Here is a 55,172-nt window from a genome sequence, read left to right as displayed (position 1 = left end):
CATTCGCCTGAAAATTGACGTTGAGAGGCTTGAGGACCGTTATGGCTGCTCCCTACGAAATTTCTCCGACACAGCTTTTAAGACTGGTCGGTACGCCGGATATGCCGGTGACGCTCGATCTGCGCATCGATGAAGACTTCGCTGCCGACCCGAGAACGGTACCGACTGCGCGACGAATTTCCTTTGATCGGGTCGAGGAGATTATCCCCTCGCTCGTCGGAAAACGCGTGGTCGTTTACTGCCAGAAAGGCAGAAAGATCAGCCAGGGCGCTGCCGCGATCCTGAGGGCTTCCGATATCCCAGCCGAAGTGCTGGAGGGCGGGCAGTTTGCCTGGCGGGATGTCGGCGCGCCTATGATTTCGGCAACGAAGCTTCCCCAGCCCGACCGCTTGGGTCGAATGGTCTGGGTGACACGCCATCGACCCAAAATCGACCGCATCGCCTGCCCGTGGCTCATCCGCCGCTTCATCGCGCCGGATGCGTTATTTCTGTTTGTACCTCCAGCGGACGTTGAACTTGTCGCCGAGCGATTTCAGGGTACGCCTTTCGATATCGAAGGCGTCAGATTTTCGCATCGCGACAAATTCTGTTCCTTTGACACGATGATCTCGGAATTCGGCCTTTCCGACCCTGCCCTCGATCATGTCGCGACTATCGTGAGAGCCGCCGATACGAACCGTCACGAGTTGGCACCGGAAGCGCCGGGCCTGCTCGCCGTCATGCTGGGTCTATCGCGCATGTACCGTGACGATCTCGCTCAGTTGGAAGCAGGCATGGCGGTCTATGATGCGCTATATCGCTGGGCTCGCGACGCAACCGATGAAGGCCATGACTGGCCAGCATCGAGTACCCCTCCAAGAGGAAGGAGTAAAACGGAAGGCAGCGAAGCGTGATGAGCGATAGCGTGCCGCCGGCTGCCACTACCGGCATTCACTCTTCTCCGCCTGACATAGCCGAATTGGCAAAGGTTTGGGGCAGGATCGGCATCCTCTCCTTCGGGGGACCCGCGGCGCAGATCGCTCTCATTCACCGCGAGGTCGTCGACCGGCGCGGCTGGCTGAGCGAAGCGCAATTTCTCAACGCTCTATCGTTCTGCATGTTTTTGCCTGGCCCGGAAGCCATGCAACTGGCGACCTATGGAGGGTGGCGGACCCATGGTGTTGCTGGCGGACTGATAGCCGGTTCTCTTTTCGTGCTGCCCGGCGCGGTTATCGTTTTTGCGCTGGCCGCGTTCTATGCATGGTTTGGCGATGTGCCTCTCGTCGAAGCAGCGTTCATCGGCATAAAGGCGGCGGTGGTCATCATCGTGATCGAAGCGCTTCTGCGGGTCGCGCGGCGGGCGCTTTTGAAGCCGGTCCACTGGTTTATCGCGGCTGCGGCATTCGTGGCGCTGTTCCTATTCGCCATGCCGTACCCGCTGGTGATCGTTGTTGCAGGCCTGGCGGGTTTTCTGCTTCGTCAGGGAGATGGACCCAACGATGATAAGGCCGAACCCGGCAAGCGATTACCCATTTCTTCAACGATAAGGACTGCTGTGACGTGGCTGGCGATCTGGCTCCTTCCGCTGATGGTTCTCGATCTGGCCATGCCCGAGGCGGTGTTGGGCGAGATCGGCCGATTCTTCTCTCTTCTGGCGACCGTAACCTTTGGCGGGGCTTATGCGGTTCTCGCCTATATGGCGCAGGAGGCCGTCGAAACATATCGGTGGCTCACGGCATCGGAAATGATCGACGCGCTCGGGCTGGCTGAGACGACGCCCGGACCACTGATACTCGTGACGGAATTTGTAGGGTTCCTCGCCGCAGCCCGCGCCGACGGAACGGCGAATATCGGGTTAGGGACAGCCGGAACCGTCGTCACGCTTTGGGCGACTTTCGCTCCCTGTTTTCTCTGGATATTCGTTGGAGCGCCGTTCATCGACGAAATTCAGAAAATGCCGCGCTTGCAAGGCGCACTGTCCGGGATCACCGCCGCCGTTGTCGGCGTCATTCTCAATTTGTCGGTCTGGTTCGGTCTCAATGCTGCCTTTGGCACTGTCGAACGCGCAGCTCTTGGGCCGGTCCAACCCTGGGTGCCGGACCTCGATACGCTGGATTGGCGGGTGCCGCTTCTGGCCGCCGTCGCCGCCTGGCTGATCTTGCGTCGGCACTGGGAAATCGTACCTGTGCTGGCCGCAAATGTCGCCCTGGTACTGCTGATCTATGCGGCCGGCTGGAGCGGATAGCCGGTTCTGTCCGGATCAGTTGGTCGAAGCTGTGCGGTACCAATCCGCCAGTGTGGCGCGCTCCTGCCGCGAAATCTGTGTGATGTTGGCAGGCGGCATGGCATGGGTGACGCCAGCTTGCAGATAGATGGCATTTGCATGCGCAGCTATATCGGCATCCGTTTCCAGATAAACGCCTTTCGGCGCCCAGTTGACCCCTTCCCATACCGGCTCGCGGGCGTGGCACATGCTGCAACGGCTGCGGACGATGTCGGCGGCATCGGCATAGCTCGTTGCGGACACCAGCTCCTGCTGCGCGGACGTCAAAGCTCGATCGTCTTCGTCGACGGCGCTGTCGGCGCGGCCCATCCACGACAGCCAGACAATCACCAGAAAAATGATGGCAGTGACAGCCCATGTCCACCATGGTTCGCCCCCACCGCCATGGTGGGTGTTGAAGAAGTGGCGGATAGTCACGCCCATCAGAAACACCAGCGCGGCGATAACCCATGCATATTCCGTCGCGAATGCCAGCGGATAATGGTTCGACAGCATCAGGAAGATGACGGGCAGCGTGAGATAGTTGTTGTGGGTGGATCGCAGCTTGGCGATCTTGCCATATTTCGGGTCCGGCGTGCGCCCTGCCTTTAGATCGCCGACCACGATACGCTGGTTCGGCATGATGATGAAGAAGACATTGGCGCTCATAATGGTTGCGGTAAACGCGCCGAGATGAAGCAGCGAAGCACGGCCCGTGAAAATTTGATTGTAGCCCCAACTCATCACGACCAGCAGGATGAACAGAAGGATCATGAGCAGCGTCGGGCGCGCGCCCAAGCCTGAGCGGCAAAGAAAATCGTACACCAGCCACCCGACCGTGAGTGAGCCTGCGGATATGACGATTGCCTGCCAGACAGCCAGATCGGCCTTGGCCGGATCAATCAGATAAAGCTCCGCGCCGGCCCAGTAGACGATCATCAGAAGGGCCGCGCCCGACAACCACGTCGAATAACTTTCCCATTTGAACCAGGTCAGGTGCTCCGGCATGTGCTGGGGGGCGACCATATATTTGTTGATGTGGTAAAAACCGCCGCCATGGACCTGCCACTCTTCACCGGCTACGCCCGGCGGCAATTCGCGGTCCCGCCTCAGACCGAGATCCAGAGCGATGAAGTAGAAGGAGGAACCGATCCAGGCGATTGCAACAATCACATGTGTCCAGCGTACGGCAAAGGCCAACCAGTCCCAGGCGATGGCAAGATCGATCATCGGCGCGCTTTATTCTTAACCAAACATCACACTAGGCGGCTGGTGAAGCCGCGATTATCCAGTTAATCCTGTTAGCGTCATCAAGGAAAGCCGAAGAATGGCCTATCTGGATAATGTTCGCACCTTTGCCCGAATTTATGAATTGGGCTCGATGAGCGCCGCAGCGCGCGATCTGCATATTTCACCTGCCGTGGCATCGGCGCGAATTTCGCAACTCGAACAGCATTTGAATGTGCGTCTTTTCCAGCGCACGACGCGCAGTCTTTCGCCCACCGAACAGGGCCGCATCTTCTATGAGGGCGCAACACAGATTATCGCGGCGGTCGAGGATGCTGAAGCCGGTGTGTCTGCCATCACCGGAGCGCCGGCGGGAACGCTCTTCGTCGCCACGCCGCTCGGTCTCGGTCGTCGTCTTATCGCACCGGCCATCGCGGATTTTCGCGCTGCGTTTCCGCGTATCTCAGTGCGCTTGCGTCTGTCGGACCGGAAAGTCGATCTGGCGGCGGAAGGTCTCGATATCGCGTTCTTTCTTGGCCGTCCCCGTGACAGCAATTTGCGCATCCGCAACATCGCCGAGTGTCAGCGCGTTCTTGTCGCGAGCCCCGATTATATCGCCGAACGGGGTCATCCCATGCGCGGCGAAGAGATCGCCGAAGGGCGTCACGATTGCCTCAATCTGCGTTTCCCCGGTGCTTCGGAATACCGCTGGAGCCTGCAGGCGGAAGACGGAGAGCATGCCTACGGAGTGCGTGGACCATTGGAATGTGACGATGGCGACGTCCTGACCGATTGGGCGCTCGCAGGCCTCGGTATCGCGATGAAGCCGCTATTCGAGGTCGCCGATCATCTGAACCAAGGGCGGTTGGTAAAAGTCTGCGAGCAGACGCCGCCTGTTCCCGTTCAACTTGCCTGCCTCTACATCCATCGGCGGCATCAGGATCCCAAGAGCCGGCTTTTCATGGACTTCATGATCGACCGGATTCTCGGCCGCCTGCGCGACGTGCCGAGTTAGGGTCATCGCGATGATGAGCAGCCAAGTCGCGATCTGTGCGGATAGGTGGCAGTAGGCTGCGGTGATGGAGGACATTGCCGATGCATGAGGGTGGCTGCGATTGTAGAGGAATACGCTACCGCTTCCGGAGCGATCCTATCGTCGTCCATTGCTGTCACTGCCGTTGGTGCCAGCGTGAAACCGGTAGCGCCTTTGCGCTGAACGCGGTGATCGAAGCGGACCGCGTCGAGATTCTAGCCGGTACGCCAGAGCGGATCGACACGCCGTCAGCGAGCGGTAGGGGTCAGCCGATCTTCCGATGTCCAGAATGCAAGGTGGCCCTGTGGAGCCACTATGGGAGTGCTGCTGAGAAAGCGAAGTTCGTCCGTGTCGGTACGTTCGATAATCCTGATGCGCTTCCTCCAGACGTGCATATCTTCACAGCGAGCAAGCAGCCTTGGGTCTCGCTGCCCAAAGATGCAAGAGTGTTCGACGTCTTCTACTCAGAGGAGGACGCAGTGGCGATTTACGGTCAGGACGGAATAAACCGTTGGCGCTCGCTGCTGCAGGCGGAGACGTAACGGACAGGGCGACGTAGTTTGCAAATGGTTGTGGATTAACTACCCCGATAGGTGCTGTACCCATACGGGCTTAAGAGCAGCGGCACATGATAATGCGCAGTCCGGTCCTCCATCCTGAAGCGGACGGGTATGTCATCCAGGAATGGCAAACCATCCTGATCGCCGGGTTGCCCGCGAAGATATTCGCCAGCAGCGAAAACCAGCTCATACATTCCTGTAGAAAACCGGTCTTCGGGGAGGATCGGGCTGTCGGTTCGACCATCCTCGTTCGTGGTCATTTCCGCCAGTTGTGTTCGATTTTCGCCATCAAGCCGGTAAAGCCGGATCGACATATCGGCGGCGGGGCAACCCCGCGCCGTATCCAGAACATGAGTGGTGAGATAGCCGGCCATGATGTCCCTGTTTTATGAACCAATTTCATTTCAAGAATGCGTCATTGCCAAGGATGGTCCATAGGCATGCGACACTTTCGGGCCAGTTCGTCTTTTCTTATGGTCCAACAATATATTCTGCAGCATTGACGAATGAATGGGGCGATTGATGGATCATTCGAGACAGGACGTGAAGCGATACCCTCGCGACATGATCGGTTATGGGACCAATCCGCCCGACCCCAATTGGCCAAATGGCGCGAAAATCGCCGTGCAGATCGTTCTCAATTACGAAGAGGGCGGCGAGAACAATATTCTGCATGGCGATCCAGCATCAGAAGCCTTTTTGTCCGAGATTGTGGGTGCGGCGCCCTGGCCAGGACAGCGGCACTGGAACATGGAAAGCATCTATGAATATGGTGCGCGGGCCGGTTTCTGGCGGCTCCATCGCATCTTCACCGAGGCTGGCGTTCCGCTGACGATTTACGGCGTCGCCACCGCATTGGCGCGTTCGCCCGAGCAGGTGGATGCAATGAAAGCCGCTGGCTGGGAGATTGCATCCCACGGGCTCAAATGGATCGAATACAAGGACGCACCGGAAGAGGTCGAGCGCGAACATATCGCCGAGGCGGTTAGGTTGCACAGGGAAGTTGTCGGCGAGCGTCCTAAAGGGCTGTATGTCGGGCGCACCTCAATGCAGTCCGTCCGGCTTGGTGTGGAGGAGGGCGGATTCGTTTATCTCGCGGATGCGTATGATGACGATCTGCCGCATTACATACGCCTCGGCGACCGCGATCAGCTGATTGTACCCTATACGCTCGATGCCAACGACATGCGTTTTGCTACCCCTCAGGGTTTCAATTCCGGCGATCAGTTCTTCGCCTATCTGCGCGATACATTCGATATGCTTCTGGGAGAGGGCCGGGCTGGCGCGCCGAAGATGATGAGCGTTGGCCTCCATTGCCGGCTGGCGGGACGGCCGGGCAGGGCAATGGCCGTCAAGCGGTTCCTCGAATACGCAAATGGGCACGGCGGCGACGTCTGGTTCGCGACGCGGTTGCAGATCGCCGAGCATTGGTTGCAAACGCATCCGCCACAATCCCGTCAGTTGCCGAGCGCTATGGATAAATCGACCTTCATGAAACGTTTCGGCGGGATATACGAGCATTCGTCCTGGGTTGCGGAGCGCGCCTACGCGCTGGAACTGGGCGCGGCCCACGACACTGCGAGCGGGCTTGCGAATGCCATGGCGCGCGCATTCCGTAGCGGTTCTCCCGACGAGCGGCTGGCCGTTCTAAAGGCGCATCCCGATTTGGCGGGCAAATTGGCGGCCGCTAAGCGATTGACGGCCGACTCGACGTCCGAACAGGCGTCCGCCGGCCTTGATGCGTTGACCGACGAGGAAAGGGAGCACTTCGAGCGACTGAACAGCGAATATACCGAAAAGCACGGCTTTCCGTTCATCATTGCGGTTCGCGATCATGACAAGGCATCGATCCTCAATGCGTTTGAACGCCGCTTGAACAATGAAACCGAGGCTGAGCGCGAAACGGCTGCGCGGCAGGTTGAACGGATTGGCGAGCTGCGGTTGGAGGCGCTTCTGCAGTGATTTCTTCAAGAATGCTTGAAGCTGAAACGCTAACAGCGGAGGCGTTTGCGCCTTTCGGCGACGTGCTGGAGGCGAATGGCGCGCCGAGCAGGCTCATCAATGACGGCGCCTGCGGTCGATGGCACGATCTGGCGGCAATGGAATTTTCGGATGGGCAAGCCGGGATCAGCCTGTTCAGAGCGCAAATTCGTTCGCTTCCGTATCTGTTCGATCTCGTCGAACGTCACCCCGAGGGCAGTCAAGCCTTCATCCCAATGGAACACGTACCGTTTCTTGTGATTGTCGGGCCGGACAAAAATGGCCGGCCCGATACGCCGCGCGCTTTCGTTACCCGTCCCGGCCAGGCGATCAATCTGCATCGGGGCACATGGCACGGCGTATTGACGCCGATTGCCGGTAGCGGCCTCTTCGCCGTCATCGACCGCATCGGACCAGGCGCCAATCTGGAAGAATACCGCTACGATTCGCCCTTCACCGTCACGCTCGCTGATGGCCGCGCAGACGGACGCTAGCGGCCAAGCCCGAGCGGCATGTGCCGGTTGACGTTCTTATAAAGCAGATAGCGGAAGGGTTCCGGGCCTCCCGCATAGCAGGCCTGGGGACAAAAAGAACGCAGCCACAAGAAGTCTCCGGCCTCGACCTCCACCCAATCGCCATTGAGCCGATAAACCCCCTTGCCATGCAACATGTAGAGCCCATGCTCCATGACATGCGTTTCGGCGAAGGGGATCGAAGCTCCGGGTTCGAAATTAACGATGTTGACATGCATGTCGTGCGCAAGATCGTCAGGGTCGACAAAGCGTGTGGTCGACCAGGCGCCGTCATAGCCAGGCATGGTCGATGGAGAGACTTCGCCGTCTTTTGTTACGAAGGAGCCTGGAGGCGATATACCATCGATCGGTTCGTAACGCTTTCTGATCCAGACCGCCTTGAACGAAACAGCGCTGTCATTCGAGACTTGCAGAGACCAATTCGCGTTCGGTCCCAGGAAGGCGTAGCTGCCCTCCATCAGTGTTTGCTTTTCTCCTTCAAGATCGAGAGTGGCCAATCCGGAGAGGACGAACAAAACCGCTTCTGCCTCTCTATCGGGTTCAGGGTTTTGGGAGCCGCCGCCCGGCTCGATTTCAATGATGGATTCGCTGAACGTCTCGGCAAATCCACTCAAAGGACGCGCCAGAATCCATGCCCGCGTCTTGTCCCATCCCGGTAGTCGACTCGTAACAATATCGGTGAGAACGCCTCGCGGAATAACCGCATAAGCATCGGTAAAGACGGCCCGGCCCGTGAGCAGTTGATTGCGATCCGGCAGGCCACCAACCGGGCTGTAATAGTCTGACATTATTCGACTTCCGTGATGTTTAGTTCGTTTAGTGGAACATAATGCGTGAGCAAAGGACACCCGATTTTGCCGAAGAGATTTTTCGGATTGCCGATAATCGCGATGAAACAAACGGACGGCGGACGGCGGACGACGAATATCGAGGCTTCCGTTCTGTGAGCTTGCCGCTATGTTTGCGCCGCATCCATTCTCGGCCTGACGGATCGTCGAACTGCATGTCCACCGCTCTTATAGAAGCTGTTCCGGTTCCTATCGTTATCGTCAATCGGGATCGCCGGATCGCAAGTCTGAATAGTCTGGCCAGAGGTCTTTTCGGAGCCGACATGGCTGGCCGTCACTATATGACGATCATTCGCGAGCCGTTTTGCATTCAACAGATCGAGGCTGCTGTCGATGGCCGGCAAACCAATCCGGTCGAACTGCGCAGGATGATCGAAGACAAGGAGCGGATTTATTCGCTGACCGCTTCGTCGTGGAGCGAAGGCGGCGCGATCGTGACGCTCATCGATCAGACCGAGGCGCACGATGCAGAGCGAATGCGATCCGATTTCGTTGCCAATGTCAGTCACGAGTTGAAGACGCCGTTGACCGCGCTGAGCGGCATGATCGAGACCCTGTCAGGCGCGGCGCAGAATGATCCGGAAGCGCGGGTGCGGTTTCTGGAGATGATGGCGGAGGAGACAGAACGGATGCGGCGATTGGTCGCCGACCTTCTTTCCCTCAATCGGATCGAGGATGCCGATGTGGTGACGCGGCGCGACCGGATCGATCTTTGCGAGGTGATCGACGCAGCCCGGCGAAGTCTTTCGGATAGCGCTCAGTCGCGCGGCGTCTCGATTATCCTGAAGGGATGCGATGCGCCCGCTTTTCTACACGGAGATGCAGATCAGCTTCGCCAGGTCTTCAACAATCTGGTTGAGAACGCGATCAAGTATGGCGAAAAGGGCGGAATCGTCACAATCGCCATTTCGCAAGAAAAATACGATCCACTTCTACGCGGCCCGGCAATCCGTGCAGCGGTCTCCGACAACGGGCGCGGGATAGGGCAGGAACATCTGGCGCGCCTGACGGAGCGCTTCTACCGGGTGGACAGGCATCGATCCCGGCAGATCGGCGGTACTGGCCTCGGGCTTGCGATTGTCAAACATATTGTACGCCGTCATCGCGGATGGCTTCGCATCGCCTCAAAGGTTGGAAAAGGCAGCACATTCACCGTGTTGCTGCCTGCCGGCTGATCTTGCTCGTTCAACTTTTCTTAACATCTGGCTGTGTGTCACGCGGCTGTTACAAACCCTCTCTAGGGACTCCGCCTGCAAGGGGAGCGCATCCGAAATGGCGTGATCCCTCACCAAAAATCCTTAGTGGAGCGACTCCAATGTCTATCGCTAAACTCACCGTGCTGGCCGCGGCTGCGACTGCCCTTTCAGCAACGACTGCCATGGCTCGCGATCAGGTCCAGATCGCCGGTTCGTCGACCGTTCTGCCCTACGCATCCATCGTCGCCGAAGCCTTCGGGGAAAATTTCGAATTCCCGACCCCGGTTGTCGAATCCGGCGGCTCTTCGGCCGGCCTGAAGCGTTTCTGTGAAGGCGTGGGCGAAAACACCATCGACATCGCCAACGCCTCCCGCCAGATCCGCGAAAAAGAAGTTAAGGCCTGTGCCGACGCAGGCGTCACCGAGATCATCGAAGTTCAGTTCGGCTATGACGGCATTGTCTTCGCTAGCCAGCAGGACGGACCGGCCTTCTCCGCGTTCGAGCCAGCAGACATCTACAACGCTCTTGCCGCCAAGGTCGTGAAGGACGGCGAAGTCGTCGACAACGCCTACAATAACTGGAACGAGTTCAATTCCGAGCTTCCGGACGCCGAAATCGCTGCGTTTATTCCTGGCACCAAACACGGCACACGCGAAGTCTTCGAAGAGAAGGTTCTTCTGCAAGGTTGCGAAGACACTGGCGCCATGAAGGCGTTCACGGATGGCGGCATGGATGAAGACGCCGCAGAAGATCAGTGCATGGCCGTTCGCACCGATGGCAAGTCTGTCGACATCGATGGCGACTACACCGAAACGCTCGCCCGCATTCAGTCCAACCCGAATGGCATTGGGGTTTTTGGCCTCTCCTTCTACGAGAACAATGCCGACAAGCTGAAAGTCGCCACCATGGGTGGTGTCGAGCCGAAGACCGAGACGATCGCTTCGGGCGAATATCCGGTCAGCCGCCCGCTCTTCTTCTACATCAAGAAGGCGCATATCGGTACGATCCCGGGTCTGAAGGAGTACGCTTCCTTCTTCGTTTCCGACGAAATCGCCGGTGACGGCGGCCCGCTTGCCGATTACGGTCTTGTTCCGACGCCCGATCTGGCCGATGTGCAGGCCACTGTCGAAGGCGAAACGGCCATTGAGCCGGCGAGCAACTGATCCGGTTGCATCGCGCCATTAATCGGCGTTCATGACGAGCGCCTGCGCGGACCGGGGATGATCCCGGTCCGCATGCTTTGAACGGGGACGCAATGAGCTTCGGGACGCTTATTCTGGCAGTGATCGTCATTGCCGCGGGGGCGTTTTTCCTTTCGCGTAGAAAGGTTCTCGGCCTCGCCGACGGCGACCGGCGACGTCTGCATTCTCTGCCGCATTATCACGGCATGCATGCTCTGCTTCTGGCGGCTGTCCCTGCGCTGTTACTGCTTTTTGCATGGAGTGTGTTGCAGCCGGTCGTGGTGGATCGAACGGCTGTATCCCATCTGTCCGGCGAGAATTACGATACGTCCGGCGAACGCTCGCTCGCGATGAGCGAAGTGCGCCGCGTTGCAGATGCCATTGACGGCTTGATCAAGGGCGGCAAACTCAATTCGGACGATCTTGACGGTCTCAGCATCGACGATCTGGGTCGCCGCCTCGAAGAGACCGGCATTCCGGTCCTGGCCGATGTTCCTCCGCAAATTCTCGATTCCGCGCGCACCTATCGCTCAGCTTCGGCCGCGGGAGACCTTATTAAGATCGGCCTCGTTCTGTTGCTCGCCCTCGCTGGCGCTGCATATGGTTATTCCGTGGCGCATCCTGATCTTCGCGCGCGCAACCGCACCGAGATGGGCGTACGCGCTCTTCTTGTGGCGGCGGCCTGCGTGGCCATTCTGACGACGTTCGGCATCGTATTGTCGCTGTTGTTCAACACGATCGAATTCTTCCGCATCTACCCTGCGCACGAATTCTTTCTGAACCTGACATGGAGCCCGAGCTTCGGTGGCGGTTCGGACCTCGGCATCATACCTCTTCTGTGGGGCACGCTATACATTTCGTTCATTGCGCTGCTGGTCGCGGTGCCGCTCGGACTGTTTTCGGCGATTTATCTGGCGGAATATGCCCACCCGAAATTTCGGTCGGTCGCCAAGCCCCTGCTGGAAGTGCTGACCGGAATCCCGACCATCGTTTACGGACTCTTTGCTCTTCTGATCGTCGGTCCGGCGCTCTCGTCGGTGTACGGACGCGGTGGCCTGGGCTGGATGCCGAGCGATACGGCCGTCATTACCGCAGGCCTGGTTATGGGCATCATGCTTATCCCGTTCGTCTCATCGCTTTCGGATGATGTGATCAATGCCGTGCCGCAATCGATGCGCGATGGATCCTACGGCCTTGGCGCGACAAAAAGCGAGACGGTGCGGAAGGTTATCGTTCCGGCCGCCCTGCCTGGCATTGTCGGGGCGATCCTACTCGCCGCATCCCGCGCAATCGGTGAAACGATGATCGTGGTGCTCGGGGCAGGCGCCGCAGCGCGCATGTCGCTCAATCCGTTCGAGGCCATGACCACGGTGACAGCGAAGATTGTCAGCCAGCTTACGGGCGATGCCGATTTCGCCAGCCCCGAAGCGCTTGTCGCCTTCGCGCTCGGGATGACCCTCTTCGTCGTCACATTGGGACTGAATATCGTGGCGCTCGCTATCGTTCGCCGCTACAGGGAGCAGTATGAATGAGCGACACGACCGTGCCAGTCGCCTCGCAAGTCGGCCACCGCTCGCTGCTGGAGCCCGACGCGCTTCTTAAAAAGCGTCGCCGCAAAGAGTCCTGGTTCAAGATGCTCGGCCTTGGGGCGGTGATGACGGGGTTGTTCTTCCTCGTCGTTCTAATCGCATCCATCGTTTACAACGGCATCCCGGCCTTTACTCAAACCTATGTGACCGTACCCGTAACTCTGCCAGCGGATAAGCTGGACAAAACCGGCAATCGCAATGCGTCAGAGATGCGCAAGGTTTCCACCTTCGGCTACAGGCCGCTCATCGAGCAGGCTCTGATCGATACGCTGGCCGATCAGGGCATTTCCTCGCCCTTTGAGGATGGAGGCGATCTGGCGGACCTGTTGTCGGACGGCGCTGCTGCCGATGTGCGAGAACGAGTTCTAAGGAACACCGACCTTGTCGGAAAAACCGTCGAGTTCGATCTGCTCGCTTCCAGCCGGATCGACGGCTATTACAAGGGCCGCGTGGATCGCGTCTCGGTTGAACGCGGCATGGTTCTGACGCCGGCTCATCTCGACGTTGCCGACGCGCTTCATGAGCGCGGTTTGATCGAACGGCGATTCAATCTGGAGTTTATCACAGGAGCGGACGCATCGGATAACCGTCCGGAACAAGCCGGTGTCGGCGTTTCCCTTCTCGGCTCGCTATTCATGATCCTTGTCGTGGTGGCGTTGGCCGTGCCAATCGGTGTGGCTGCCGCGGTCTATCTGGAAGAGTTTGCGCCGCAGAACCGTTTCACCGACCTGATTGAAGTGAACATCTCCAATCTGGCCGCGGTTCCATCCATCGTCTTCGGTATTCTGGGTTTGGCCGCTTTCATCCAGTTCGCCAATCTTCCCCAGTCAGCGCCGCTGGTGGGCGGTCTCGTCCTGACGCTGATGAGCCTGCCGCAGATTATCATTCCGGCGCGCGCGGCGCTGAAGGCTGTGCCGCCGTCGATTCGCCAAGCCGCGCTCGGCATTGGCGCATCGCGCAATCAGATGGTTTTCCAGCACGTCCTTCCACTTGCGATGCCCGGTATTCTGACCGGTGTCATCATCAGCCTGGCGCAGGCTCTTGGCGAGACGGCGCCGCTTCTTCTGATCGGTATGGTTGGCTACATCGCCTCCAATTATCCAGAAGGCTTTCTGGACGGTTTCGTCTCGCCGAATTCGGCGCTCCCTGCCCAAATCTACGAATGGAGCAAGCGCGCCGACCCGGCCTTCTACGAACGGGCATGGGGCGGTATCATCGTGCTGCTCGTCTTCATGCTCGCCGTCAATATTCTGGCGGTGGTACTGCGGCGTCGCTTTGAGCGTCGCTGGTAAATCAAAGAACGGAAACGTCATGGACGCTATGGCTCACACGGATCAGATATCGATGCCAGGATCGGCCCCCCTGACCGAAGCGAACGAGGTCAAGATCGCGGCGCGCGGTGTCGACGTCTTCTACGGAAAGAACCACGCCATCAAGAATGTCGATGTCGACATCGAGGATAAGACGGTCACCGCCTTCATCGGTCCTTCCGGCTGCGGCAAATCGACCTTTTTGCGTTGCCTGAACCGCATGAACGACACCATCGATATCGCGCGGGTCGAAGGCGATATCCTTCTGGACGGCGAGGACATCTACGACAAACGGGTCGATCCTGTTCAGCTTCGCGCACGCGTCGGCATGGTTTTTCAAAAACCCAATCCGTTTCCAAAGTCGATCTACGACAATGTCGCCTACGGTCCGCGCATTCACGGTCTCACACGGAACAAGGCGGAACTGGACGATATCGTCGAGGCCTCCCTTCGCCGCGCCGCGCTGTGGGATGAGGCGAAGGATCGGCTCAAGGAATCGGGCACGGGCATGTCCGGCGGCCAACAGCAGCGCCTTTGCATTGCGCGCGCGGTTGCGACGCAGCCGGAGGTTCTTCTCATGGACGAGCCCTGTTCGGCGCTCGACCCCATCGCCACGGCTCAGATCGAGGAATTGATCGACGAGCTGCGGCAGAATTTCTGCGTGGTGATCGTTACGCACTCGATGCAGCAGGCGGCACGCGTCAGCCAGAAGACCGCATTTTTCCATTTGGGAGAGATGGTGGAGTATGGCGATACGGAGAAGATCTTCAATTCGCCCGAAGACAAACGGACCGAGAGCTACATTACCGGCCGTATCGGCTAAGCGAGGACGCTGTGAACGACAAACCCCATATCGCATCCGCCTTCGACCGCGATCTCGAAGCTATCCAGGCTAAGCTCATGCGGATGGGCGGCTGCGTGGAAAACGCCATCCGCAATTCCGCCAACGCACTTCGATCGCGCGATCTGGAGCTGGCCGATCAGGTGCGGGAAGACGATCGTAAGATCGATGAGCTGGAAGCGGAGATCAATGAGGATTGCGCGCGGCTCGTGGCGCTCCGGCAGCCGGTCTCATCCGATTTGCGGCTCGCGCTGTCGGTCATGAAGATTGCGGGCAATCTGGAGCGCGTTGGCGATTACGCCAAGAACATGGCCAAGCGCACCAATCTTCTGGCGCAGATGATGCCGGTTAATGGAGCGACAGGTTCGCTGCAGCGCATGGCCAACGAGGTGCTGGCGATGCTGTCGGACGCGCTCGATGCCTATATCCGCCACGACCAGCCGCTAGCGGAAAAAGTGCGCCATCGCGATCTCGAAGTCGACCAGATGTATAACGCGATCTTCCGCGAATTCCTGACCTTCATGATGGAAGACCCGCGCAACATCTCGGCCTGTATGCATCTTCACTTCATCGCCAAGAATATCGAGCGGATGGGCGACCATGTGACGTCCATCGCCGAACAGGCGATTTATCTGGTCTCCGGAGAAATGCCGTCGGAGGATCGACCCAAAGCCAACGCTACCATGGACATGGCGGATGACGCCGTGATCGGTGACTGATGAGTAGCCGTGCATCGATCTTGGTGGTCGAGGACGAGCCGGCGCAACGCGAGGTGCTGCGCTACAATCTGATTGCCGAGGGATTCGATGTCGTGCTGGCCGAAACCGGCGACCAGGCGCTTGAGCATCTGGCGGAAAGCCAGCCCGATCTCGTCGTGCTTGATTGGATGCTTCCCGGTCCGTCCGGTATCGAGATCTGCCGGCAGATCAAATCGGGCCGCGACAGCCGCAACACACCGGTCATCATGCTGTCTGCGCGGACCGAAGAGGGCGACCGGATTCGCGGACTGGATATCGGTGCAGACGATTACATCACCAAACCATTTTCCGTGGCTGAACTGATCGCGCGCATTCGCAAGGAACTGCGCCGAACCCATCCGGTGGCTGTGGGTGAGCGGATCGAACATGACGATCTGGTGCTCGACGCAGGTCGTCATTTGGTCGAGCGGAGCGGGCAACGCATATCGCTCAGTACGACCGAGTTTCGGCTTCTTTCGGTACTGATCGAGCGGCCGGGCCGTGTCTTCAGCCGTGAGCAGCTGCTGAACCGCGTCTGGGGTCACGATCTGGATGTCGAAACACGCACCGTCGACGTCCATGTCGGGCGGTTGCGCAAGGCACTTCGCCAGCACGGCGGGGACGATCCAATCCGCACGGTTCGTGGTGAAGGCTATGCCTTGGGCTGAGACACCGGCAGTCTCTCAAAAAATGCCCATGGAAAGCCCGGCGGCAAGGCTTTGACCGAGTTGGGCGCAGCGGTCCAGATCAGACTGTAGGATCGATTTGTCGGCCAAAATTTTATCTTTGGAATCAGCGTTCACGCAGACGATCAGCGGCTCGGCAATTGCTTTCAGCCGCCAACCTTTTGCGATGCGGGCGGTTTGGCGCGCGGCGTTCTCTCCGTCCGTACCGGCGCAGACCATCTGCGCATAGGGTCGTCCCTCGATCTTGCCAAGAACGGGGTAATAGCTGCGATCGTAGAAATCCTTCATGAGGCCGGCAATCGCCGCCAGATTTTCGGGCGTCGCGAAAAGGTAGCCATCCGCTTTGAGGACATCGTCCGGGCCGGCCTGTGACGCCTTCTTGACGACCAGCTCGATCTCTTCCTTACCCGCTGCTTCGGCGGCCGCTTCCACCATCTGGCGGGTGCCGCCTGTCTTGGAGTGGTAGACGATGAGAAGCGAAGGCATGGCGTCCTGCAGGATCAATCCGTCTGGGACAACAGGGTAACAACCCGTCGCGCCGCTAACTCATAGCCCTGAACGCCGCAGCCGACGATGATGCCGTCTGCACGCAAGCCGATATAGGAGTGGTGACGGAAGGATTCGCGTTTGTGGACGTTGGAGATGTGAACTTCGAAAACGAAACCCTCATAGGCGTTGAAGGCGTCCAGAAGCGCGATCGACGTGTGCGTGAAGGCTCCTGGATTGATGATGATCGCTGCATGGTCGTCACGGGCATCGTGTACCCAATCGATCAGTTCGTATTCACGATTTGACTGCTCAGCGCGAAGACTGTGCCTGGCATTTTCTAGAACTGTGCGAACGGAGGCCTCGACATCGGTCAGCGTTTCGTGACCGTAAATATCCGGCTCGCGCGATCCGAGAAGGTTGAGATTCGGGCCGTTCAGCAGAAGAATGTTCGCCACGATTGTCTCCGGTCAGCGTAGGTTGGTCGGTAGATTTTAGCTATCGGGGAAGATGGCGATATCGGCAAGCCCCGGTCTTTATTTGGTCACGGGTCCATTCGAACGTTTTGCCTCTGCCGGCCTAGCCCTTCGACCTCAAGCTCCATGACATCGCCGGATTTGAGATAAACCGGCTCGGGTTTCATACCCATTCCAACGCCCGGCGGAGTGCCGGTTGCGATAATATCGCCGGGATGAAGGGTAAACAGTTCAGACAGGTGTGCGATGATCTGCGCGACCGTGAACACCATCGTCCGTGTGGAGCCATTCTGCATCGTTTGGCCATTGACCGAGCAACGCAGCGAAAGATTTTGAGGATCGGCGACCTCGTCGGCCGTCACCAGCCAAGGGCCGACAGGTCCGAAAGTGTCGCAGCTTTTGCCCTTGGTCCACTGGCCGGAAAGTTTGCCCTGGAAGCGACGCTCGGAAACGTCGTTCACCGTGCAGTAGCCAGCGACATGTGACAGGGCATCCGCTTCTGAAACGTATTTTGCCGTGCTGCCGATCACGACGCCGAGTTCGACTTCCCAGTCGGATCGTTTGGAGCCGCGGGGAAGGACGACGTCGTCGTTCGGGCCGTTGATGGCGCTTGTCGCCTTCATGAAAAGTATTGGGTGTTCCGGCAGATCCAGGCCGGTTTCGGCGGCATGATCCGCATAATTCAAACCAATGCACATGAATTTGCCTATGTCGCGGACCGGAGGGCCGAGGCGCGGCTCGCCTGGAACAGTCGGAAGGCTATCGGCGTCGAGAGCCGTCAATCGCTCAATGCTATCTGGCGAAAGCGTCGCGCCGGTGATGTCTTTCACTTCGCCCGAAAGATCCCGCAGGACGCCGCTGGCATCGATTAGCCCCGGCTTTTCAGCGCCCCGTTCGCCGTATCGTACAAGCTTCATCGCATTTCGCCTCCAGAATATTCTACCTTGCGCGATGAAGTAGAAAGAAGCAGTTGAGCGTCAAAGCCACGTCTCTCTTATGACGGCAGGATAGGTTAAGGCAGAAGGAGTGTTCATGGTCGGGCTGGCATCGAAGGCGCGCGAAGACCGCCTCACGCTCGGTATCGTGCTGATGCTGCTGGCCTACGCGACATTCTCCATGGTCGACACGAGCGCCAAATGGATGGGGCAGGCGGGGCTGGCCGCCCTTCAGATCGCCTTCATGCGCTACGCGGTTCACCTGGTTCTGACGATCGGATTGATCGCACGAGGCGGCCTGAGTTTCGATCGGTTTGCTTCCGAAAAGATCGGGCTTGTCGTTCTTCGAGCGCTTCTTCTGGTCGGCACATCGGTCACCAACTTTATCGCGGTTCGCTATCTACCCCTTACTCTTACGGCGACAATCGCCTTCTCTGCGCCGATCATCGTCTGCGCGCTGTCTTGGCCCCTTCTCGGCGAGCGGGTCGGGCCATGGCGCTGGTCGGCCATTCTTATCGGTTTTTGCGGACTTCTCGTTGCGATCCGCCCGTTTGACGCAACGCTGCACTGGGCCGTCTTCATCTCTCTTGGCACCGCGTTTCTCATGGCGCTCTATGCGCTACTTACCCGGCGACTATCCGGCGAGGTATCGCCGATGACGATGCAGTTTTACGGCGGCCTCGTCGGAACCGTCGTGCTCGCGCCTTTCGCCTTTCTGTTCTGGCAAATGCCGGACAGGCCAATGGAATGGATCATGCTTTTCGGAATCGGATTGCTCGGATGGGCCGGGCATGAGGTTTTCGTGCGCGCTCACCGGTTTGCCGAAGCTGGCGTACTGACGCCATTCTCCTACTCTTTCCTCATCTGGATGACGTTCTGGAGCGCGCTGCTCTTCAACGAATATCCCGATAGCTTCACGATTATCGGCGCATCCATCGTTTCCGCGGCCGGACTTTTCATTTGGGCGCGTGAACGCTGGCTGCAAAAGGCGCGCCGGATCGACTTCAACAGGTAAGATTGTCTTGTTTTGACGACAGGTTCTTCGCCTGCCAGTTTCCGCTTGACCGATCCCGGACAATGCGAAAGCCTGTCTCATTGTGCAGTTGCGGTATGAAACCGACAGTCTGGGGAAGCGAACGGTCTTGCATTCGAACGGGAATGACCACCAAACCGCCATGCTCTCTGTCGAAGGGCTGACCAAACGCTTCGGCACGCTTGTTGCCAACGATGCAGTCGATCTCGTTATAAAACCCGGCGAAATTCATGCGCTTCTCGGCGAGAACGGGGCGGGGAAGTCGACATTCGTCAAGATGCTCTTCGGTTCGCTTCGGCCTGACGCGGGCGTCATTCGCTGGGAAGGCAATCCGGTTTCAATAGAGACGCCTGGCGAGGCGCGGGCACTCGGGATCGGAATGGTCTTTCAGCACTTCTCCCTGTTTGAAGCGCTGACCGCCGGCGAGAATATTGCGCTGGCGTTCGAAGGCGGTGGCACCGGGCACGGCGCGATTGGAGCCAGGGCGCGCGAAGTCTCGGAAACCTACGGCCTGCCAATCGACCCCGATGCACTTGTCGGCGAACTGTCGGTCGGAGAACGTCAACGTATCGAGATCGTTCGCTGCCTGATGCAGGATCCGAAGCTCATCATTCTGGACGAGCCGACATCCGTATTGACACCGCAGGAAGCCGAGAAGCTGTTCGAGACGCTGGAGCGGCTGAAAAGTGAAGGTCGCAGCGTTCTTTATATCAGTCACAGGCTGGATGAGGTTCGCCGCCTGTGTGACAGCGCGACGGTGCTGCGTCACGGCAGGGTGGTCGCCCATTGCACACCCAGCGAAGAGACTGCCGGCAGCCTCGCCGCCATGATGGTAGGAGAGGAGGTGGAGGGATTTTCTCGGGCCTCCGCCGCTGTCGATCATGCTTCCGACCGAGCGGTGCTTCGGTTGAACGGCCTGTCTCTGCCAGCGGCTTCACCCTTCGCCGTTCCGCTCAAGGATATCGACCTGACTGTGCCCGCCGGGATGGTGATCGGCATAGCCGGTGTGGCGGGGAACGGGCAGGGCGAATTGTTCGAAGCGCTTTCCGGCGAAGTTCTGCAGAACCGTGCCGATATGGTCTCGATAGATGGAAGCGCCGCGGGACACATGGATATTGAGGAGCGGCGCGCACTCGGCGCAGCCTTCGTGCCCGAAGAGAGACTTGGCCACGGGGCCGCGCCGGCCATGGCGCTTACCGACAACCTTTTTCTATCGCGTCATGGCACCGATAGCGCACTCTTTACGGGCACGCTGGGCAGCATCCTGAAGAACAAGCTGAAAGCAGTCGCGGCGCACATTTCCGAGACCATGGATGTGCGAAAAGGCGCGCCCGACCCTCATGCATCGGCCTTGTCGGGCGGTAATCTGCAGAAATATCTGGTTGGGCGGGAACTGGACCGCGAGCCTTTGCTCATCATCGTCAATCAACCGACATGGGGCGTCGATGCCGGCGCGGCCGCGCGAATCCGTGGTGCGCTTGCGAATGTGGCGCGCCGCGGCGGGGCGGTTCTCGCTATCAGCCAGGATCTCGACGAGCTTTTCGAGATTGCCGATGCCATTGCCGTCATGCATCACGGGCGGATGTCCAGACCTATTCCTATCGAAGAGGCGACGCGCGAAAAGATCGGTCTTCTCATGGGCGGCGCCGATCCAGACCATGCGGAGCTGGCGGAGATGCAGGCATGATGATTGCTCTGAACAAGCGCGCCAATCCGTCGCCGCTTTTTGCGACGCTTTCGCCTTTCATCGCGCTGACCCTGACGCTTGTCGCCGGTGTGATCCTGTTTCTCGCGATCGGCAAAAGCCCCGGCGCCGCACTCTACGCCTATCTCATCGAGCCGCTCACAGAAGGTTGGTCTCTGCACGAACTGGCAGTGAAGGCCACGCCACTGATTCTCATTGGGGCAGGGCTCTGCATCGCCTTTCTCTCCGGTAACTGGAACATCGGCGCGGAGGGGCAGTTGGTCATGGGCGCTATCGCAGGCGCGATTGTGCCAGTGCTGATACCGGATTTTCGAAATCTTCTCACATTGCCGCTCATGCTATGCCTTGGAATGCTAGGTGGTGCGTTGTGGGCGTCCATTCCGGGCCTTTTGAAAGCAAAATTTGGAACGAGTGAAATTCTGACCAGCCTCATGCTGGTTTATGTAGCGCAACTTTTCCTGGACTGGCTGGTGCGCGGACCGTGGCGCGACCCTGCCGGTTACAATTTTCCGCAGACGGTTCGGTTCCCGACAGAAGCAACGGTGCCGGCGATCGACTACGCTTCGGGACGAGCACATTGGGGTTTTGGCATCGCCATTCTTGTGGCGCTCGGACTTTGGTACATGCTTGCGCGGACGCGGCGCGGCTTCTCGCTTCGAGTGACGGGACAAAGTCCTCGCGCGGCGCGTTTCGGCGGATTTTCGCCGGGCCGAACGACCATGTTCGCTTTCCTGCTCTCCGGCGCTCTGGCAGGGTTGGCCGGTATTATCGAAGTCGCCGGCGCCATCGGACAGTTGCGCCCCGTCATCTCGCCCGGCTACGGCTTTACGGCCATCATCGTCGCGTTTCTCGGGCGACTCAATCCGGCGGGCGCCATTCTTGCCGGGCTGGTTCTGGCGCTTTCCTATCTCGGCGGCGAAGCGGCGCAGATCTCGCTCGGTGTATCCGATAAGATCGCGCGGGTTTTCCAGGGAATGATCCTCTTTTTCGTGCTGGGCTGCGACACGCTGATCAATTACCGCATTCGCATCGCCGGGCAGTCTTCGGGCGGTGTCATTGCCGAAACGCCTGCCGCAACGACCGGGTCGGATCAGAAGCGCGATATCGATGCGGCGGCGAGTGCGGTTCCGGAGGCCGGGCGCCATGCTTGAGGCTATCCTGATCTCAATCGCCACGGCTGCCACGCCGCTGTTTCTCGCCGCCATAGGCGAATTGGTCGCTGAGCGCGCCGGCGTCCTCAACCTTGGTGTGGAAGGCATGATGGCGATGGGCGCGGTGACCGGCTTCGGCGTGGGTCTCGCCACGGGTTCGCCGGCTATCGGGGCGCTGGCGGCAATCGTCGTCGGCGCGGTCTTTTCGCAGCTTTTCGCTTTCTTGACGCTGACCCTGGCTTCCAATCAGGTGGCGACAGGCCTTGCGCTCACGCTTCTCGGTCTTGGAATATCCGGTCAGATTGGCGAAGCCTATGTGGGTCAGCCGGGTATACGGATGGGGCCGGTCTTTCTCGGCCTCGATCCGATTTTCTGGTTTTCGCTGTTGTTGTTGGTCGCGGTGGCCTGGTTCCTGTTTCATACCAAGCCAGGACTGAAAATAAGGGCCGTCGGAGACAGCCATGTTTCCGCTCATGCGCTTGGGGTGCCGGTTATCGCGATCCGCTACGGCGCTGTTGCCTTCGGCGGGGCGTGCGCCGGTCTGGCCGGCGCGTATCTCAGCCTGGTCTATACGCCGCAATGGGTGGAAGCGATGACCTCCGGGCGCGGATGGATCGCTCTCGCCCTCGTCGTTTTTGCGTCCTGGCGGCCCGTTCGCGTTCTTGTCGGGGCATGGCTGTTCGGGGCGATTACCATCGGTCAGCTCCAGGTACAGGCGATGAGCCTTTCCACCATTACCGGGTTGCCCGCACCGTTCGATTCGATTGTCGGCGCGTTAAAGGCCGTGCCCAGCCAGTTTTTGTCGTCGCTTCCCTATCTCGCCACGGTCTTGGTGCTGGTGCTGATTTCCCGCAACCGTCGCCTTGCACTCGTCAACACGCCAGCCAGTCTCGGGCAGCCATTCGTCCCTGACCGCTAGGCTCAATCCTCCTCCCGATCAAAAGAAAGGTCTGACATCATGAAACGACTTACAACGCTCCTTGCAGCTTCCGCCGCGATTGTATTCGCATCCGCCGGCGGCGCAGCCGCACAGATGGATAAAGTCAAAGCCTGCTTCATCTATGTCGGTCCGGTCGGCGATTTCGGCTGGTCCTATCAGCACGATCAGGGCCGTCAGCAGGTCGAGGAAGAGCTTGGCGACAAGGTCGAGACGGCATTTCTGGAAAGCGTGCCGGAAGGCGCGGATGCAGAGCGCGCCATCGAACGGTTCGCACGTTCCGGCTGCAACATCATCTTCACAACGTCCTTTGGCTACATGGACGCGACCAACGCAGTCGCTGGCCGTTTTCCGGATGTGAAGTTCGAGCACGCGACGGGGTACAAACGCGAGCACGACAACGTCTCGACGTATAACTCGAAATTCTATGAGGGCCGGTATGTGCAGGGCGTCATTGCCGGACAACTTACCGAAAGCAATACGATCGGCTACATCGCATCGTTCCCGATTCCGGAAGTCGTCCGCGGTATCAACTCGTTCTATATCGGGGCAAAAAGTGTCAACCCGGACATCAAGGTCAATGTCGTGTGGGCGAACACGTGGTTCGATCCCGGCAAGGAGGCCGACGCCGCCAAGGCGCTCGTCGACCAGGGCGCTGATATCATAACGCAGCATACCGACTCGACCGCACCGATGCAGGTTGCAGCGGACCGCGGCATCAAGGCGTTCGGCCAAGCCTCCGACATGATCAATTTCGGCCCGGAAACACAATTGACAGCGATCGTGGACGATTGGGGTCCGTACTATGTCGAGCGGGTAAAGGCGCTGCTGGATGGCAATTACGAGCAGTCCGACACATGGCACGGTTTTGCCGAGGGCAATGTGCGCATGGCGCCCTACACGAACATGCCCGACGATGTGAAAGCCGATGCCGAGGAAGCTGAGAAGAAGATCACCAGCGATGAACTGGAGCCCTTCAGCGGACCTCTCAAAAAGCAGGACGGATCCGATTTTCTTGCTGAAGGGACGCGCGCAGACGACGGCACGCTTCTGGGCATGAATTTCTATGTCGAAGGGATCGAGGGGGATCTGCCGAAATAGAACCGCGACATCGGATCGCGACAGGGCTGCCGGATGCTTTTCGGCAGCCCTTTTTCGTGCCAAGGGCAACAAGCTTGCGGCGGGTGGTCATGCTGCTAAATTAGCTGCGCTTTGAATAGGGGACGGTATTGACGAAGAGGACGCCCACTGCGCTAACGATTGCCGGGTCGGATTCGGGTGGCGGCGCGGGAATTCAGGCCGACCTGAAAACGTTTAGCGCGCTCGGCGTCTATGGTGCTTCAGCCATCACTGCCATTACCGCGCAGAACACGCAGGCCGTGACAATGGTCGAGGTCGTGTCGCCAAAGATTGTATCGGCTCAGATCGAGGCGGTCCTATCTGACATAACGGTCGACGCCATCAAAATCGGCATGCTTGGGACAAGCGAATTGACGCGCGTCGTGGCGGAGGCGATCGCGGGTTTCGAAGGCCCTGTCGTGCTCGACCCGGTCATGGTGGCCAAATCAGGCGACAGACTTCTTGACGACGATGCGGTCTCCGCAATGCGCAAACACCTTTTGCCGCTTGCGACGCTTCTAACGCCGAATTTGCCGGAAGCTGCCGCGCTGACTGACAGCGGCGAGGCCGGCAATTTGGAAGAGATGGAAGAACAGGCACGTCAGCTGCTGGGTGCGGGGTGTCGGGCTGTTCTGGTCAAGGGCGGGCACGGATCGGGTCCGCATTGCACCGATCTTCTTGTCGAGGCCGATGGCCGGCGAGCGTTCGTTTCGGATCGGATCGAAACCGCAAACACGCATGGCACTGGCTGTTCGCTTTCATCGGCCATAACGGCCGAACTTGCGAAAGGCGCAGAATTGAGCGATGCGGTCGCGGTAGCGCATCAGTGGCTTAACCGGGCTATTGGAGCGGCGGATACGCTCAATATTGGCGAAGGCCATGGGCCTGTTCACCATTTCGTCGATTTATGGAATAGTCAGCGCATCGGCGTGGGACAACCGATCTGAAGTTGAGGGGAATGGAACTATGTCCGCCCAGGCCGACGGCGTAAGGCAAACTCAGACGCATATCGATAAGGTCGCGCAGACCGGTGTCGGTCCATACCTTCTCAACGGTCGTAATCACGGTCAGTTGACGGAGGAAGAAACCGAAATTCTGTCCAGTCGCATACTGGAAGAACGTATGGTGCCTGCGCGCCAAACCCTCATTCGTCACGGCGATTCCCTCGACTTTTCTATGCTCTGCGTCGGCGGGATCATTTCGCGGTTTCTGGATGACGCCAGCGGTCGGCGACAGCTCTTGTCCATACACTTCGCCGGCGATTTTCTGGATCTGCATGCCTATCCTCTGAAATCGCTCGATCACGATGTCGGCGCCCTGACAGATGTTCGGGTGGCGTTGATGCGTCATACCGATCTGGAAACGCTGCAGCACGAACACCCTTCGATCATGCGCAAACTGTGGTTTGCAACATTGTTGGATGCGGCGCTTCACCGGAAATGGGTGTGGCGGCTGGGACGGCTCCGAGCGGTCTCGCGGGTTGCCCATTTTTTCTGCGAGTGCCATGCGCGACTGACGGGCGTCGGTTTATCCAAGGGTACAGCTTTCAATCTTGGACTGACGCAGGCGGATTTGGCCGATGTCTCCGGCCTGACCGTCGTTCACACCAACCGTGTTCTGCGGGAATTACGCGAGCGCGGTCTGGCGACGTTTCGGGACAGCACGGTCGAAATAAGCGATCTGAGCGGCCTCTGGAAACTCGGGCAATTCGACCCCGAATATCTCTATCTTAGCGAAGAGGCGCTGCAACGCGTTTGGGGGCATGGTGAGGGCGATCCGCTTTCCAGCCGCTCGCATGTCGGATTTTCCGATCATGCCGGGCTCAATCCGGCGGGCTTCGACAGGCGAGCGAATGGATCACGCCGAGAGGCCTGAAAAATCTTCGTAACGATTGGCGCGTAACAGTTCGTTTCGGCCTTGCGACCGAGGCGTGAAGCATTAACGATGCAACGCAGTTTTCTGGCGAGCAAAAGGAGTTCCAGTCTCATGGCAGTCGTCGAGACCCGGACGGACGGAGAAGTCGGTATCATCACGGTCAATCGACCGGAGGCATTGAATGCGGTCAATGATGACGTGATCGACGGGCTTGTCGAAGCGACGGAATCCTTCGACGCCGATGAGCGTATCGGCGCGATGATCATTACAGGTGGAGGCGAAAAGGCCTTCATCGCAGGGGCTGATATTAAGGCCATGTCCGAGCGCAGCTATATGGACATGTTCATGCAGAACAAGATGGGCGAGTTAGGCCGTCTCACGCGCATACGCAAGCCGATCATCGCGGCCGTAAACGGTTTTGCTCTCGGCGGCGGCTGCGAAATCGCAATGATGTGCGACATGATCATCGCGTCGGAAAAAGCAAAATTCGGCCAGCCTGAGATCCGGCTCGGCGTCATTCCGGGGTGGGGCGGCACGCAGCGGCTGACCCGCGCGGTGGGCAAGGCAAAGGCGATGGACCTCGTTCTGACCGGTCGTATGATGGATGCCGAGGAGGCCGAACGTTCGGGTCTTGTCTCACGGGTGGTCTCTGCTGACGCACTGATGGAGACCGCAATGGAAGCGGCGCAAGCCATTGCCGGCTTCAGCCGTCCCGCGGTTTTCGTAGCCAAGGAGGCCGTGGGTCGCGCCGAAGAGACGACTCTTGCCGAGGGGCTCCTGTTCGAACAGCGTGTCTTCTACTCGCTGTTCGCAACGGAAGACCAGAAGGAAGGCATGGCGGCCTTTATCGAAAAGCGCCAGCCGAGCTTCAAAAACAAATAGCGCGCTGAAAGCCGGCGATCATCGATTGCCGGCTTTCTTCGTTCCGATGGTCTAAGGACTGAGCCTACTGTTACTGTACGGCTGTCGGTTTGGGACTGTCGCCGCAAAACATATTGTAGATGTGCTCGATCAAGGTCGAGGTTTCGGGATCGGCTATCGAATAGAAGACCATCCGACCGTCGCGGCGCGTATCCACCAGATTGTCAGCGCGCAACCGCGCAAGTTGCTGGCTCACTGCGGCCTGCGGCCTGCGGCATATTCAGTATGGCCTCCAGCTCCGAGACCGACTTCTCACCCTGCGACAATATGCAGAGGATGATGAGGCGCGATTCATGGGACAGCGCTTTGAGAAAGTCTGCCGCGCGGCGGGCGTTTTTCAGATAGTCGGACTGAACGTCCGCCGGCGTATCGGCACTCAGTTCGGGAAGGGGCATGGGGCAACCGTGTCAAGAAAGGCGATTTCAAGAGGCTGACTATATCGCTACTCTTTCAAAGGTGCCAGCCACTGTCAGGATACTTCCCACACTTCGCCGGGCCGAGGCGCCAGAAACCGTTGCGGGTCGATGCCGCGGGCCTGAAGCGCTTTTGAAAGTAGGGCTGGCGGCTCATCGACCGGTTCGCCCGTCAGCTTGAATGTCCCCCAATGATAGGCGAGGGCCTGTTCGGCTCCCAAATCGTCCAAAGCAATAACGGCCTCTGCCGGGTCCTGATGAGAATAGGACATGAACCAGCGAGGATCGTAAGCACCGATCGGCAGAAGCGCGAGCCGGAAAGGCCCAGCCGCTCGCCGTGCCGTTCGGAAATGTTCACCGCCCGCATAGCCGGTGTCTCCGGAGAAATAGATATTGCCGGCGGGCGTTCGAAGGGAGAAAGCCGCCCAAAGCGCCATCCGCCGGTCTTTCACACCCCGCGCGGACCAGTGGTGCGCCTGGTGAAATTGCAGGGTGACGTCTGACGAAAGAGCCAACTCATCGCCCCAGTCGAAAGCCTCGACATCGATATCCGGTGCGAATGAACGCACGATGGCGTCATTACCGAGCGGGACGATGAAGCGTGGATTATGCTGTTCGACCAATCGCATGATGGTAGCTTCATCCATGTGATCGTAGTGATTGTGCGAGAGCAGGACCAGATCGATTGGGGGCAGGTCTTCGAAAGCAATACCGGGATTGTTTACGCGTTTCGGGCCTGTAAAGGAGAGCGGCGACGCGCGATCGGACCAAACCGGATCCGTTAGAATGTTCAGCCCGGCCATCTGGAGCAGAAAGGTGGCGTGCCCCACGAACGAAACGCGCAGCCCCGTTCCCTCAACACGAGACGGTGGCTGATCCGCTGGTCCGGCCGGAAAGGACTGTGGCCAGTCGGCACTCTCGTTCTTAAAGCGCATCCTGACAAAATCGCCGAGGTCTGTCGTCATCGGACTGCCCGGATTGAAGAAGCGTTCGCCGTCGAAATGGTCCGAAACCGGTCCTTCGTAGTAACGATTGCGTGATGTCGCTCCCCACCCGACCACGCCGGCAAGAGCGGCTCCAAGGCCGGAAAGAAGAAGGTTTCGTCTGGTCGCTTTCACGGTCATTCCATCTCATTGAGGATTGTGGTTTCGACTGGAGATAGGATTGCTTTGGCTATGACGCCAACGAACCGTGGCACTATCGGCAGAAACCTTTTATCGCGCGTCGGCAATAATTTTTCGCCGGAGGAGGGTGATAATGGAGCCTGCGCAGCGACCGGCGCGAGCGTAGCGCGAGGCCACTCTTACTCGGCGATTCAGAGCTTAGGACTTCGCTTTAGGCGACATAGGCGATGTCGGACAGACGGCTGATGGCGTGGGCCTCTATATAAAAATGCGGTTTCGCAAGCCGTGCGAGATTAACTCATTTTATTCTGCATAAACGTGGCCTTGCTCGGAACCATGAATTGATTGTCACGTTGTGTGGGCAACGGTCGATTATTCAATTGTTCAAATCCGAAGGGGCGAACCGCATGCCCCGACGACCGCATTGAAATTAGGAGGTATTTATGCTTCGCAAGATGTTTGCAACGACTGCTATTGCCGCGCTGATGACTGCCCCGGTCATGGCTCAGGATACCGCAGAAAAAGACATGTCCAAGGAGATGGACGCCTCGTCCACCCCGGCGGCGGAAGAGACGTCTGGCTCCACCAATTCGGACATCAACAAGGAAGACATGCTTGCCTCTACCTTTATTGGCAAGACGGTCTACACGTCGACGAATGACGATGCCGAAGCTATCGGTGACGTCGAGGACGTTGTTCTGGACAAAACGGGTAAAGTCGATGCTGTCGTCGTTTCAGTTGGCGGCTTTCTCGGCATAGGCGACAAGTCGGTTGCATTGCCGTTCGATCGTCTCAGCATCGAGATGAAGGATAATGAGCGCTGGATTGTTTCCGACGCTACGAGTGAAGAACTCAACCAGATGCCCGAGTTCGACGACGATATGTTCGAGCCGGAATCTGACGCTGCGATGACGAATGAAGGCGAGGCCGAAAACGCCGACGCTGACAATGCTGCAGCCGAGACCGAAGAAGCCGCTGACGACGCAGCCGATACGGTCGAGAATGCTGGTGAGGAAACCGAGGAAGCTGCTGAAAGTGCTGCAGCTGAAACGGAGGAAGCTGCTGAAGAAACCGAGCAGGCAGCCGATGCCGGTACGCTTGAGGTCGAGCAGGAAGGTCAGGAAATGGCCGCTGCTGACACCGAAACCACCGAGACCGAAGGCAGCGAAGAGCAGCCGATGGCCGAGAGTGAAGAGCAGCCTGCCGAAGGCGAGCAGATGGCTGAAGGCGAAGAGCAGCCTGCAGAAGGCGAACAGATGGCCGAAGGTCAGGATGCAGCAGCACCCGTCGTTCCGGCTGACGGTCAGCCGGCTGCCGGCGAGCAGATGGCAACTGAGCAGCCGAGCCTGCGTGAGAGCATGCAGCCTGCCGACATGGAATCGGTCTCTGTCGAAGAGTTGATCGGAACCACCGTTTACGGCCAGGACGAAGAAAATCTCGGCGAGATCGGTGACGTCATCCTCGGCGAAGACAAGGCAATCGAAGCCTACATCATCGATGTCGGTGGTTTCCTTGGAATTGGCGAAAAGCCGGTCGCGATTTCTCCGGATGCGATCGAGCTGATGAAGCAGGCTGAGTCCGACGACTACGCTATCTTCACCAAGTTCACCGAAGAACAGCTCGACGAACAGGCTGAGTATTCTGAGGAAGAGTACGAATCCAATCCTGACAGCGTCGTACTGAAGTAAGTTCAGGATCGACCAAACGGTGTGGATTAGAGAAGCCGGCCATTCGTGGCCGGCTTTTTCCTGCTATCAATGAGCTTGGCGGGAACTCCGATACGCGCCTCTTCGTTCACCAATCGGAAAAAGAAGAAGGAGACTGTTTCCATGGCCAATACGACTGGCGGTTCGCCCGCAGCATCAGCGCCGAAGAAGCCCGCAGGCACCACCACGACCTCGAACGATGTCGAGAACGAGATTGCTCAGCTGCGTGCAGATGTCGCTTCACTGACGGATACGATCAAGTCCTTCGGCGCGGCCACGGCTCGCGACCTTCAAGATCGGGCCTACGGCAAGCGGGACGAGATCTCCGATCAGCTTCGCGCCAAGGAAGAAGAAATCAAAGAACGCGTGCGGGAAAATCCGATGCAGGCGCTCGGCATCGCCGCTGGCGTCGGCTTTCTCGTCGGTGTCATCTGGCGGAGCTGATAATTTATGGGTTCTATAATCGCTCTTCTCACGAGCCTTTCAACCGAAGAGCTAAGTGTTCGTCTCGACCGCGCCAAGCGGCTTGCTACCGCCTATGCAATTGCTGGCGTCCTCGGACTGTTGGCTATGGCGTGCCTGTTGACGGCAGCAATCGTTTATGTCGGTCAAATTTACGGACCTGTGGTCGCCGCTCTCGCCATTGCCGGGGTGTTGATCGGTTTGGCAATCCTGATTGTGATAGCCGCCTCGATCATGAACGCCGCAGCCATGCGTCGCCGCAAGGCACAGCGCGCAGCCCGGCAGTCCGCTATGATTGGCGCGGCCGTTCCACTGGTTCCGATGATCGTCAAATCCCGCATCCTGTTCGGATTAACAGCTGCTGCGGGTAGCGCCTATCTCGCCGCTCGTTATTTCGAAGTCGGGCCGTTCCGCGACGATCGCTGATCGTTGCAAGGCGTTGATGCACCAAACTTCATAAGGATAATCATGTCAGAGAAAATGACCCCAACAGAAGCCAGGCAGGGACGCCGTGGGCGACCGATACTGATTGTCATGCTCATCAGTATCGCCCTTGCGCTGATCGTATGGTTTTTCGTCGGGATTTACGGTGAGACCATTGCGCCGGAGGAAAGCAATCCGGCTGCGTCGGAGAATGCCGATGTTTCCAGCGATGAGGATCTTTCTAATCAGGAACTCGACAACAAGGCTCCGTCACCGACTATCGAAGATCCGGCGCAGGCGCCAGATGCCGCTACGAATAGCGAGACATTGGAAGAAGCGCCCGGCGGTACGACCGGTCAGCGAGAGCCGGAAACCGATAGTTCGAGCACGCCTGAAGAGGCGCCCGCAAACTAACATTGGTGCTTTGCACCAACAGCCATTTTAATCAGGGCGGTAGTGATATTGCCGCTCTTTTTTTGCGAAATGCACTGTCGGGTTGCTACTTTTTGACCACCGAACGGAGAGTGTTCGGCAAGACCTTAAGGACCTGGTCGATATCTTCTGGCATGTGGCCTGCGTCATTCAAGCCCTCGAAAAGAAGTCGGACATGCCTCTCGACTTCCTTTTTCATCGTTTCGCCGCCTGAATCGTAAAGGCGTCCGTATCCTCTCGCTAGCGCCTCGGCCATGAGGATGCGGTCAGCGGCCGCGCGGCGAAGGGGATGCAATGCGCGAGCCATCGTCGTGCCGAGTTTCATCGCAGGCGTCACGAGGCGCGGATCTCCCTTATCGTCGATATGGACGATCGCTTCGAGTTGGACATCCGACACAGTAAGTAAGGCTGAAACCAATTGATTGGCGGCTGCTATCGCCGTGAAGACATCGTTGATGCCCGGCGACAATGCGCGAAGCGCGATTTCAACCAGAAGATTGGTCTGAAACTCTACAGGACGATCAATGGATCGCGCATTTTCCACGACCACCAACCGGTCGAGCTTATCTATACCGTCACCAGTGGGATGGGCGCTTAAAATCGTCTCGTCCTGCTGAATGAACTCGCCCGGTCGGTTTTCAAGCCGCAACACGATCCCGCCTCGTTGCGCCTTTTTGACCAGTGACTGGATATCGATTGCGCCGAGATATCCTGAGCGCTTTGCTCTCAGGACCGGATCGAAATGGGATTCCGGCGTCAATTCGGAGCAATCCGCCACCGTCATAATTCCGGCGTCGCGTCTGAACCGGGTTTTCAGCGCGTCCTCAAGGTTTCTTCCGATCGCAGCAATTTCGTCATCGATCGTGACGTGGCGGGACACTTTTCGGACAAATGCGATAAGTTGCAGAACGGATATGACCGCAAGCAGGAAGCCGACCGAGACAGAGATTGCCGGCGGATTCTTATCGTCAGAGAGCGACAGCGCTGCCAGAGCGAAGAGAAACGTGCCGCCCAAAATGCCAGCAGTCATTTGATTGATCGGCTCGGTCGTAAACCGCTTCAGGAGACGCGGTCCGATGTTGCCCGCTGCCAATGTGTAAACCACCAGCATGAGCGAATAGGTCAGGCTAAGCGCGGCCATCGCGCTGGTGGCGATAGCCTGAAGAAATGACTGCGCCGCTGGAGCAGCAAAGATATGGTCGAGAAGATTCGGAAAGATGACCCGGTCAAGCCAACTGCAGGCCAGACCCGTCAAACCAAGGCCCACGGCGATCGCAGAGGGAATTGTCAGTATCGCAATGACAGGATTTCGGATGATATCGAAAAAGCGCCATAGCGGCTGGTCGTCGGCGCGTTCCGTCATGAGGCCGGGCGGCCCGGAACGTCATCTTTGCGAGCAGAGACCTCTGACACCTGTTCCGGGTCAGCATTGCTTTCATCGTCGTCAGGACAATAGATCGTCCTGAGTTCTCCTGGATGGATCGTCACCACGGTCGGATCGTTTGGCTCAAGCAATTCGCCGTCGAGTGAGGCGCTGACGTGATGCAGCTTTCCCTTAAAACGAAGCTTGACCGTGTCGCCCGCTTCCTCCTTAAAGTCCTGGTTTCGCTTCCACGAGCCAAGCAGCAGGTCTTTGGTCAAACGCATCGAACCCAATGGGCTCAATGGCCTGCTCCAATAAACGCCGAGTTGTCCCGTCGTCAGCTTGTCCGCATATGGCATATGCCCTTCGCCATAGGGATTGTTGGTGACGGTGATGACGGAAAACCGGCCATTCTTGATCTGCCGACCATCAACCGTCAGCTCGCTGCGGAACCAGGTCGGTTGGAAAAAGACCGACAAGGACGCCCGTGTGGAAGCGACGATTTTTCCGAATTTGGAATTGTAGTCCATCTCGCTCCGCTTGGCGACGATCCGTGGTTGCAAGCCTACCGAGAATTGATGGATGAAGGCCTTGCCATCCATGTCAGCGATGTCGCTCGGTCGGATGTTCATTTGCGCCAGTGCGGTGGCCGCTTCGTTGATGTCGAGCGGAAGACCGAGAGAGCGGGCGAATAGGTTCATGGTGCCGGCAGGCAGGACGCCGAGTACGCGTTGATTGCGCCACGCAATCTCCGCAGCGGCGGAGACCGTACCGTCTCCTCCGCCTACAACCATGACTTCGCAATCCTTGGCCGCTTCGCGGAGCGCCTCTACGATATCGGGTCCGGGGACTCTGCGGATTTCGATTTCGTGCCCGCGCTTTTCGAACGACTTTCGAAGGTGTTCGCTGAACTCGTCCAGGTCGGTTGTTTTCAGCGTTCCGCCGTCGACGTTGAGCACGGCAATCGTTTTCATCGCTCACTCTCTCCGAATGACAACCAGGCGAAAACAGGACGGCTGTCAGCCGTCCTGTCGAAAATCCTGACGTGAGGCCTCAAAGCCGTCAGCTGAGAAACGCGCGCGACGTGACCGCGGCGCTTCCGGCATCCGGGCCGTAATCACCTTCACCGGCAACACCCAGCATTTCCTGCAGGCGCGTTCGCGCACGGCTCACCCGGCTCTTGATCGTACCGACGGCGCAGCCACAAATTTCGGCCGCTTCCTCATAGGCAAAGCCAGATGCACCGATCAGGATGATAGCTTCACGCTGATCGGCGGGCAGTTCGTCGAGCGCCTTGCGGAAATCCTTAAGATCGAGCGACCCGTACTGCTCCGGATGCGTCGAAAGGCTTTCGGTGTAGGTGCCTTCGCTATCCTGAATTTCGCGGCCGCGCTTACGCATCTGACTGTAGAATTCATTGCGCAGAATCGTGAAAAGCCAGGCTTTGATGTTCGTGCCTGCCTCGAAACTTTCCTGCTTGGCCCAAGCCTTCATGATCGTTTCCTGGACCAGATCGTCGGCCTTGTCGTGCCGACCGATCAGCGAAATCGCAAAGGCTCTCAAGCTAGGGAGTGTGGCCAGCAGATCGCGCTTGAACACTGAACTGTCCGATAGCTTCTCTGCAGCTGACTTATCATTTGTTGCGTCAGTGCTCATCGGACGTACTCCGAGACGCCTGCTCCGCTTGATCCAACTTTTCAAGGAGATCCAAGAATTTATCCGGGATCGCCTCTTCTTGCACGGCTTCGTAGAGTGAGCGCAGTTTCTGTGAAATTTCGCTGTTCTGCTCCATTGGAGCCGGCTCTTTCATTTGCAAAAACATCCCTATCCCTTGTTACGGGCCGATTACTGCCATACTTGCAGTCGCGCGGCCCCTCCGGCATTGCCACTAAATGATGCTGAGGATCGAAAGTTCCAGCCCGGCAGGGAACAATTCGAGGTGCTGCAGCGTTATGGCCGGCTCGTAGGGGAGTTTTAACAGAATGTCTTTGTCCACACGCATCGCGGCTCATTTACCGCTGTTGCGCCGCTATGCCCGCGCTCTGACCGGATCGCAGGCGTCGGGGGACGCCTATGTGGCGGCGGTTCTCGAAGCGCTTATTGAAGACGTCTCCATGTTTCCGGAGGCCAGCGGCGATCGTGTCGCCGTCTATAAATTGTTTGCCAAGCTTTTCAGCCAGATCAATGTCGAGATCGAGCCGCGATCGTCGTCTCCCTTTGCCTGGGAGCAAAAGGCCGCAGCGAACCTCGCCAATGTCCCGCCCGTGCCCCGTCAGGCGTTTCTGCTGACATCGGTGGAAAATTTCTCCATTCGCGAAGCGGCGGAAATTCTGGAGAAGGGCGTCGAGGAAGTGAACACGTTACTCGCGCAGGCGTCGGAAGAAATAAGCCGTCAGGTCGCTACCTCCATCATGATCATCGAGGATGAACCGCTGATCGCGATGGATATCGAACAGCTGGTCACCGACCTTGGTCATCAGGTGACGGGTATTGCCCGTACCCATGGCGAGGCGGTCAAGCTTTTTGAGGAAACCGCGCCGAAGATGGTTTTGGCCGATATTCAACTCGCCGATGGTTCTTCGGGCATCGACGCAGTCAACGAAATTCTGACGACAGCCGACGTTCCGGTGATCTTTATCACGGCGTTTCCGGAACGTCTTTTGACTGGCGAGCGGCCCGAGCCGGCGTTTCTCGTGACCAAGCCTTTCAACCCGGCCATGGTGAAAGCGCTGATTAGCCAGGCATTGTTTTTCAATGATCGGGTCAGCCACGCCGCTTGAGCGGACCCTTCAGCAGTAGAGTGATTCAATCCGGTGCGGAAACGCACCGGATTTTTCTTTGGGTTAAATGTTTCGACTGGTCGTCCGTTTGTGCAGGCTCTTGAGGCGGCATCTATATGGTCTGATAGCACGCAAATAAAAACCGGCCCCGCCGGGGAAGGCGGAGCCGGTTTAACTCTCCTCGTGAGGGGAACGAAGGAGATTACCGAGAGGGCCATTGGGGTGCGGGGATGTGGGGGCTGGCCGTCCCGGTCTGCTCTCAAAACGGACCAATGACAGATTGGTTGCATAAAAAATTCGATTTTTTTGTATGCGGGAAATAAGGGCGCAAAAGCGGTCTGATGAGAGCTGCGAAGTGCGCCTGCATTGGAGCAGGGACTCACTGACCTGATGTTCAACTCTCAAACAGAGTGAAATGAACGACAGCTATCTGTGGACAGGCAGCTTTTGGCATCGGGCCGCGATCACATTTTCGTGAGCGGCAGGAAAAATCGGAACCGTTGGTTGACTGTTGTGAAAGGACCACACGTTCAACGTTTCCACGGGCTTATGTCATTTTATTCGTTTCTCGCAATTTTCACGCGCTGCGTCATCAAAGGCGTTAATCGAAAAGAAACGCTTTTAAGCATGGAACCGATCTGCCTAGTCTCCGTTAATGGCGCAAGGAGAGACGATGATGGAACAACTCGCAGCTATTATGCTTTTGATTTCCTGCTCGGACGACATGGCCATCTGTAATGAGGTCGAAGCGCCGCAGGCAGCATATGCAACGCAAGAGATTTGCGAAACGCAGATCGGTGGCGCCATTCGCGAAAATGCGTCGGCTGCTCCGCTTGTCCTTGGCAAGTGCGTGACCGTCAATGTCGATGAATTGCAGGAAGATGCCTGGATCACGTGGGATATCAACCCCGCCGGCGAGCTTGTTGCTGCGGTTGAATTCGATGACGATATCGAAATGGCTGCTACGTCGCGTTATGCGCAGGCCGAAACATCGCTCATCTCCAACTGATTTTTCTTCCGGCGTCCTCCAGCGCCGGGCGATTATGAAAAACACCGCCAACGTCCCTTGGCGGTGTTTTTTTATGTCTGCGATTATTTAAGGGGCCGTCTGGCTTGCTGCTCTATCGCAAAGACGTTGCCAAGCCGCTACTTGCGGCGCAGGCGAATAACGACATCGACATGGGCGATTTCATAACCTTCAGGCGGTGTCGGGAGGCTTCCCAATTCGACCGATCCTTCGGGAATATCAAAAAGCTGTGCGCCACCTTCGACCAGAAAATGATAGTGGTCGGACGTATCGGTGTCGAAATAGGTCTTGTTCGTTTCGATAGAAAGAACGCGAAGCAGGCCGGCTTCGGTAAACTGATGCAGCGTATTGTAGACGGTCGCCAGCGAGACGGACACGCCCTCGCCGAGCGCTTCGGCGTGGATTTCCTCGGCAGTGACGTGGCGATTGCCTCGCGTGAAAAGCAGAGTCGCGAGATGCATACGCTGTCGCGTCGGACGCAGACCGTTGGCACGCATCCGATCACGGAGGCGTGACGCCCAACACGGCGATCCGGCATGATTGATTTGATGCGATGCGGTCAGCGTCATTCTCTGCATTGCGCTAGGTTATATACACGGCTTTTCAATTTATATCTCGCCATTCTGAACTGGAAAATCAAGCCTGCCCGCCGCCTTGCCGAACCCGTCACACCCTGTCGTGGCGTCGAAGGCGCTCCTCGAACGCTTTGATCGATACCGTTCAGGGCCAGTGTTACCAGTTCAAATATGACAGTTTTATATCGCGTCCGCCGCTTCCGTCGTTTCAGCCGGTGGCGCATTATGGGCGATACTTTCCAGCGACGTTTACCATCCAGTTTATAAAATCGCCGATGGCCTTATCGCGCCCGATCTCATTGAGCGTTTCGTGACGGTCGTTCTCGTCGATACGGAGTGTGACATCGCTCATTCCCCGTTCGAGCATTCGGGCATAAAGTTCTCGGGTTGCTTTGGCTTTGCGGGTTGCCGGGTCTTGTCCGCCGCCGATCAGGAGTACGGGAAGACCGGTCGGTAGCTCAGCCAGTCGATCGTCGTCTGCTCCAGCCTCCACGAAACGAAACAGGTCGCGCCACATCGATACGGTCGGCAGCCAACCACAATCCGGATCTGCGATATAGGCGTCCACCTGGGCAGGATCGCGCGAGAGCCAGTCGGCCTCGGTGCGACCGTCGCCGACCTGACTGTTCCAGGCATCGAAAGTTATCGCCTTGATGATCGTCTCTTCGGCATCGGAACCCTTTCGGAACCGCTCCCAGGCGAGAACTGCCTTGGCGACGGCCAGCAGCGGCCCCCCTCTTAAATCGGAATTGGCGATCACAAGTCCGGCCAGATCGGCGGGGCGCTCGATTGCGTGGTTCAGCGCGATGAAGCCGCCCATGGAATGGCCAAAGACAATGACCGGCACGCCCGGATGGCGCTTCACCGCCTCGGCTCGGACGGCTGCGACATCCTCCAGAACTTTGGCCGCACCGTCTTCCTTGGCGAAGGTGTGCGGCGCGGTATCCGGCGTCACCGTCCTGCCGTGGCCACGATGGTCCGGCGCCAGCGATGCGATGCCTGCTTCGGCCAATGTCCGCATGAAGGGCGCATAACGGCCGGCATGTTCGGAAAGGCCGTGGCAGATGATCGCCACAGCTTTTGGCATCCCGACAGGGGCCGCGCTGTAAAGATGCAGCGACGCCCCTGTCGGCGAGACGAATGTTTCTTCCCTGATAGCCGCATCGGTCATGTGGTGATCTCCCAAACCGGCAGATCGCCTGAAACCCATGTGTTCGTCAAACGCTTCTGATCCCCTACCGCGTTTGGCTGTCGTAAGGTCGGGCGCCGGCCATCACGTCTCGCAGGAAGGCATAATCGTCGCAGCCGGTGCCGCAGCGGGCCTCGATTTCGCGGAGTTGCGCCTCGGCCGCGGCGAGGTCGCCCTTACCGGCCAAGGCCGCGCCCATGTAAGAGCGTGCGACCGTATTGTCGACATCCAGTCTCAGTGCGACGTGATAGTGCTTCATGCCGGTTTCGTAGTCGCCATTCATGCGGGTCGAATAGCCGAGCATGGTCTGCACGTCGGTGTCGTCCTGATCGCCTATGAGATTGAGGACAGCGATCGCCTCGTCAAAGCGGTCGCTGTAGGCGAGACCCTTTGCATTGGCCAGAAGCGCGTCATCGGTCAGTTCCGCTGCCGATGTCGGAACGCACGCTTCCTTCCTCTCGTCATAGACCTCGCCGCGCTTGCATTTTTCGACGCCGGTTTCGCCATCGTCGCCTTTGGCGAGCGCGGGCGTTGCCGTCGCGGCGGCAGACAGGAGTGCGAGGGTAAGGGCGGTTCGGAGGATCATTGTGGTTGCCTTTGTTGGATGACGGTGGTCCGCGTAGGCGCGAGGCTCTCTCCTATGACGCTATGGCACGGCGAAAAGTTTCAAAAGTGGAATCGCGCGTCAGCATCCGCGTTGCGGGCGGGCTGCCGATCTTCTATGTGAGGCGCAATCTCATTCACGCACGATCCAACAGGAAACGTCAGCCCCATGGCACGACAGTTCATCTATCACATGAGCGGCCTTTCGAAGGCCTATGGCGCCAAGAAGGTGCTGGAAAACATTCATCTATCCTTTTACCCGGACGCCAAGATCGGCATTCTTGGTCCGAACGGTGCCGGTAAATCCACCGTGCTGCGCGTCATGGCCGGGCTCGACAAGGAATATACGGGCGAAGCCTGGGTCGCCGAAGGCGCGACGGTCGGCTATCTGCCGCAGGAGCCGCAGCTCGACGATATGCTGGACGTCAAGGGCAACGTCATGGCTGGCGTCGCCGACAAGCAGGCGATCCTCGACCGCTACAACGAACTGATGATGAACTATTCCGACGAGACGGCGGAAGAGGGCGCGAAACTCCAGGACCTGATCGACAGCCAGAATTTGTGGGATCTCGACAGCCAGGTCGAGATGGCGATGGACGCGCTGCGCTGTCCGCCCGGCGACTGGTCGGTCGACAAGCTCTCCGGCGGTGAGAAGCGCCGCGTGGCGCTCTGCCAGCTTCTGCTGCGCCAGCCCGACCTGCTGCTGCTGGACGAACCGACCAACCATCTGGACGCAGAAACCATCGCCTGGCTGGAAAAGCACCTGCGCGAATATCCCGGCGCGGTGTTGATGATTACCCACGACCGCTACTTCCTGGACAATGTCACGGGCTGGATTCTCGAACTCGACCGCGGCCGCGGCATTCCATATGAGGGCAATTACACCGCCTATCTGGAAGCGAAAGCCAAGCGAATGGCGCAGGAGGCCCGTGAAGAAAAGGGCCGCCAGCGCGCCATCAGCAGCGAAAGCGAGTGGATTGCCTCTTCGCCGAAGGCGCGGCAGGCCAAGAGCAAGGCGCGTATCAAGGCCTATGACGAACTGGTCAAGAGCGCGGCGGACCGCCGCCCCGGCGACGCACAGATCGTCATCCCGGTTGGCGAACGGCTCGGCCAGAATGTGATCGACGCCAATGGCCTGAAGAAGGGCTATGCCGACAAGCTTCTGATCGACGATCTGGAGTTCAAGCTGCCGCCCGGTGGCATTGTCGGCGTGATCGGCCCGAACGGCGCCGGCAAGACCACGCTCTTCCGCATGATCACGGGGCAGGAACAGCCCGATGGCGGCGAAATCCGCGTCGGCGAAACGGTCGATCTGTCCTATGTCGACCAGAGCCGCGATGCTCTCGATCCGGGCAAGACGGTCTGGGAAGAGATTTCCAACGGCAACGACATCATCAAGCTCGGCAAACACGAGGTGAACAGCCGCGCCTATTGCTCCTCCTTCAATTTCAAGGGCGGCGACCAGCAGCAGAAGGTCGGCACGCTCTCCGGCGGCCAGCGTAACCGCGTGCATATGGCCAAGCTGCTGAAAGAGGGCGGCAACGTCCTGCTGCTCGATGAGCCGACTAATGATCTGGACACCGAGACGCTGGCCGCGCTGGAGGATGCGCTGGAGAATTTCGCCGGCTGCGCGGTCATCATCAGCCATGACCGCATGTTCCTTGATCGCCTCGCCACGCACATCCTCGCCTTCGAAGGCGACAGCCATGTCGAATGGTTCGAGGGCAATTTCGAGGATTACGAGAAGGACAAGATCCGCCGCCTCGGCCCGGAGGCCGTCAATCCGAAACGGGTGACATACAAGCGGCTGACGCGGTAGTTATCGCGAGAGGTCCCGCACCCTACAGCTCTCCGATAGGCAGGGTGCGGGACGCTTCCACCTTTATGGTTTATAGGTCAATTCCACCAATCCATCACGCCTCCACCGTAGGCACGGTGATGGTTGCCACCAGTCCCTCGACCTTCCAATCATAGGCGATTTCGCCGCCAATACCGTGAAGGACCGCGCCGATTATGCGTGAGCCGGTGCCAAGCTTGTCGCCGTTTGGCGCGGCGACCGGCTCGACGGGCCGTTCCGACCAGACAATCGATAGCTGACTGCCATTGTTCGACCATTTGACGGAGAGACGGCCGTCCTGATCGCCCAAGGCGCCGTATTTTACAGAGTTCGTGGCCAACTCGTGCAATGTCAGCGCCAGTGGCGTGACTGCTGCGGCTGGAAGGCTGGTCGGTGGTCCGTCAATGTCGATCTGCGAGATCGTTTTGTTGGGGTAGGGGCTAAGGATCGTGTCGATCATGTTCCGCAGATTGGAACTGCTATCCTCATCGCTTGCCTCGGAGCCGATGGCGACGCTATGGGCCCGGCCAAGTGCCGCGACCCGCTGCTCGATCCGCTCGATAACCGTCGCTACGTCCGTCTCGCCACGCGAGGACAGGCGGATGATCGAGGCAATGATGCCGAAAAGGTTGCCGACCCGGTGCTGCAGTTCCTCGGCGATGTGCGTCTGCCGTGCCGCCTCCTGCCGCGTCTCGACGAAGTTCGTCACCTCCCATTGCGAGCCGTAAAACTGTTGCAGTTCGCCATCTTCATCAAAAATGGGTCCGATATGGAGCATGTTCCAAAAAGGGGTGCCATCCTTGCGGTAGTTCAGAATTTCTAAGACGACGACTTCTTGTTTCTCAAGGCTCTCCCTGATCCTTGCAATGTCGGCGGGATCGGTCTTCGGCCCCTGAAGAAACTGGCAATTGCGACCGATCGCTTCCTCGCGGTCATAGCCGGTCAGTTCAATAAAGGCGCGGTTGACGAAGGTGATGGGATTGCCGTCCTGTTTCGGATCGGTGATGCAGATCGCCATGCGGGTCTGCTCCATCGCCTGTTCCAGAAACCGGCCCGCCCCGACATTCATGCCGTCCGGATCCTGATTGGCGGAACTGTCGGTCTGCCGGGGGTCGAAAACCTTTTCAGCCTGCGGCTTACCGTCGTCGTGATGGTCGTCGCTCATAGCGCACCCCTCTGCTTCCATGCGCAAGCAGAGCCCGCACCCCCATGTCATTCATAGTTGATCTTTCGCTATTTTAGAAGCTGCGTATCAAAAGCTTTTCCACGTCGTACTCATCGTCAGGATCAAACTGCGCACTAGCTGAAAGGCTGCACGAAATACGAGGCGGATACTCCATGACCACCATTCTCATCACAGGCGTGTCGCGCGGAATCGGGCGGGCGATGGCGCTAGAGGCGCTGTCGCGCGGCCATAAGGTGATCGGCACGGCGCGAAGCGACGACGATTTCGGCGATTTGAAGGACAGGGACGGTTTCACGCCGCTCGTCCTCGACGTCACCAGCCGCGACGCTTTGGCAAAGGCGGCGGGTGCGCTCAGCCAGCCGGTCGATATTCTGATCAACAATGCCGGCATTAAGGGGCCGTCCGGCTCGCCGCTTTCCGTGGACGATATGGACGGCTTCATGCAGACGCTGCAGGTCAATGCGCTCGGCCCGCTCATGGTGACGCAGGCTTTTCTGCCGGCATTGAAGAAGAGCGGTGCCGGCAAGGTGCTGATCGTTTCATCGCAGATGGGCGATCTGAACGCCGATACCGGCAATATCGCCTATCGCACCTCCAAGACGGCAGTGAACAAGATCGGTCGGGCGCTGGCCACCGAACTGCGCGACGACGGCATCGCCGTCGCCAATCTGCATCCCGGCTGGGTGCGGACCGATATGGGCGGTTCATCGGCCGACATCACGCCGGAGGAAAGCGCCAAGGGCATCATCGATCTTGCCGAGGGGCTGACCATCGACAAGACCGGCCGCTTCTGGAACTGGGACGGCAGCGAACGCGAAAGCTGGTAGGCGGATCATGGCGGACTGGTCGAGCGCGCAATATCTGCAGTTCGCCGGCGAGCGGACACGCCCGGCCGCCGATCTTCTCGCCCGCATCGGCTGTGAGAGGCCGCGCGCCGTGGCCGATATCGGCTGCGGGCCGGGCAACTCCACCGAACTCCTTACCGCCCGTTGGCCCAAGGCGCGCATCGCCGGCATCGATACTTCGCCCGACATGTTGAAGGCGGCGCGTGAGCGGCTGCCCGACGCGACCTTCGAGCAGGTATCGGCGGAGGACTGGAAGCCGGGGCCGGAGGACGACGTTCTCTTTGCCAATGCCTCGCTGCACTGGACAGCCGATCCGGTCGCCACGATTCGACGCTTGCACGAAGCGCAGCCACATGATGGCTGGATCGCCGTGCAGATGCCGGACAATGTGAATGAGCCCTCGCATCGGCTGATGGAAGAGGCAGCTGCAGCGAAGCCCTTCGCAGACAAGGTCGCTGGCACCGCTCGCGATCCGTTGGCGGCTCCGACCGCTTTTTTCGATGCGCTGAGCGGTATTAGCGATCATATCGACCTATGGCACACGTCCTATTATCACCGGATGGACGATGTCGATGCGATTGTCGAATGGGTGCGCTCCACAGGGCTGAAACCGTATCTCGACAAGCTGTCGGCAGACGAGGCGGAGGCGTTCGTCGCCGATTATCGCAGCCGCCTGGAGATGGCCTATCCCGCCATGGCTAATGGAGAGCGTCTGCTGCGCTATCCGCGCTTCTTTGTCGTCGCGCGCAGGGCCTAGCGGCAGCTCATAAACTGATTCAAGCGGTTCGGAAGACGATTCCGATCTGTCAGATAAGTATCTGATATGAAAAGGACTTATTCTTTTCGTCTGCCGCTTCTTCCTTTACGGCGGGCGCTCTGCGAAGGGGCGTCGCTTGGAAAGACATCCTCTTCGGCGAGAGCGTCCGGATCGAGCAGGCGGGTAGCGCGCCAGCGCGTCAGAACAGCGTTGATGTCATCGACGATGAAATGCAGGGCGCTTTCTCGGTCGTAGCCATCATCGCGCAGTGCATCGTAATCGGTATATTGATGGCGGATGTGGGCGAGGGCGGCGAGCCAGGCGGCAGCATCCACCGGCAGGTCACGCATATGGGGCCGGGATGCATCGTCGTAGAGAATTTCGAAATCGGCCAATGGCGCAGCCGGAATGAGCAGACGAAGCGCGTCCCGCAACGCTTTCTGCCGTTCCGTTTTCGGCCTCACGCACTCTCTCCGTCAAATCTGTCGTGAAGACTGTCTGTCGTCGGATAATAGGGCTTGAGATCGAGGACCGGCGTGCCGTCTATCAGATCGATGGCGTCGATCTCGACCAGCCCCGCGGCAATATCGACGGAGATGAGGCGGACCGTATGAAGGCCGATAGGATTGGGCCGTACCGGCGAACGTAGCGCGAAGGTGCCGCGCGCGGTTTCGAGATGGCGCGGTCGTTGTGCGATCAGGTTGCGCGGGGCGCGATCCAACCAGCTGAGAATGTGCGCAAGATTACCCTCTTTCAGTCCATCTAGGCCCGGGCGGAAGGGTTTATTGATTTCTATCATCGCGGTTTTCCCGCGTTCCCGCGCCTGGCTCAGATTCTTGGGGCAGTCCTTCCTCTCTTTCCATGGCGAACGGATGGCTCCGATAAAGATCAGACCCGCATCCGCCTCGACCGTCGCGGGGTCGAAAGGAAGGCGGCTCTCGCCATCGCGCTGCTCGAATTCAGCCATTGTTGATCCTTCGGTTGCGAAAATCCGGCCGCGCACATAAACCTATCCTTATGTGAACGGAGGCCGGCTTGTCGGACGATCCTCGACTCAGTTTTCAACAATTGCTGGATACGTCCAAAGCCATGGCGGAATCCAGCCGGCTGCGTATTCTGCTGCTTCTGCGGCAGGGCGAAATGACGGTTTCCGATCTGACGGCGGTGTTGGACCAATCACAGCCCAGGGTTTCGCGCCATCTGAAACTCTTGATGGAGGTCGGTCTTATCGGTCGCTATCAGGAAGGCGCGTGGGCTTATTTCCATCTGGTCGCGGACGGTCCAGCGCGCCTGTTCTGCGACCGACTTATGGATCGGCTCGATTTGTCGGACGAACAGGTTGGAGATGACCTGGCGCGTTTGGCAGCCGTGCGGGAAGACCATATGAGCCGCGCCGCTGCCTATTTCGCGGCCAATGCGTCGGAATGGGACCGTATTCGTTCGCTGCATGCGCCTGACGAGGCGGTGGAGGAGGCGCTTTGCGCGATGATCGGCGAGCGGCCGGTCGAGACCATGCTGGATATCGGCACCGGAACAGGACGTATGATCGCGCTTTTTGCGCCGCTGTGCCGGCGAGCGGTTGGTATCGATCCGTCACGAGAGATGCTGGCCATCGCGCGCTCCAGGCTGGAGGAAGCCGGCGTCGCACATACCCAGTTGCGCCAGGCTAGCGTGTTCGATCTGCCTGTCGAAAAAGGCAGCATCGATCTGGTGACTATTCATCAGGTTCTGCACTATCTCGATCAGCCCGCCTTGGCGGTGAAGCGGGCAGCGGCGGCGCTGAGGCCAGGCGGACGTATCGCCATCATCGATTTCCAGCCGCATGAGCTGGATTTTCTGCGCACTGACTACGCCCATCGGCGACTTGGCTTTTCCGATGCGCAGATGACCGACTGGTTGGAGGCCGAAGGACTGAAACTGGCGGATCGCAAAACGATAGCGCCTGCTAATTCCGATGAGGGACTGACAGTCGATATCTGGCTGGCGTGCAAGCCGACGAGCGCCGCCTGACCGTCAGAGATTTTGTGGTGACTAAAACGTACAAATCGGGTTCAAGGCAGAAGTCCGATGATGGCGATTGCCACAAAAACGAAAACAGCGCCGATTACTACGCGATTGACCAAGCTTACAGAGGTCATGCTGGTCTCCCTTCCAAGTTTGGCAATCAGGAAAATAGTGACGCAATCGGCATCGGCCTAGTCCGAAAATGTGCTGCACTGCCCTCGTTCTCGATTACTATTCTCCTTTATGTCGGCGAGACTATGCGACGCAAAGCTTATAGCGTTGTGCGGCGCAGCAACTTTTCTCTGCATGACCATTCGAGGTTTTGACACGGAATGTGCGATCATTCCGCGTTAGATACTGCTTCCAGTTCGGCCGCTGCCGCCAGCAAAAGGGCATCTTTACCGAATCGCGCTGTCATTTGAATGCCAAGGGGAAGGGGGCCGTCGCGATCTGCCCGGAACGTGACGGCGGGACAGCCCAGAAGGGTCCAGAGTCGATTATGTTCGGCCGATCCGGTCGAAGCCAGGCCGCGGGGAGCGGCACCCGTCGCTGCGGGCGACAAAACAATATCGACTTCATCGAAGAGCTCGCGTGCCGCCAGCCGCGCCCGGCGGGCAGTCCGCCGAGCGCCGTCGTAGGCCGACGAATCGATGCGACTGGCGCCTTCGAGAGCGTCTCGTAATTTGTCGCTCAGCAATTGAGGCGCGGTGCGCATCTCGTGAGCGAGGGAAAGCGCGCCTTCGTACTCTTGGAGAAGACCGTGGCAGAGGTCGGCTTCGATCATTGCCTCCGGTTCTTTGAGAGTAATTACCTGGTGGCCCTGTCTGCCTGCGATCCCAGCGATGCGCTCTACCGCTGCCGCCATATCGGCGCTGACCTCGCGACGGCCGTCGTCGTCCCAAATGGCAATTCGAAGCGGTTTGCCACGGGACGGCTGGTCGAGATGTCTGCCGGTAGTATCGGCGGCAGCCGCCGCCACATCTGCTACGCTCGCCGCGAACAGGCCAAGCGTGTCCAGCGTCCATGAAAATGTTTTGACCCCGACGGTGGGTATCAGCCGAAAACTCGGCTTGAAGCCAGCGATGCCGCAATAGCTGGCCGGTCGGATAACCGAACCGCCCGTTTGCGTGCCGATGGCAAGCGGCACCATGCCCGCCGCGACCGCCGCAGCCGAACCGGAAGAAGAGCCGCCTGGCGTATGGGCGTGATCGTGCGGATTTACCGTCGGGCCGGGGTGGAAGAAGGCGAGTTCGGCAGTGACGGTCTTTCCGACGATATGACCGCCTTTCGAACGGATCATCGCGCAGATGGCAGCGTCGGCGGCGGGGCGATGATTTTCGTAGATCGGACTGCCATAGGATGTTGGAAAGTCCGCCGTGTCGACGATGTCCTTGATCCCGATGGCGATTCCGGCAAGGGGGCCATCCATCGCTCCGTCGCGTTGTCGCATCGCCTCGTCGGCCAGAACGGTAAACGCATGAATGTGACCGTCTGCTAGCGTGATCGCCTCATATGCGGCGCGGATCGCTTCGGCAGGCGTCAGGTGATGCGAAGCGATCGCCTCGCGAATTTCGCGGTAAGACTGCATTTTCATGCAATCGGCGTAACCTGCCGGAGCCGTTTTTTGAAGAGGCGGCCATCGATCATCAGTAGACCGAAGGAAATAAGCGCGAAGCCCATCCATCCATTTACAGTCATTTCCTCTCCGAAGAGGGCCATTCCTGCCAGAACGGCGCTTACAGGAATAAGGATGGTCACGAGTGAACCGTTGGTCGCGCCGGCTTTCGAAATCAGATTGAAATAAAGGAGATATGCGCCGGCTGTCATTAGCGTACCGATGACGAAAACCGATGCTATTGCCGAGCCGTTATCCGTAACCATGCCGTCGGGGCCAACAGTCACCAGGGCTGTGACCATAACCAGGATGCTGGAGCAGAGACATTGGCCTGTTGCGATGAGAATGGGCGGCAGATCGTCGAGACCGCGCGCCAGATTGGCGCCGAAGCCATATGAAATTGCCGCGCCGACGAGACAGGCCATCGCCCAAGGCGGGCCGCCTAGCCCTGCTACAGCTGCGGGACCTAAAAGAACCGCCACGCCCAGAATGCCGGTAAGAATGCCAAACAGCTTCAGGCCCCTCAGCGTCTCGTTTCGAAGCAGGAAGGCCGCGATTAGGGCAGTCCAGAGCGGTGTCGTCGAATTGAAGATGGAGGCCATGCCAGCGCCTATCACCGTCTGTCCAGTACTGATCAGAAAGAATGGGACCGCGTTGTTCAGTGCCGCCAGCATTATGAGACGGGGACCGTGCGACAGGAGTGGACGGAGGGAGATATGTAGGAGCCAGCAGACCAGAAGGAGGTTGAGCGCCGCTATCGTCAGGCGCCACGCGACAAGCGCAATCGGCGCGAAGCCTTCGAGCGCCGGCACAGTCAGGATGAACGTGCCACCCCATATCAACGAGAGCAGTATGAGTTGCATCCATTGCGCAACGGTCATTGTTTGAAGCTGCGATTGCATCGGCTACCTGCGGCAAATTAGCGTTTCAAATCGTTTTGCCGCCCTCCCGGGAATTGGGCCACCCGGAAATCGATCGCGCAAAAATAACCGTGCTGGAGCGGGCCGGGCGTATCATCTTGCTGCGATCCGCGATAAATTTGCCGTTATGGATGAACATCATACCGCCTTTCCGCTTATCGACGTCGCGATGGTAATTGCCGTGGCGACTGTGCTTGGCCTTGGGCTCATGCGAATGCGCCAGCCGCCTCTCGTCGGATTTATTCTGGCTGGGATGCTAATGGGGCCGACGGCCCTCGGGTTCATTCGAACATCGGAATCGGTGAACGCGCTTGCCGAAATGGGCGTGCTCGTTCTCCTATTCTTCATCGGTCTGGAAATCTCGCTGAAGGCTTTCGTTCTCAGCTTGCGGCCTGCCGTTCTGATCGCATCCGGGCAATTGATCGCGGGGTTGCTCGTCGGTTTTCTCATCGCATGGGCTGGGGAGGCGACCACCGCTGAAGGCGTCGTGCTCGGCTTCATTATCGCGCTGTCGTCAACAGTCGTCGCCATGAAGATGCTCGACGACATGGGCGAATTGCGAGGCGATTCCGGGCGGATCGCCATCGCTATTCTGATCGCGCAGGACATTGCCGTAGTGCCTATGCTCATTATAGTCGGGGCGCTTGGCAGAGGCGAAGCCTCGATCCTTCTTCTGATCGTCAAGGTGCTCGCTGCCGTCACGGTGCTGGCAGTGGTCCTTTGGTATCTCGGTAAACGCGGCAAGCTGCGCTTTCCATTTACCTCGGCAGTCGAGGGCAATGTGGAAATGCTGGCCCTCGGTGCGCTGGCGATTTGTTTCGGCGGGGCGGCCGCCTCCGGTTACAGCGGCCTTTCACCGGCCTATGGCGCGTTCCTTGCCGGACTTTTGCTCGGCAATTCCACTCTTCGCGCGCGTGTCATTCCGGTCATCGAGCCGATCCAGAGCGTGCTGCTCGTCGTGTTCTTCCTGTCGATCGGCCTGCTTATCGACCTGAACTACATCTGGTCCAATCTGGCGCTCGTCGTCGGAACGTCGCTGGCCGTGATCGCGGCAAAAAGCCTTCTCAACATTCAGCTTCTGGCTATGACTGGCCATAGCCGCGAAACGGCCCTGATTGCTGGATTGTCCACCGCCCAGATCGGTGAATTCTCGTTCGTACTGGCGACGACGGGCCTGTCAGCGGGCGCATTGGGCTATGATTTCTACCGTCTGGCGATCGCCGTGACAGCGGTCACGCTGCTCGTATCGCCGGCATGGACCTTCCTTATGCACAGGGTGGAAGATATCGCGACCGAGGGCTACTGGAATTATCGTGAGGGTCTGCAGCTATTCCTGGCCGAGGAGCGCGCGCGACAAGGACGACGCTTCTACGGCATGAAAGTGCGATGGCGGGCTGGCCGCTACGCAATCAGAAAGCGCCAGCGGAGCTGGCGTGAAGCGCGCGAATTAAAGCGACAGGCCCGCACCAGCCAGCCATCCCATCATTTCGATCCGAAGGATCATGCATAGCAGCCATGTCGTAGGTGCGGATCGGACGTGACCTTACGCCATGATTGAGCATATTGTGTGCAGAGATCGATGGTGAACAAGAAAAGCGCAGTCTGGCAAGAATTTCTATGAGCGAAGTGGCAGAAATGGATCAGGCGAACAACGCCGCGACCGTTGAGGATGAGTATCTGATGGCGTTTCCAGCGCTTTTGGTAAAAAGGCTGGTTTATCACCTTTCCTTCATCTACCCGCACCACGATGCCGAAGACCTCGCGAGACGTGTTCTCGATGCCTTTTGGCCTAGTGACAAGCGTGTCTTATGTCGCCCTCAGCGGCGACGCGTATCCGCGCCGCCATGGAGCGAACGTGACGCCATTCTCATCACCTATGGCAATTCGCTCCAGGATTACGAACATCCGCCGCTGCATATTCTGGACGATTTCCTGACCCGGCATCTTGGCAGTGTTATCAATGGCGTTCACGTGCTGCCTTTTTTCCCGTGGACCAGCGATGACGGTTTTGCGGTCGTCGATTTCACCCGCGTTCATTCCGAACTCGGAACCTGGCAGGATATGCGGCGAATTGCCGGTCACCATAAACTGATGGCGGATCTCGTGCTCAACCATGTGTCCGCACTGCATCCGTGGTTCGTTCAATTTCTGCAGGGCCAGAAGCCGGGCTGCGATTATTTCCGTTCGGTCGAGCCCGGCACGGATGTCTCAGATGTCGTTCGTCCTCGTCCTCAGCCTCTCCTCCAGGCATTCGAGACCAGCGAGGGGGAGAAGCATGTCTGGTGCACCTTTTCTCGCGATCAGGTGGATATGAATTTCGCCAATCCTGATGTGTTGCTGGAATTCATACGTATCATCCGTCTTTTTATGGACGAGGGCGTGCGAACGGTGCGTCTCGATGCCGTAGCCTTCATCTGGAAAGAGATCGGCACAAAATGCGTCCATCTGCCCCAGACGCATGAAATCATCCGCCTGATGCGCACGCTGGCCGATTACAGCCGCGAGGCGATGGTCATCATCACCGAGACCAACGTCCCGAACAGAGAGAACATTTCCTATTTCGGTGCGAGCAATGAAGCGCATGCTGTCTATAACTTTGCGCTGCCTCCACTGGTTCTGCATGCTTTGACAACAGGCGACGCACGGCAATTGACTCTCTGGCAGCGTCACCAGCCGCCGGCGCCCGCTGGCAGCTTCTACTTCAACTTCACCGCCAGTCATGACGGTGTCGGCGTCCGTGCTGCCGAAGGTTATCTGACGGACGATCAGGTGTCGGAGATGATTGCGGCGGTCTCCGCCGTCGGTGGCCAGGTTTCGATGCGCGCCATGTCAGATGGCACAGAACGGCCCTATGAGATCAACGTCTCGCTCTGGGATGCGATGAAGGCAGGCCCGGGCGGCCATTCCTTCCGTTTCGACCGCTTCATGGTAAATCAGACGATACAGATGGCGCTTGAAGGTATACCGGGCATTTACATCCACTCCCTTCTGGCGACCCCGAACGACGAAGAACGTATGAATCGGACCGGCGCGAAGCGCTCCCTCAACCGGCATATCTGGGACTATCGCGATCTCGAAGATCGACTGAGCCAGCCGGACAGCGATCAGTCGAGGGTTTTTGCCGAGATGAAGCGCCGACTTGGCATCCGTACGCGCCAGCCAGCCTTCCACCCGAACGCAACGCAAATGACCCTAGACCTCGGGCCTGGCATCTTCTCACTATGGCGTCAGTCGCGAGACCGCACTCAGTCGATCCACGCCATTCATTCGGTCAGCAACGAAGTGCAGACGGTCGAATTGAACCGGCTGAATCTGATCATGGACGAGCCCGTTCTCGATCTTCTGTCAGGCCGCCATTACGAAGAAGCAGATAAGACGATCGAACTGGCGCCGTATCAATGCGTGTGGCTGGCAAATCGTCGGGGATAGACTTCGGCGCCCGGCGCGTCGCCAGACCTCTTAAACCTCTTCCATATCGTCTTTCACGGCTTCCGCGAGGTCGTGGAAGATGTCCGGATAGGCGGACCTGATCCGCCGCCAATTTGGTATGAATGGCGTCGATGACGGGTCGCGGAGGAATGTTTCTCCGGCTTCCATGATGTTACTCGCGAAGAGTTCGACGGCCTTTTCCTCGCGATGACGATCAACACGAGCGCCGTTGAAGCGGGCATCGGCCGCATAGGCTTCGATCATATCGAGCGCCGTGCGGTAATAGCTCGCCTTTAACGCCCGAAGCGTGCTGTCGCTGATGATGACGCCCTCGGTCGCCAGCTTTCGCAGCACGGCTTTGATGATGTCGATGCTCATGCGAGAAAGCCCGCTTGTCGCGTCCTGCTCGGACAGGTCCTGATGCTTGTGGTCATAAATGTCGGCGAGATCGACCTGGGCAATCTGAGCGGTGTTTGCGGTGCGCCGGACTTCGGACAGAAAACCGATTTCCAGCCCCCAGTCGGACGGTATGCGAACTTCTGGCACGATACCCATGTTCATTGCGAATTCGCCGGAGAGCGGATAGCGGAACGCGGCCAGATAACGGATGAATTTATGCGGGCCGACGACCATTTCGAGCGCTTGAAGGAGCGGCGCGACCAAAAGCCGCACAACCCGGCCATTCAATTTTCCATCTGCAATTCGTGCGTAGTAGCCTTTCGAGAAAACGAATTTGAAGTCTGGATTGATGACCGGATACAGTAACCGCGCAAGCATGGCGCCATCATAGGTGATGATGTCGCAATCATGCAGCGCCAACACCTGGCTGCCGCGCGGCATGGCCTGCGCATAACCCATCAAATACCAGGCATTCCGGCCTTTGCCGAGCTCGGTCGGGGCGACATTTTCGCTTGCAAGCTTCTCATGGATGGCCTGCATGCGCGGGCCGTCGTTCCACAGGACGCGATGGTGCTGCGGCAGCCTCGAAAAGAAGTCCTTGGCGTAGCGGTACTGTTCCTCGCTGGCGCGATCTAGGCCGATGTAGATATTGTTGATCCATGGCAGGTCGACGAGCACGTCGACGATCTTTTCCAGGGCGGGGCCTTCCAGTTCGGAAAAGAGCGATGGCAGAACGAGGGTGACGGGGCGGGCCTTTGCATATTTCGCCACTTCTGACGTGATGCTGTTCTCGTCTCGTCGGGTGACGTTGTGAAAGGTGGTGATCGCACCTGTCTGGTGAAAATCGCTCAAACCACACGCTCCTGTCCGGTCATCGGGTTCTGACCCTGTCGCTGTTAATAGCCATACTCATCCAAAATGGCCTGTATCGCCTCGTTCCATCCCATAGGACCGGGCTGTGTCGTTTGAATGACCCGCCGCTGCGCCGTCTCGGCCACATCGATCCCCCCGTGATCCGGGTTTCGGACAACAATCGCGATATTGGCCGCTTCCAGCATTGCGCGGTCGTTCGGCGCATCTCCCAGCGCCACGATTGGAGGCTCGGCGTCGATTTCCTTGCAAACCATACTCATCTTGTCCGCCTTGCTGTGGCGGCCATTAGCGAGGGTCAGGAATCTTCCGCCTTTCTTGGCGGAGATGCCGAGGCTGTGCAGCGCATCGAGAAAATCACTCAACTCATCAGGCGTCCCGTCGAAAAGGCCAGGCTCGGTGAATTGCCGCTCCCCTGCCAGCTTCGCGGCATCAAGCGGCAAGCCAGTCGCCTTGGCGATTCCGTCGACACCCATATCGCCGAAGCCTTTAAATCGGTCGCGCATGGCGGGGGGGAGTTGATCGAGACGCTCGCGGACGATGAGATAATCGCCGCTCCTATACGCCGTATCCGAACCATTGATCACGCCGCCACCATTCTCGACGATTGCAGGCCCTTCCAGTCCGATCCGCTTCATGAGCGGCGCGACCTCCGCAGCGGTCTTCGATGTTGCGGGCACGATCGGGATGCCGGCATCCTGCAGACGTCGGATGGCAGGAAGCGCCGGAGCAAAATCATAACTGGAATGGTCGAGCAGAGTCCCGTCGAGATCGGAGAAGACAATCATGATCGGGATTATACCGCCGCCGGGGCCGCGTTCCAGCGCACCTGCAGCAATTAGAGTCAGTCAGTCACATAAAAATGACCTTTGTCAGCCGTGCCGGGCCATCCACTTGCGGAAATCGGTCGGCGAGCCGCGGAAAACGTTGATGTCGGCAGGTGTGCCGATGCCAGGCACTTTTCCTGTCCCTGTATATTGCCAGAAGGTCCAGTTCTGACCCGGATACTTTTCCGATGGATGGCCAGCGGTCGAGCGCAACCAGAACTGCACGCCTGTCATGCTGCCGAGATCGTTGTCGTGGTAAAAATCGACAGTCGTATAGACAATCGGGGTTTGCCCGTAATAGCGGCTTACCTTTGCGGCGAAGTCGCGCAGCATCTTGCGCGCTTGAGCCGGCGGCACCTTTTTGGGGCATGTGGGACTATCGGGGTTCCATTCGGCGTCCAGCACAGGCGGCATAGCACCCTTTTCGCGCGGGACATGGCGGATGAACCAATCGGCCTGCTCGCTGCCGGAGCGGCACCAGTAGAAGAAATGGTAGGCGCCGCGTGGCAGCCCTATAGCGCCTGTCGTGGCCCAGTTTTCGCGAAAGCGGCTGTCCAGCCGATCACCACCCTCTGTCGCCTTGATGAAGGCAAAGCCGATACCTGAGCCTTTGACGCGCGGCCAGTCGATCTTGTTCTGATACTTCGCCACGTCAACACCATGAACCTGGTGATGCCATGGAGCGGTGCCCGTGAAATCGTAAGGATCATGATCGTCGAAGCGTAATCCCTTCGACGTGCCGCGTGTCGGTTCTGTCAGTGAAAGCACGCCCGCCGTGTCGGTGGATGAACAGGCCCCCAGCACGGACGATAAAAGCAGAGTTCCGAAAAGTGCTGCGCGAGACCCATACCATTTGCCGATCATGTGGACCTATCCGCTGCTATGGGTTGGTGTCGACATTGAAGAGAGCTCGCCGCGATCGATTCATGCTGCGGCGTTATGGTTAAAAGAAAGTAACCGCTCGCGTCCCATTCGAAAAGATTTGGCCCATTCATGGCGATAGACACGGTCATTTCTGTGCCGGGCAGTTTCGTAGCCTAGTTTCACACAGCATTCCGCGTCTTTTGGCGACGTAGTAATAGCCGGATGAATAAAGCTGAACGGCCCGTTTTTCGCTGCCGTTGGCGAGTAGCCAGGCGCCGCGTAGGTAGCGCCCTGCATATTCCAGATTTTCCGAAGGATCGAGAAGACCGGCTGGCGCGCCATGATAGCCCATGGTTTTCGCCGTATCGGGCCTGATCTGCATGAGACCCCAGTAGGGGCCATTTCTCGCTTTCGGATTATAGCGGCTTTCCCGAGTGACGACACGATGGAGGAGCGACTCCGGAATGTCATGCTTCGCCGCGTAGTAGGAGATCAGAGGCTCCAAGGATGCGCGCCCCGCTGCGTTCCCCACAGGCGGCGGCGGTGCCGGGCTTTCCGTTACTTTCATCGCGGATGAATTCTGAAGAGGCGTATTCGTCGCGCATCCAAAAAGCATTGCACTCAGCAACGCCGCCACCGTCGTCTCGCGTATCATAGGTGTTTTCCCGCAGCCCTCTTCTTACGGGAGTGAGAAGCTGCGATCACGCCAATTCTATGGCGAAAAACCTATGCGGGCAGCGGCTGCCCGATCTCGTCCAGCAATGCGCCGAACCACTCGACGGAGGGCTCGAAGGCCTTGCCGCCTCCGATGCGCGGAAATTCAATGGTGCGCAGACGATTGTCCGCCTCCGTGTCATGGCCGACCACGCCGCCCACGTTTTCGAGAGCGGAGGCGACAGCATGATCGACCATGCCCTTGAT

The 55,172-nt window shown here is 58.5% G+C and carries 57 protein-coding genes and 1 pseudogene (1 of these 58 only partly in view); 33 read left to right on the top strand and 25 right to left on the bottom strand.

The genetic code is table 11. The annotated features are described in order from the left end of the window. Window positions 1-41 precede the first annotated feature (41 nt). Both NIM86_RS10155 and chrA read left to right on the top strand, forming a co-directional pair. Entirely contained in the window at window positions 42-893 is an 852-nt protein-coding gene (locus NIM86_RS10155) for a sulfurtransferase/chromate resistance protein (protein ID WP_253381669.1), read from the top strand. Then, window positions 893-2,224: a chromate efflux transporter gene (gene chrA, locus NIM86_RS10150; protein ID WP_253381667.1), complete on the top strand. Its 1,332-nt coding sequence runs from the start codon at window positions 893-895 to the stop codon at window positions 2,222-2,224. The genes NIM86_RS10155 and chrA overlap by 1 nt, the downstream gene beginning before the upstream one ends. A 15-nt stretch (window positions 2,225-2,239) precedes the next feature. Here chrA and NIM86_RS10145 read toward each other — a convergent pair whose 3' ends face one another. Next, window positions 2,240-3,472, bottom strand: a complete 1,233-nt coding sequence (locus tag NIM86_RS10145; protein WP_253381665.1) for a urate hydroxylase PuuD — start codon at window positions 3,470-3,472, stop codon at window positions 2,240-2,242. Window positions 3,473-3,569: 97 nt separating this feature from the next. On the opposite strand from NIM86_RS10145, the gene NIM86_RS10140 reads away from it, so the two are divergent. Together NIM86_RS10140 and NIM86_RS10135 are read left to right on the top strand one after the other, a co-directional pair. Beyond that, window positions 3,570-4,484: a LysR family transcriptional regulator gene (locus tag NIM86_RS10140; protein ID WP_253381663.1), complete on the top strand. Its 915-nt coding sequence runs from the start codon at window positions 3,570-3,572 to the stop codon at window positions 4,482-4,484. An 80-nt stretch (window positions 4,485-4,564) separates the two neighbouring features. After that, window positions 4,565-5,044: a GFA family protein gene (locus tag NIM86_RS10135; RefSeq protein WP_253381660.1), complete on the top strand. Its 480-nt coding sequence runs from the start codon at window positions 4,565-4,567 to the stop codon at window positions 5,042-5,044. A gap of 35 nt (window positions 5,045-5,079) precedes the next feature. On the opposite strand, the gene uraH is transcribed toward NIM86_RS10135, so the two are convergent. Next, entirely contained in the window at window positions 5,080-5,436 is a 357-nt protein-coding gene (uraH, locus tag NIM86_RS10130) for a hydroxyisourate hydrolase (protein WP_253381658.1), read from the bottom strand. A gap of 148 nt (window positions 5,437-5,584) precedes the next feature. Here uraH and puuE point away from each other — a divergent pair, with 148 nt between their 5' ends. Together puuE and NIM86_RS10120 are read left to right on the top strand one after the other, a co-directional pair. Beyond that, window positions 5,585-7,024: an allantoinase PuuE gene (gene puuE / locus NIM86_RS10125; protein ID WP_253381656.1), complete on the top strand. Its 1,440-nt coding sequence runs from the start codon at window positions 5,585-5,587 to the stop codon at window positions 7,022-7,024. 11 nt (window positions 7,025-7,035) lie between these two features. Continuing rightward, window positions 7,036-7,536, top strand: a complete 501-nt coding sequence (locus tag NIM86_RS10120) for an ureidoglycolate lyase (RefSeq protein WP_253381654.1) — start codon at window positions 7,036-7,038, stop codon at window positions 7,534-7,536. Here the strand turns inward: NIM86_RS10120 and NIM86_RS10115 are convergent. After that, window positions 7,533-8,363 carry a bifunctional allantoicase/(S)-ureidoglycine aminohydrolase gene (locus NIM86_RS10115; RefSeq protein WP_253381652.1) on the bottom strand — a complete coding sequence of 277 codons (831 nt, stop codon included), beginning with the start codon at window positions 8,361-8,363 and terminating at the stop codon, window positions 7,533-7,535. The two genes, NIM86_RS10120 and NIM86_RS10115, sit on opposite strands and share 4 nt — an antisense overlap. Before the next feature lie 215 nt (window positions 8,364-8,578). Here NIM86_RS10115 and NIM86_RS10110 point away from each other — a divergent pair, with 215 nt between their 5' ends. The 7 genes from NIM86_RS10110 (at window position 8,579) to phoB (ending at window position 15,945) form a co-directional block, all read left to right on the top strand. Then, complete coding sequence (locus tag NIM86_RS10110; RefSeq protein WP_253381650.1) at window positions 8,579-9,598, top strand: ATP-binding protein; 1,020 nt, start codon at window positions 8,579-8,581, stop codon at window positions 9,596-9,598. 140 nt (window positions 9,599-9,738) lie between these two features. Next, on the top strand, window positions 9,739-10,782 hold the full coding sequence (locus tag NIM86_RS10105) for a substrate-binding domain-containing protein (RefSeq protein WP_253381648.1): 1,044 nt from the start codon (window positions 9,739-9,741) through the stop codon (window positions 10,780-10,782). Window positions 10,783-10,874: 92 nt separating this feature from the next. Next, entirely contained in the window at window positions 10,875-12,332 is a 1,458-nt protein-coding gene (pstC, locus tag NIM86_RS10100; RefSeq protein ID WP_253381646.1) for a phosphate ABC transporter permease subunit PstC, read from the top strand. Further along, the gene (pstA, locus tag NIM86_RS10095) at window positions 12,329-13,681 is read left to right on the top strand and encodes a phosphate ABC transporter permease PstA (protein WP_253381644.1); all 1,353 of its coding nucleotides are present in this window, start codon (window positions 12,329-12,331) and stop codon (window positions 13,679-13,681) included. The genes pstC and pstA overlap by 4 nt, the downstream gene beginning before the upstream one ends. Before the next feature lie 52 nt (window positions 13,682-13,733). Further along, entirely contained in the window at window positions 13,734-14,522 is a 789-nt protein-coding gene (gene pstB, locus NIM86_RS10090; RefSeq protein WP_253382018.1) for a phosphate ABC transporter ATP-binding protein PstB, read from the top strand. 11 nt (window positions 14,523-14,533) lie between these two features. Further along, on the top strand, window positions 14,534-15,259 hold the full coding sequence (gene phoU, locus NIM86_RS10085; RefSeq protein ID WP_253381642.1) for a phosphate signaling complex protein PhoU: 726 nt from the start codon (window positions 14,534-14,536) through the stop codon (window positions 15,257-15,259). After that, complete coding sequence (phoB, locus tag NIM86_RS10080; RefSeq protein ID WP_253381641.1) at window positions 15,259-15,945, top strand: phosphate regulon transcriptional regulator PhoB; 687 nt, start codon at window positions 15,259-15,261, stop codon at window positions 15,943-15,945. Before phoU ends, phoB begins: the two co-directional genes overlap by 1 nt. A 15-nt stretch (window positions 15,946-15,960) precedes the next feature. On the opposite strand, the gene NIM86_RS10075 is transcribed toward phoB, so the two are convergent. The 3 genes from NIM86_RS10075 to NIM86_RS10065 form a co-directional block, all read right to left on the bottom strand. Then, window positions 15,961-16,449 carry a flavodoxin family protein gene (locus tag NIM86_RS10075; protein WP_253381639.1) on the bottom strand — a complete coding sequence of 163 codons (489 nt, stop codon included), beginning with the start codon at window positions 16,447-16,449 and terminating at the stop codon, window positions 15,961-15,963. Window positions 16,450-16,463: 14 nt separating this feature from the next. Beyond that, window positions 16,464-16,907, bottom strand: a complete 444-nt coding sequence (gene aroQ / locus NIM86_RS10070) for a type II 3-dehydroquinate dehydratase (RefSeq protein WP_253381637.1) — start codon at window positions 16,905-16,907, stop codon at window positions 16,464-16,466. 86 nt (window positions 16,908-16,993) lie between these two features. Next, window positions 16,994-17,842 carry a fumarylacetoacetate hydrolase family protein gene (locus NIM86_RS10065; protein WP_253381635.1) on the bottom strand — a complete coding sequence of 283 codons (849 nt, stop codon included), beginning with the start codon at window positions 17,840-17,842 and terminating at the stop codon, window positions 16,994-16,996. Window positions 17,843-17,957: 115 nt separating this feature from the next. On the opposite strand from NIM86_RS10065, the gene NIM86_RS10060 reads away from it, so the two are divergent. The 8 genes from NIM86_RS10060 to NIM86_RS10025 all read left to right on the top strand — a co-directional run bounded on the left by NIM86_RS10060 (window position 17,958) and on the right by NIM86_RS10025 (window position 26,562). Then, entirely contained in the window at window positions 17,958-18,875 is a 918-nt protein-coding gene (locus NIM86_RS10060) for a DMT family transporter (RefSeq protein ID WP_253381633.1), read from the top strand. Window positions 18,876-19,035: 160 nt separating this feature from the next. Beyond that, the gene (locus NIM86_RS10055) at window positions 19,036-20,580 is read left to right on the top strand and encodes an ABC transporter ATP-binding protein (protein ID WP_253381631.1); all 1,545 of its coding nucleotides are present in this window, start codon (window positions 19,036-19,038) and stop codon (window positions 20,578-20,580) included. Next, window positions 20,577-21,749 (top strand): ABC transporter permease, encoded by a 1,173-nt coding sequence (locus tag NIM86_RS10050; RefSeq protein ID WP_371872874.1) that lies wholly within the window; start codon window positions 20,577-20,579, stop codon window positions 21,747-21,749. The genes NIM86_RS10055 and NIM86_RS10050 overlap by 4 nt, the downstream gene beginning before the upstream one ends. Then, on the top strand, window positions 21,742-22,668 hold the full coding sequence (locus NIM86_RS10045; RefSeq protein WP_253381629.1) for an ABC transporter permease: 927 nt from the start codon (window positions 21,742-21,744) through the stop codon (window positions 22,666-22,668). Before NIM86_RS10050 ends, NIM86_RS10045 begins: the two co-directional genes overlap by 8 nt. A gap of 39 nt (window positions 22,669-22,707) precedes the next feature. Next, window positions 22,708-23,787 carry a BMP family ABC transporter substrate-binding protein gene (locus tag NIM86_RS10040; protein WP_253381627.1) on the top strand — a complete coding sequence of 360 codons (1,080 nt, stop codon included), beginning with the start codon at window positions 22,708-22,710 and terminating at the stop codon, window positions 23,785-23,787. 128 nt (window positions 23,788-23,915) lie between these two features. Beyond that, window positions 23,916-24,752, top strand: coding sequence for a bifunctional hydroxymethylpyrimidine kinase/phosphomethylpyrimidine kinase (gene thiD / locus NIM86_RS10035; RefSeq protein WP_253381625.1), 837 nt, complete (start codon window positions 23,916-23,918; stop codon window positions 24,750-24,752). A 19-nt stretch (window positions 24,753-24,771) separates the two neighbouring features. After that, complete coding sequence (locus NIM86_RS10030) at window positions 24,772-25,680, top strand: Crp/Fnr family transcriptional regulator (protein WP_253381622.1); 909 nt, start codon at window positions 24,772-24,774, stop codon at window positions 25,678-25,680. A 111-nt stretch (window positions 25,681-25,791) separates the two neighbouring features. After that, window positions 25,792-26,562 carry an enoyl-CoA hydratase gene (locus NIM86_RS10025; RefSeq protein ID WP_253381620.1) on the top strand — a complete coding sequence of 257 codons (771 nt, stop codon included), beginning with the start codon at window positions 25,792-25,794 and terminating at the stop codon, window positions 26,560-26,562. 70 nt (window positions 26,563-26,632) lie between these two features. On the opposite strand, the pseudogene NIM86_RS10020 reads toward NIM86_RS10025, so the two are convergent. Continuing rightward, window positions 26,633-26,996: pseudogene (locus NIM86_RS10020) on the bottom strand (ArsR/SmtB family transcription factor). 74 nt (window positions 26,997-27,070) lie between these two features. Further along, a complete protein-coding gene (locus NIM86_RS10015) occupies window positions 27,071-28,138 on the bottom strand; it encodes an MBL fold metallo-hydrolase (protein WP_253381618.1) in 1,068 nt (355 codons plus the stop codon). Between the two features lie 443 nt (window positions 28,139-28,581). Between NIM86_RS10015 and NIM86_RS10010 the strand changes: the two genes are divergently transcribed. The 4 genes from NIM86_RS10010 to NIM86_RS09995 all read left to right on the top strand — a co-directional run bounded on the left by NIM86_RS10010 (window position 28,582) and on the right by NIM86_RS09995 (window position 31,143). Continuing rightward, the gene (locus NIM86_RS10010; RefSeq protein WP_253381616.1) at window positions 28,582-29,826 is read left to right on the top strand and encodes a PRC-barrel domain-containing protein; all 1,245 of its coding nucleotides are present in this window, start codon (window positions 28,582-28,584) and stop codon (window positions 29,824-29,826) included. Between the two features lie 141 nt (window positions 29,827-29,967). Further along, window positions 29,968-30,288 carry a YqjD family protein gene (locus tag NIM86_RS10005; RefSeq protein ID WP_253381614.1) on the top strand — a complete coding sequence of 107 codons (321 nt, stop codon included), beginning with the start codon at window positions 29,968-29,970 and terminating at the stop codon, window positions 30,286-30,288. Window positions 30,289-30,294: 6 nt separating this feature from the next. Then, entirely contained in the window at window positions 30,295-30,732 is a 438-nt protein-coding gene (locus NIM86_RS10000; RefSeq protein WP_253381612.1) for a hypothetical protein, read from the top strand. A gap of 42 nt (window positions 30,733-30,774) precedes the next feature. Beyond that, window positions 30,775-31,143, top strand: a complete 369-nt coding sequence (locus tag NIM86_RS09995; RefSeq protein WP_253381611.1) for a hypothetical protein — start codon at window positions 30,775-30,777, stop codon at window positions 31,141-31,143. 85 nt (window positions 31,144-31,228) lie between these two features. Here the strand turns inward: NIM86_RS09995 and NIM86_RS09990 are convergent, their stop codons facing one another. The 4 genes from NIM86_RS09990 to NIM86_RS09975 form a co-directional block, all read right to left on the bottom strand. Beyond that, window positions 31,229-32,524: a DUF2254 domain-containing protein gene (locus NIM86_RS09990; protein ID WP_253381608.1), complete on the bottom strand. Its 1,296-nt coding sequence runs from the start codon at window positions 32,522-32,524 to the stop codon at window positions 31,229-31,231. After that, window positions 32,521-33,498, bottom strand: a complete 978-nt coding sequence (locus NIM86_RS09985; RefSeq protein ID WP_253381606.1) for a diacylglycerol kinase family protein — start codon at window positions 33,496-33,498, stop codon at window positions 32,521-32,523. The genes NIM86_RS09990 and NIM86_RS09985 overlap by 4 nt, the downstream gene beginning before the upstream one ends. Before the next feature lie 88 nt (window positions 33,499-33,586). After that, window positions 33,587-34,180: an RNA polymerase sigma factor gene (locus NIM86_RS09980; protein WP_253381605.1), complete on the bottom strand. Its 594-nt coding sequence runs from the start codon at window positions 34,178-34,180 to the stop codon at window positions 33,587-33,589. Further along, window positions 34,170-34,346 (bottom strand): NepR family anti-sigma factor, encoded by a 177-nt coding sequence (locus NIM86_RS09975; RefSeq protein ID WP_305884459.1) that lies wholly within the window; start codon window positions 34,344-34,346, stop codon window positions 34,170-34,172. The genes NIM86_RS09980 and NIM86_RS09975 overlap by 11 nt, the downstream gene beginning before the upstream one ends. Before the next feature lie 160 nt (window positions 34,347-34,506). Here NIM86_RS09975 and NIM86_RS09970 point away from each other — a divergent pair, with 160 nt between their 5' ends. Both NIM86_RS09970 and NIM86_RS09965 read left to right on the top strand, forming a co-directional pair. Continuing rightward, a complete protein-coding gene (locus NIM86_RS09970; protein WP_253381603.1) occupies window positions 34,507-35,304 on the top strand; it encodes a response regulator in 798 nt (265 codons plus the stop codon). A gap of 673 nt (window positions 35,305-35,977) precedes the next feature. Beyond that, window positions 35,978-36,313: a hypothetical protein gene (locus NIM86_RS09965; protein ID WP_253381601.1), complete on the top strand. Its 336-nt coding sequence runs from the start codon at window positions 35,978-35,980 to the stop codon at window positions 36,311-36,313. A 137-nt stretch (window positions 36,314-36,450) separates the two neighbouring features. On the opposite strand, the gene irrA is transcribed toward NIM86_RS09965, so the two are convergent. From irrA to NIM86_RS09950, 3 genes are all read right to left on the bottom strand, one after another. After that, complete coding sequence (gene irrA / locus NIM86_RS09960; RefSeq protein WP_371872873.1) at window positions 36,451-36,900, bottom strand: iron response transcriptional regulator IrrA; 450 nt, start codon at window positions 36,898-36,900, stop codon at window positions 36,451-36,453. Window positions 36,901-37,129: 229 nt separating this feature from the next. Beyond that, a complete protein-coding gene (locus tag NIM86_RS09955; protein WP_253381596.1) occupies window positions 37,130-38,077 on the bottom strand; it encodes an alpha/beta fold hydrolase in 948 nt (315 codons plus the stop codon). 64 nt (window positions 38,078-38,141) lie between these two features. Further along, window positions 38,142-38,681, bottom strand: coding sequence for a M48 family metallopeptidase (locus tag NIM86_RS09950; protein WP_253381595.1), 540 nt, complete (start codon window positions 38,679-38,681; stop codon window positions 38,142-38,144). Between the two features lie 186 nt (window positions 38,682-38,867). Between NIM86_RS09950 and ettA the strand changes: the two genes are divergently transcribed. Beyond that, window positions 38,868-40,517: an energy-dependent translational throttle protein EttA gene (ettA, locus tag NIM86_RS09945; RefSeq protein ID WP_253381592.1), complete on the top strand. Its 1,650-nt coding sequence runs from the start codon at window positions 38,868-38,870 to the stop codon at window positions 40,515-40,517. Between the two features lie 94 nt (window positions 40,518-40,611). On the opposite strand, the gene NIM86_RS09940 is transcribed toward ettA, so the two are convergent. Beyond that, a complete protein-coding gene (locus NIM86_RS09940; protein WP_253381590.1) occupies window positions 40,612-41,700 on the bottom strand; it encodes a PAS domain-containing protein in 1,089 nt (362 codons plus the stop codon). A 173-nt stretch (window positions 41,701-41,873) separates the two neighbouring features. On the opposite strand from NIM86_RS09940, the gene NIM86_RS09935 reads away from it, so the two are divergent. After that, the gene (locus NIM86_RS09935; RefSeq protein WP_253381588.1) at window positions 41,874-42,548 is read left to right on the top strand and encodes an SDR family oxidoreductase; all 675 of its coding nucleotides are present in this window, start codon (window positions 41,874-41,876) and stop codon (window positions 42,546-42,548) included. Between the two features lie 7 nt (window positions 42,549-42,555). Then, entirely contained in the window at window positions 42,556-43,323 is a 768-nt protein-coding gene (gene tam, locus NIM86_RS09930) for a trans-aconitate 2-methyltransferase (RefSeq protein WP_253381586.1), read from the top strand. Window positions 43,324-43,400: 77 nt separating this feature from the next. Here the strand turns inward: tam and NIM86_RS09925 are convergent, their stop codons facing one another. After that, a complete protein-coding gene (locus NIM86_RS09925; RefSeq protein WP_253381584.1) occupies window positions 43,401-43,787 on the bottom strand; it encodes a DUF2293 domain-containing protein in 387 nt (128 codons plus the stop codon). Continuing rightward, complete coding sequence (tsaA, locus tag NIM86_RS09920) at window positions 43,784-44,290, bottom strand: tRNA (N6-threonylcarbamoyladenosine(37)-N6)-methyltransferase TrmO (RefSeq protein ID WP_253381582.1); 507 nt, start codon at window positions 44,288-44,290, stop codon at window positions 43,784-43,786. Before tsaA ends, NIM86_RS09925 begins: the two co-directional genes overlap by 4 nt. A 68-nt stretch (window positions 44,291-44,358) precedes the next feature. Between tsaA and NIM86_RS09915 the strand changes: the two genes are divergently transcribed. Then, window positions 44,359-45,333, top strand: a complete 975-nt coding sequence (locus NIM86_RS09915; RefSeq protein WP_253381580.1) for a metalloregulator ArsR/SmtB family transcription factor — start codon at window positions 44,359-44,361, stop codon at window positions 45,331-45,333. A 334-nt stretch (window positions 45,334-45,667) separates the two neighbouring features. On the opposite strand, the gene NIM86_RS09910 is transcribed toward NIM86_RS09915, so the two are convergent. After that, complete coding sequence (locus NIM86_RS09910) at window positions 45,668-46,921, bottom strand: amidase (protein ID WP_253381578.1); 1,254 nt, start codon at window positions 46,919-46,921, stop codon at window positions 45,668-45,670. Further along, window positions 46,918-47,844, bottom strand: a complete 927-nt coding sequence (locus NIM86_RS09905; RefSeq protein WP_253381576.1) for a DMT family transporter — start codon at window positions 47,842-47,844, stop codon at window positions 46,918-46,920. Before NIM86_RS09905 ends, NIM86_RS09910 begins: the two co-directional genes overlap by 4 nt. Before the next feature lie 145 nt (window positions 47,845-47,989). Between NIM86_RS09905 and NIM86_RS09900 the strand changes: the two genes are divergently transcribed. Further along, window positions 47,990-49,372, top strand: a complete 1,383-nt coding sequence (locus tag NIM86_RS09900; protein ID WP_253381574.1) for a cation:proton antiporter — start codon at window positions 47,990-47,992, stop codon at window positions 49,370-49,372. A gap of 107 nt (window positions 49,373-49,479) precedes the next feature. Continuing rightward, a complete protein-coding gene (locus tag NIM86_RS09895) occupies window positions 49,480-51,291 on the top strand; it encodes a sugar phosphorylase (protein ID WP_253381573.1) in 1,812 nt (603 codons plus the stop codon). Between the two features lie 30 nt (window positions 51,292-51,321). Here NIM86_RS09895 and NIM86_RS09890 read toward each other — a convergent pair whose 3' ends face one another. The 5 genes from NIM86_RS09890 to NIM86_RS09870 all read right to left on the bottom strand — a co-directional run. Continuing rightward, entirely contained in the window at window positions 51,322-52,542 is a 1,221-nt protein-coding gene (locus NIM86_RS09890) for a glycosyl transferase (protein WP_253381571.1), read from the bottom strand. Between the two features lie 44 nt (window positions 52,543-52,586). Further along, the gene (locus NIM86_RS09885; protein ID WP_253381569.1) at window positions 52,587-53,348 is read right to left on the bottom strand and encodes a mannosyl-3-phosphoglycerate phosphatase; all 762 of its coding nucleotides are present in this window, start codon (window positions 53,346-53,348) and stop codon (window positions 52,587-52,589) included. A gap of 84 nt (window positions 53,349-53,432) precedes the next feature. Continuing rightward, window positions 53,433-54,251 carry a glycoside hydrolase family 25 protein gene (locus NIM86_RS09880; RefSeq protein ID WP_253381567.1) on the bottom strand — a complete coding sequence of 273 codons (819 nt, stop codon included), beginning with the start codon at window positions 54,249-54,251 and terminating at the stop codon, window positions 53,433-53,435. A gap of 145 nt (window positions 54,252-54,396) precedes the next feature. Beyond that, complete coding sequence (locus NIM86_RS09875) at window positions 54,397-54,756, bottom strand: lytic transglycosylase domain-containing protein (protein WP_253381565.1); 360 nt, start codon at window positions 54,754-54,756, stop codon at window positions 54,397-54,399. A 221-nt stretch (window positions 54,757-54,977) separates the two neighbouring features. Continuing rightward, window positions 54,978-55,172 carry the 3' end of a pyrophosphate--fructose-6-phosphate 1-phosphotransferase gene (locus NIM86_RS09870; protein ID WP_253381563.1) on the bottom strand. Its footprint extends 1,011 nt past the window's final position, so only the last 195 of its 1,206 coding nucleotides appear in the window; its start codon lies beyond the right edge, outside the window; it ends in the stop codon at window positions 54,978-54,980.

The organism is Notoacmeibacter sp. MSK16QG-6, from assembly GCF_024158145.1.
Lineage (GTDB): Bacteria > Pseudomonadota > Alphaproteobacteria > Rhizobiales > Rhizobiaceae > Notoacmeibacter.
Note: the sequence above shows the minus strand (reverse complement) of the source record. Positions and strands in the feature narration are given on the sequence as shown.

What these genes read in the sequence shown, in the direction of transcription:
- NIM86_RS10155 (WP_253381669.1), top strand. Translation starts at nt 42, where the DNA reads ATGGCTGCTCCCTACGAAATTTCTCCGACACAGCTTTTAAGACTGGTC.
- chrA (WP_253381667.1), top strand. Translation starts at nt 893, where the DNA reads ATGAGCGATAGCGTGCCGCCGGCTGCCACTACCGGCATTCACTCTTCT.
- NIM86_RS10145 (WP_253381665.1), bottom strand. Translation starts at nt 3,472, where the DNA reads ATGATCGATCTTGCCATCGCCTGGGACTGGTTGGCCTTTGCCGTACGC.
- NIM86_RS10140 (WP_253381663.1), top strand. Translation starts at nt 3,570, where the DNA reads ATGGCCTATCTGGATAATGTTCGCACCTTTGCCCGAATTTATGAATTG.
- NIM86_RS10135 (WP_253381660.1), top strand. Translation starts at nt 4,565, where the DNA reads ATGCATGAGGGTGGCTGCGATTGTAGAGGAATACGCTACCGCTTCCGG.
- uraH (WP_253381658.1), bottom strand. Translation starts at nt 5,436, where the DNA reads ATGGCCGGCTATCTCACCACTCATGTTCTGGATACGGCGCGGGGTTGC.
- puuE (WP_253381656.1), top strand. Translation starts at nt 5,585, where the DNA reads ATGGATCATTCGAGACAGGACGTGAAGCGATACCCTCGCGACATGATC.
- NIM86_RS10120 (WP_253381654.1), top strand. Translation starts at nt 7,036, where the DNA reads ATGCTTGAAGCTGAAACGCTAACAGCGGAGGCGTTTGCGCCTTTCGGC.
- NIM86_RS10115 (WP_253381652.1), bottom strand. Translation starts at nt 8,363, where the DNA reads ATGTCAGACTATTACAGCCCGGTTGGTGGCCTGCCGGATCGCAATCAA.
- NIM86_RS10110 (WP_253381650.1), top strand. Translation starts at nt 8,579, where the DNA reads ATGTCCACCGCTCTTATAGAAGCTGTTCCGGTTCCTATCGTTATCGTC.
- NIM86_RS10105 (WP_253381648.1), top strand. Translation starts at nt 9,739, where the DNA reads ATGTCTATCGCTAAACTCACCGTGCTGGCCGCGGCTGCGACTGCCCTT.
- pstC (WP_253381646.1), top strand. Translation starts at nt 10,875, where the DNA reads ATGAGCTTCGGGACGCTTATTCTGGCAGTGATCGTCATTGCCGCGGGG.
- pstA (WP_253381644.1), top strand. Translation starts at nt 12,329, where the DNA reads ATGAGCGACACGACCGTGCCAGTCGCCTCGCAAGTCGGCCACCGCTCG.
- pstB (WP_253382018.1), top strand. Translation starts at nt 13,734, where the DNA reads ATGCCAGGATCGGCCCCCCTGACCGAAGCGAACGAGGTCAAGATCGCG.
- phoB (WP_253381641.1), top strand. Translation starts at nt 15,259, where the DNA reads ATGAGTAGCCGTGCATCGATCTTGGTGGTCGAGGACGAGCCGGCGCAA.
- NIM86_RS10075 (WP_253381639.1), bottom strand. Translation starts at nt 16,449, where the DNA reads ATGCCTTCGCTTCTCATCGTCTACCACTCCAAGACAGGCGGCACCCGC.
- NIM86_RS10065 (WP_253381635.1), bottom strand. Translation starts at nt 17,842, where the DNA reads ATGAAGCTTGTACGATACGGCGAACGGGGCGCTGAAAAGCCGGGGCTA.
- NIM86_RS10060 (WP_253381633.1), top strand. Translation starts at nt 17,958, where the DNA reads ATGGTCGGGCTGGCATCGAAGGCGCGCGAAGACCGCCTCACGCTCGGT.
- NIM86_RS10055 (WP_253381631.1), top strand. Translation starts at nt 19,036, where the DNA reads ATGCTCTCTGTCGAAGGGCTGACCAAACGCTTCGGCACGCTTGTTGCC.
- NIM86_RS10050 (WP_371872874.1), top strand. Translation starts at nt 20,577, where the DNA reads ATGATGATTGCTCTGAACAAGCGCGCCAATCCGTCGCCGCTTTTTGCG.
- NIM86_RS10045 (WP_253381629.1), top strand. Translation starts at nt 21,742, where the DNA reads ATGCTTGAGGCTATCCTGATCTCAATCGCCACGGCTGCCACGCCGCTG.
- NIM86_RS10040 (WP_253381627.1), top strand. Translation starts at nt 22,708, where the DNA reads ATGAAACGACTTACAACGCTCCTTGCAGCTTCCGCCGCGATTGTATTC.
- NIM86_RS10030 (WP_253381622.1), top strand. Translation starts at nt 24,772, where the DNA reads ATGTCCGCCCAGGCCGACGGCGTAAGGCAAACTCAGACGCATATCGAT.
- NIM86_RS10025 (WP_253381620.1), top strand. Translation starts at nt 25,792, where the DNA reads ATGGCAGTCGTCGAGACCCGGACGGACGGAGAAGTCGGTATCATCACG.
- NIM86_RS10015 (WP_253381618.1), bottom strand. Translation starts at nt 28,138, where the DNA reads ATGACCGTGAAAGCGACCAGACGAAACCTTCTTCTTTCCGGCCTTGGA.
- NIM86_RS10010 (WP_253381616.1), top strand. Translation starts at nt 28,582, where the DNA reads ATGCTTCGCAAGATGTTTGCAACGACTGCTATTGCCGCGCTGATGACT.
- NIM86_RS10005 (WP_253381614.1), top strand. Translation starts at nt 29,968, where the DNA reads ATGGCCAATACGACTGGCGGTTCGCCCGCAGCATCAGCGCCGAAGAAG.
- NIM86_RS10000 (WP_253381612.1), top strand. Translation starts at nt 30,295, where the DNA reads ATGGGTTCTATAATCGCTCTTCTCACGAGCCTTTCAACCGAAGAGCTA.
- NIM86_RS09995 (WP_253381611.1), top strand. Translation starts at nt 30,775, where the DNA reads ATGTCAGAGAAAATGACCCCAACAGAAGCCAGGCAGGGACGCCGTGGG.
- NIM86_RS09990 (WP_253381608.1), bottom strand. Translation starts at nt 32,524, where the DNA reads ATGACGGAACGCGCCGACGACCAGCCGCTATGGCGCTTTTTCGATATC.
- NIM86_RS09985 (WP_253381606.1), bottom strand. Translation starts at nt 33,498, where the DNA reads ATGAAAACGATTGCCGTGCTCAACGTCGACGGCGGAACGCTGAAAACA.
- NIM86_RS09980 (WP_253381605.1), bottom strand. Translation starts at nt 34,180, where the DNA reads ATGAGCACTGACGCAACAAATGATAAGTCAGCTGCAGAGAAGCTATCG.
- NIM86_RS09975 (WP_305884459.1), bottom strand. Translation starts at nt 34,346, where the DNA reads ATGTTTTTGCAAATGAAAGAGCCGGCTCCAATGGAGCAGAACAGCGAA.
- NIM86_RS09970 (WP_253381603.1), top strand. Translation starts at nt 34,507, where the DNA reads ATGTCTTTGTCCACACGCATCGCGGCTCATTTACCGCTGTTGCGCCGC.
- NIM86_RS09965 (WP_253381601.1), top strand. Translation starts at nt 35,978, where the DNA reads ATGATGGAACAACTCGCAGCTATTATGCTTTTGATTTCCTGCTCGGAC.
- irrA (WP_371872873.1), bottom strand. Translation starts at nt 36,900, where the DNA reads ATGACGCTGACCGCATCGCATCAAATCAATCATGCCGGATCGCCGTGT.
- NIM86_RS09955 (WP_253381596.1), bottom strand. Translation starts at nt 38,077, where the DNA reads ATGACCGATGCGGCTATCAGGGAAGAAACATTCGTCTCGCCGACAGGG.
- NIM86_RS09950 (WP_253381595.1), bottom strand. Translation starts at nt 38,681, where the DNA reads ATGATCCTCCGAACCGCCCTTACCCTCGCACTCCTGTCTGCCGCCGCG.
- ettA (WP_253381592.1), top strand. Translation starts at nt 38,868, where the DNA reads ATGGCACGACAGTTCATCTATCACATGAGCGGCCTTTCGAAGGCCTAT.
- NIM86_RS09940 (WP_253381590.1), bottom strand. Translation starts at nt 41,700, where the DNA reads ATGAGCGACGACCATCACGACGACGGTAAGCCGCAGGCTGAAAAGGTT.
- NIM86_RS09935 (WP_253381588.1), top strand. Translation starts at nt 41,874, where the DNA reads ATGACCACCATTCTCATCACAGGCGTGTCGCGCGGAATCGGGCGGGCG.
- tam (WP_253381586.1), top strand. Translation starts at nt 42,556, where the DNA reads ATGGCGGACTGGTCGAGCGCGCAATATCTGCAGTTCGCCGGCGAGCGG.
- tsaA (WP_253381582.1), bottom strand. Translation starts at nt 44,290, where the DNA reads ATGGCTGAATTCGAGCAGCGCGATGGCGAGAGCCGCCTTCCTTTCGAC.
- NIM86_RS09910 (WP_253381578.1), bottom strand. Translation starts at nt 46,921, where the DNA reads ATGAAAATGCAGTCTTACCGCGAAATTCGCGAGGCGATCGCTTCGCAT.
- NIM86_RS09905 (WP_253381576.1), bottom strand. Translation starts at nt 47,844, where the DNA reads ATGCAATCGCAGCTTCAAACAATGACCGTTGCGCAATGGATGCAACTC.
- NIM86_RS09900 (WP_253381574.1), top strand. Translation starts at nt 47,990, where the DNA reads ATGGATGAACATCATACCGCCTTTCCGCTTATCGACGTCGCGATGGTA.
- NIM86_RS09895 (WP_253381573.1), top strand. Translation starts at nt 49,480, where the DNA reads ATGAGCGAAGTGGCAGAAATGGATCAGGCGAACAACGCCGCGACCGTT.
- NIM86_RS09885 (WP_253381569.1), bottom strand. Translation starts at nt 53,348, where the DNA reads ATGATTGTCTTCTCCGATCTCGACGGGACTCTGCTCGACCATTCCAGT.
- NIM86_RS09880 (WP_253381567.1), bottom strand. Translation starts at nt 54,251, where the DNA reads ATGATCGGCAAATGGTATGGGTCTCGCGCAGCACTTTTCGGAACTCTG.